We start from the raw sequence: 55,755 nt of genomic DNA, 5'->3' as shown, positions 1-55,755 counted from the left end.
GGGTCGACAGCCGTGCGGCCTGCCCGCGTACGAGGGCGGCGTCAAGCCCGACCATGGGGGCGACCTTCTCGGTCATCCGCGCCACCGCGCCGGCATCGGCCGGCCCCTTGAGCAGGTCGGCGAGATAAGGGCCGGACGCGTAGGCTTCCGACTCCCCGAGCAGGGCCGGCGTCGGCACGGTGCCGCTCCGCTCCAGGGCGCCGGCGGCGAGGGAGGGCAGCTTGAGCACGTAGCCCCAGGGATTGGCCCGCGGCACCTCGAGCCACCCGAAATCGAGAACCGGCGACAGCAGCACCATCCCGGACAGGCCGACGCCGATCTCCTCCTGCAGCTTCTCGGCGATCAGCGGCCCGCGGAAACCGCCGTAGCTCTCGCCCACGTAGAATTTCGGGCCGGCCATCTGGTCATTGACCCGAAGGTACCGGGCGATCACCGCCGCCAGGGTCGCGGCATCGGAATCCACGGACCAGTAGGCCTTACCATTGCCGTCCGCCGCGCGGCTGTAGCCGGTGCCGACCGGGTCGATGAAGACGAGATCGGTGAAATCGAGCCACGTGCCGTCGTTCGACGCCAGCGTCACCGGCTGCGACGGGCTGATGCTGGCGCCCCCCGTTGGCAGCCGCCAGGGGCCGATTGCGCCGATGTTGAGATAGGCCGACGACGCCCCCGGGCCGCCATTCACCGCGAAGGTCACGGGGCGCATCCGCCCGGCTTCGGGTGCCACCGTATAGGCGACGTAGGCGATCTCGGCCTGGAGCTTGCCGGCCTCGTCGACGAGGGGCAGGCTGCCCGCGGTGGCGGTGAAGTCCAGGGTCCGGCCGTCCGGGAGTGTGATGCTCTGCTTCGTCGTCGAATCCGGCGGCAGGCGGCGTCCCTCGGGGCCGTGGGGGGCCGCCCTGGCCTCCGCGGGGGGATGGCCGTGCGGCGCATCCTCGGCCCGGAGCGGTGGGGATCCGGCGAACGCCAGGGCGAGGCCGAGGGCGGCGCGGGCGAGGGGGCGGCTGAGGATCACGGTCAGGCCTTCTTGTTCCAGCGGCCCGAATCGTCCTGCTGCCAATAGGCCACCGCGTGGCCGGCCTCCTTGGCCTGCCGCCACTGCTCGCGGGCGCGCAACAGGGCGTCCTGATCGGTGCCGTCGAACAGGATGCAGATCCGCGCATAGGCATCGGCATCCGGCGGAAGGTCGGCGCCCTCCACGAGGAATCGGATCGAAGCGGTGTTGGGATTGACGTCGCGCAGGGTCAGCACGACCAGCTGGCTACCCGAATCGGGCTCGCGGTCCGTGCCATGTGGCAGGAAGCTCTCGTCGGAATAGGTCCAGAGGTGGTCGTCAAGAGCTTGGAGCCGCTCTTCCGTGGCCGCCTGGATCGCGGCCTGCCAGCCGCGCTCGAGGGATCGCTCGACGAGGTTGGGCAGGACCCGCTCGAGCGGCTGCCGCTGCATGTGGTAGAAGAGGATCTCGGTCACGTTCGGTGGCATATAGGGCTACGGGCCGCGACGCGAGCAGCGGCGCGCCGCCGCGGCTCACACCAGGCGGCTCTGCTCGATCGCCGCGCCGACGAAGCCCTTGAACAGCGGATGCGGCTCGAAGGGGCGTGACTTCAGCTCCGGGTGGAACTGGACACCGATGAACCACGGGTGCCCGACATGCTCCACCGTCTCGGGCAGGAGCCCGTCCGGGGAGACGCCCGAGAACCGCAGGCCCTTGGCCTCCAGCCGCGCCCGATAGGCCATGTTGACCTCGTAGCGGTGGCGGTGGCGCTCGGAGATGTGCTCGGACCCGTAGATGCCGGCGATCTTCGAATCCGGGTCGAGCTTCGCCTCGTAGGCGCCGAGCCGCATGGTGCCGCCGAGGTCCCCGACCGCGGCGCGGCGCTCCAGCTCGTTGCCGCGCAGCCACTCGGTCAGCAGGCCGACCACCGGCTCGGCCGTGTCGCCGAACTCGGTCGAGTTGGCCTCCGGGAGCCCGGCAAGCGACCGGGCCGCCTCGATCACCGCCATCTGCATGCCGAAGCAGATCCCGAGATAGGGGACGCGCTTCTCGCGGGCGTAGCGGGCCGCGCGGATCTTGCCCTCGGCCCCGCGCTGGCCGAACCCGCCCGGGACCAGGATGCCGTTCAACCCCTCCAGGAACGGCGCGGGGTCCTCGCGCTCGAACACCTCGGCCTCGATCCATTCGAGGTTGACCTTCACCCGGTGGCTGATGCCGCCATGGATCAGCGCCTCGGTCAGCGACTTGTAGGCGTCCTTCAGGCCCGTGTACTTGCCCACGATCGCGATGGAGACCTCGCCCTCGGGGTTGCGGACCCGCTCGGCGATGGTCCGCCAGCGGCCGAGATCCGGCTCCTCGCCGTGGTCCAGGCCGAAATGGCCGAGCACCTCCCGGTCGAGGCCGGCGGTCCGGTAGGAGAGCGGCACCTCGTAGATCGACGCCACGTCGAGGGCCTCGATCACCGCACTCTCGCGGACGTTGCAGAACAGGGCGAGCTTGCGCCGCTCCTCGACGGGGATCGGCCTGTCGCAGCGGCAGAGCAGGATGTCCGGCTGTATGCCGATAGAGCGCAGTTCCTTCACGGAATGCTGCGTCGGCTTGGTCTTCAGCTCGCCCGCGGACGGGATGAACGGCAGGAGCGTCAGATGGACGTAGGCGCAGGTGCCCCGCGGCAGCTCCTGGCCGAGCTGGCGGATCGCCTCGAAGAACGGCAGCCCCTCGATATCGCCCACCGTGCCGCCGATCTCGACGAGCACGAAGTCGAAGGCGTCGTTGCCCTCCAGAACGAAGTCCTTGATCGCGTTGGTGACGTGCGGGATCACCTGGATGGTGGCGCCCAGATAGTCGCCCCGCCGCTCCTTGGCGATGATGTCCTGATAGATCCGGCCCGTGGTGATGTTGTCGGCCCGGCTCGCCGGCACGCCGGTGAAGCGCTCATAGTGGCCGAGGTCGAGGTCGGTCTCGGCGCCGTCGTCGGTGACGAAGACCTCGCCGTGCTGGGTCGGGCTCATCGTGCCCGGATCGACATTGAGGTAGGGGTCGAGCTTGCGCATCCGAACCCGGTAGCCGCGGGCCTGGAGCACCGCTGCCAGGGCCGCCGAGGCGAGTCCCTTGCCGAGGGAGGAGACCACGCCGCCGGTGATGAAAACGTACCGCGTCATGGGCCTCGGTCCATAAAGAAGCTGTCGGCGTTTGCCAAACGGCGAATGCCCCGGCCCGTGTATGGACTGGGGATCACGCAGCGCATGGGCCGGACCGGCGTCGCACCGATCAAGCGTGGGAGGGGTGAGTCGCGTCGCCTCGCGCGGTCAGCGCGATTGCGGCGCGTCCGGAACCGCCGGCTGGGCCGGTGCGGTGTTCGGGACCCGGTCCTGCTGCTGGCGAAGGGAGTCGAGGAGGTTGTCGGCGCCGGTCGGCTGCTTGGCGGGCTGGCCCGAACTCTGCGGCGCGCCGGTGTCGAGGATCGACTTCGGCGCCCGCGACCGGTGCGACAGGACCGCGAGGAGCAGGCTGGTGGCGAAGAATAGTGCTGCCAGGATCGCGGTGGCCCGCGTCAGGGCGTTGGCCTGGCCGCGGCCGGTCATGAAACCCGCGACGCCACCGCCGCCACCGCCGCCGAGACCGAGGCCGCCCTCGGAGCGCTGCAGCAGCACCACGCCGATCAGCGCGAGGACGATGATGAGGTGGACGACGATCAGGACGGTCTGCATCGGTATTCCGAAAACGTCTTCAGGTTCGCGCTTGGGGCCCGGGGGACGGGCGCTGGCGCGGGGCGGCCGGTGCATCCGGCAACGGCCGCAAATCTGCGCCGGCCATACACCACTCGTGGTCCCGCGCCAACTTTATGATCCGGCCAGGCCTGTTTCCCGCAGCCCTCGCGCCGACGGCCCGGCTGTGGTCTGTCTCAGAGCGAAGGACGGCCCGATCCAAGCCGCTGTCCCGCCCGGGAAGGACGCCATGCCGATCTCACGCCGCTTTGCGCTGACCGCTGCCCTCGCCACACCCATCCTGGTGCGGGCGCGTCCGGGGACGGCCGCGAGCCCGGACGGCTCCGCCGTGGAGGAGGCGGTCGATGCCCTCACCAAAGCCCTGCTGTCCGGGGACGGCACCGCCCTCGATGCGCTCACCCTCGACGGGCTGAGCTACGGCCATTCCAGCGGCCTCGTGCAGGACAAGGCCGCCTTCATCGCGCCGCTCGCCAGCAAGCGCGCGACCTTCCCGAGCATCACCCTGTCGGACCGGTCGGTCTCGGTGGTGGGCGACGACGCCATCGCCCGGCACGTGTTCAGCGGCGAGGCTGTCACCGACGGCAAGAGCGCCCCGGTCCATATCGGCGTGTTGCAGGTCTGGCACCGCGACGCCGGCCGCTGGCGCCTCCTGGCGCGCCAGGCCTACAAGATCTGACCGACCGCTCCCGCCCCGGATTTTTTCCAGGCCGGGCAGCCGCTCAGTACCGGGACGGGACGTGCATCTCCGCCGCGATCGGCGCCCGGATGTAATCCGCGTTGCGGACCCGCGCCGGCAGTTCGACCGGCGGATGCTCGACCGTGCCATAGGGTATCTGATCGAGCAGATGGCTGATGCAGTTCAGCCGCGCCCGCTTCTTGTCCACCGCCTCGACCACCCACCAGGGCGCCTCGGGGATGTGCGTGCGCGCCAGCATGTCCTCCTTGGCGCGGGTGTAATCCTCCCAGCGCCGCCGGGATTCCACGTCCATCGGCGAGAGCTTCCACTGCTTGAGCGGGTCTGCGATGCGCATGTGGAAGCGCAGGGCCTGCTCCTCGTCGGTGATCGAGAACCAGTATTTCAGCAGCACGATGCCCGAGCGCACGAGCATCCGTTCGAATTCCGGCACAGAGCGAAAGAATTCCTCCACATCCGCCTCGGTGCAGAAGCCCATGACGCGCTCGACGCCGGCACGGTTGTACCAGGACCGGTCGAACAGCACGATCTCGCCGCCGGCGGGCAGATGGGCGATGTAGCGCTGGAAATACCACTGCGTGCGCTCGCGCTCGTTCGGCGCGGGCAGCGCCGCCACCCGGCAGACCCGGGGGTTCAGGCGCTGGGTGATCCGCTTGATCACACCACCCTTGCCGGCCGAATCGCGCCCCTCGAACAGGACGACCACGCGCAGCTTGTTGTGCTGCACCCAGTCCTGGAGCCGGACCAGTTCGTGCTGGAGGCGCAGCAGCTCACGAAAGTAGAACCGGCGGTCGAGGCCGCCTTCGGTCCCGCCTTCGAGACTGTCCAGACGATCCTCTTCAAATCCAAGTTCGATTTCCTCGTCGTAGCTGTCGAGGATCTCGCGACGGATCGTATCCATCAGCGTGGCATCGGTCAGGTTTTGATCGTCCGGCATGATTCGAATCGCGGTGGTTGAACACCGCGATTCTTAAGCAGGATCGTGTGACAGCTCCGAGAAGCTTGGCCTGCAATGTCCGCAGGCTCAGGCGTAGGCGGCGCAGATCCCGAGGAAGTCCTCGGCCACGAGGCTGGCCCCGCCGACCAGGGCTCCGTCGACATTCTCCACGGACAGGAGTTCGCGGGCATTGCCCGGCTTCACGGACCCGCCGTAGAGGATGCGGATCTTCTGCGCCTCGTCGCCCACGAGCTTGTCGAGCATCTCCCGGAGGGACGCGTGGACCTCGGCGATGTCGCGCGGGGTCGGGGTCCGGCCCGAGCCGATCGCCCAGACCGGCTCGTAGGCGATCACCGTGTCGGCCGCCCGGGCGCCCTTGGGCAGGCCGATGGCGAGCTGGGCGCGGACGATGTCGAGGGCCCGGCCCTGCTCGCGCTCCTCGATGGTCTCGCCCACGCAGATGATCCCGCACAGGCCGGCGCGCCGGGCGCCGAGCGCCTTGGCGTGGACCCCGTCGTCGGTCTCATGGTGATAGGCCCGCCGCTCGGAATGGCCCACGATCACGTAGCGGGCGCCGAGATCGGCCAGCATCTCGGCCGAGATCGATCCGGTGAAGGCCCCGCTCGGCCGGGCGTGGAGATTCTGGCCTCCGATGGCGATGGGCGAGCCGGCGGCCTCGGCGACGCAGGCACTGATCAGGGTCGCGGGCGGGCAGATCAGCACGTCGATGCGGGCGGCCAGCTCCGGCGAGAGCCCGTCGCGGATCGCCTGGACGACCTTGAGCGAGTCCCGCGTGCCGTTCATCTTCCAATTGCCGGCGACCAGCGGCCTGCGCCCCGACTGCGTCATCCCTGGCTCCGCTCCGCCCCACCTTCCGCAAGTTGCCGCGGCCTACCAGAGCGAGCTTGAGCGTGCAAACGCGGCCGCGCCGCCGAGCCTTTGCCTGTGGACGCGAATGGTCTATCGCGGTCGGCTCTCAGGGATGGTGCCGGCCCGGCGATGGGTCGGCCGCCGAAGGTATCCGATCACAGACCATGCTCCAGGGCATCCGCAACGCTAGCCAGCACTGGCTCGGCAAGATCGTCTTGACGATCATCTTCACGCTGCTCATCGCGGGCGTCGGGATCTTCGGTGTCGAGGAGTTCTTCCGGGGCGGCTCCAGCAACAACGTGGCCACGGTCGGCAGCACGCCGATCACCGCCGAGCAGGTGCGCCAGGCCTATCAGAACCAGATGCAGCGCTATCAGGTGCAGCTGAAGCGCGCGCTGACCCCCGATCAGGCACGGATGCTCGGCCTCGACCGGCAGGTGATGTCACAGCTGATCACCGAAGCCGCCCTCGACCAGAAGACGCACGATCTCGGCCTCGCGGTGCCGGACGCCTCGGTGATCCGGGCGATCCACGACGAGAAGAGCTTCCAGAACCAGCAGGGCCAGTTCGAGCCGCAGCTCTTCTATCAGACGTTGCAGCGGGCGGGCCTGAACGAGGGGATGTTCGTGCACGAGCAGCGCGCGGTGATCGCGCGGCTGCAACTGGCGGAGGCGGTCTCGTCCGACCTGCACGTGCCGGCGGCCATGCGCGAGGCCGTCCACCGCTACACCACCGAGCGCCGGTCCGCCGCCTACCTGATGCTGACCCCCTCCACAGCCGGCCAGATCCCCGACCCGACCGAGGACGAGCTGAAGGGCTGGTACGAGGCCAACAAATCCGGCTTCCGCGCGCCGGAATTCCGGACGGCGAACCTGCTCGTAGTCGATCCGGACACGATGGCCAAACCCGACGCGATCAGCGACGCGGACGCGCGCGCCGCCTACGCGCTGAACAAGGACCGTTACGGCGCCCCCGAGAAGCGCACGATCCAGCAGATCGTCTTCCCGGACAACGCCGCCGCGGAAAGCGCGCGCAAGGCGATCGAAGACGGCTCCAAGACCTTCGAAGCGGTAGCGGCCGAGCGCGGCACCGATGACAAGGACCTGACGCTCGGCACGCTCACCAAGGCCGAGCTGTTCGACAAGTCCGTGGGGGACGCGGCCTTCGCGTTGCCCGAAGGCGGCGTGAGCCAGCCGGTCCAGGGCCGGTTCGGGACCGTGCTGCTGCGCGTGACCAAGATCGAGCCCGGCACGGTGAAGCCCTTCGAGGCGGTCGAGGGCGAGATCCGGAGGGGATTGGCCCTGGCCCGCGCCCGCGACGCGATCGAGACCACCCGCGACGCCATCGAGGACCAGCGCGCCGCCGCCAAGCCGCTGACCGACATCGCCGCCGAGCGCGGCCTGAAGATCGTGCCGGTCAAGGCCGTGGATACCAACGCCAAGGATCCGGAGGGCCGGAAGGTCGGCGACATCCCCGATCCGGACACGACCCTGCCCGCCCTGTTCCGCGCCGAGATCGGCGGCGACAACGAGCCCCTGCGCACCAAGGCCGGCGGCTACGTCTGGTACGACGTCACCGGCATCGATCCCGCGCACGACAAGCCGCTGGATCAGGTCAAGGACGGCGTGACCGCGGGCTGGAAGGCCGCCGAGACCGCCAAGCGCCTCCAGGCCAAGGGACGCGAACTGGTCGAGAAGCTGAACACGGGTGCGACCCTCGAGGCGGTCGCCCAGGAGGCCGGCGTCAATCCGCAGGAGGCGCAGGATCTCGCGCGCAACCAGGCCAAGGACATGCTGACCGCCGACGACGTCAACCTGATCTTCGCGACGGCGGTGGGCAAGGCGGGCACCGCGGCGGCCGCCGATTCCCGCGCCGTGTTCAAGGTCACGGCGGCGACCATGCCGGCCTTCGTGGCCGACAGCCCGAGCGACCGGACCATCACCCAGAACTTCCGGGCGGCCCTCGCCGACGACGTGCTGTCGCAGTACATCGCCGAGGTCCAGAAGAACGCCGGCGTCAAGATCGATGCGGTCGCCCTGCGCCGCGCGCTGGGCGGCGAGTACTGACATATGGCCGAGGCGCCTGACGACGCGGCCTTCGCGGAGCGCTACGCGGCCGGGCAGCCGAGCCTCGTCGCGCTGACCCTGGTGGCGGATCTCGAGACGCCGGTGGCGGCGTTCCTGAAGCTGCGCGCCCGCCATGCGGGCCCGGCCTTCCTGCTCGAATCGGTCGAGGGCGGCGCCGTGCGCGGCCGCTACTCAATGATCGGGCTCGATCCGGACCTGATCTGGCGCTGCCGCGACGGCGTGCCGGCGATCGCGCGCGGCCCCGATCTCGACGCCTTCGCGCCGGACGACCGGGCGCCGCTGGCCAGCCTGCGCGCCCTGATCGCCGAGAGCGCCATCGGCGACGTGGATGGCCAGGACCTGCCGCCGATGGCCGCCGGCCTGTTCGGCTATCTCGGCTACGACATGGTCCGCGCCATGGAGCGGCTGCCGGAGCCCAACCCCGATCCCCTCGGCGTTCCGGACGCGATCCTGGTCCGCCCGCGGGTGATGGTGGTGTTCGACGCGGTGCGCGACCTGCTGACCGTGGTGTCCCCGGTGCGGCCGGCGGCGGGCATCCCGGCCCGGGCGGCCTACGAGGCCGCGCTCCAGCGCCTCGACCGGGTGGCGGAGGCCCTGGAGGGACCGCTGCCGATCGAGGCCCGGGTCGACCTCGCGGCGGTCGCCCATCCGGAGCCGGTCTCGAACACGGCGCCGGAGGCCTTCGCCGCCATGGTGGCACGGGCTAAGGACTACATCGTCGCCGGCGACGTGTTCCAGGTGGTGCTGTCGCAGCGCTTCTCGGCGCCGTTCACCCTGCCGGCCTTCAGCTTGTACCGGTCGCTCCGGCGCACGAACCCGGCCCCGTTCCTCTGCTATCTCGACTTCGAATCCTTCCAGATCGTCTGCTCCTCGCCGGAGATCCTGGTGCGCGTCCGCGACGGCACCGTCACGGTGCGGCCCATCGCCGGCACCCGCCGCCGGGGCGTGACCCCGGCCGAGGACGCGGCGCTCGCCGAGGAACTGCTGGCCGATCCGAAGGAGCGTGCCGAGCACCTGATGCTGCTCGATCTCGGCCGCAACGATGCCGGCCGGGTCTCACGGATCGGCAGCGTGCGGGTGACGGACTCGTTCTTCATCGAGCGCTACAGCCACGTGATGCACATCGTGTCGAACGTCGAGGGCGACCTCGATCCGCGGCACGATCCCCTCGACGCCCTGGCGGCGGGCTTCCCGGCCGGCACGGTCTCCGGGGCGCCCAAGGTGCGGGCCATGGAGATCATCGACGAATTGGAGCACGACAAGCGCGGTCCCTATGCCGGCTGCGTCGGCTATTTCGGCGCGCGCGGCGAGATGGACACCTGCATCGTGCTGCGCACGGCCGTGGTGAAGGACGGGCGGATGCACGTCCAGGCCGGCGCGGGGATCGTGTACGATTCCGATCCGGCGTCCGAGCAGCAGGAATGCGTCAACAAGGCCAAGGCGCTGTTCCGGGCCGCCGAGGAGGCGGTGCGGTTCGCGGCTCAGGCCAAGCGGGGGCAGTGAGCCGATCCCGCCGCCTGCGCGCGCCGCGCTGCCTACGCGGTTGACCGCTCCGCCCCGAGCGGTCACATCGCCTGCATGCCCGAGCGTGCCGCCGCGATGCCCAACGTCCTCGTCATCGACAATTACGATTCCTTCACGTGGAATCTCGTCCACCTGATCGGTCCGCTCTGCGGTACGATCGACGTCGCCCGCAACGACGCGACCAGCATCGCGGACATCCGCAGCCGGGCCCCCGACGCGATCGTGCTCTCGCCGGGACCCTGCACGCCGAACGAGGCCGGCATCTGCCTCGACGTGGTGCGCGAGCTGTCGGACGAAATCCCGATCTTCGGCGTCTGCCTCGGCCTCCAGGCCATCGGCCAAGCCTTCGGGGGCGATGTGGTGCGTGCGCCGCTGCCGCTGCACGGCAAGGTCTCGACCATCCGGCACGGGGCCAGCGGCCTGTTCCGCGGCCTGAACGACAGCTTCGAGGCGACGCGCTACCACTCCCTGGTGGTTGACCGCGCCAGTTGCCCGGAATCGCTGCGGGTCACCGCCGAGGCGGACGGGCTGATCATGGGGCTCGAGCACGCCGAGCGCCCGCTCCACGGCGTCCAGTTCCACCCGGAGAGCATCCGGTCGCAGCACGGCACGGAGATCGTGAAGAACTTCCTCGATCTCGCCGCCGCCTGGAACGCGGCGCGTGACAGGACCCGCGCCGGCGTGCATTGACGGCCGGCGGCCGGGGCGGCCCTCCGACAGAATCCATGGACAGTTTCAGACCCCATCTCGCCAAGGTCGCCGGGGGCCACGCCCTCGACCGGGCCGAGGCGCGCGCGGCCTTCGACGACCTGCTGTCGGGCGCGGTGACCCCGGTCCAGGCCGGTGCCTTCCTGACCGCCCTCAAGGTGCGCGGCGAGACCGTCGAGGAGATCGTCGGCGCCGCCGAGGCCATGCGCGCGCGCATGACCCGGGTGGCGGCTCCGGAGGGCGCCGTCGACGTGGTCGGCACCGGCGGCGATCAGTCCGGCAGCGTCAATGTCTCCACGCTCGCCGCCATCCTGGTGGCCGCCTGCGGCGTGCCGGTGGCCAAGCACGGCAACCGCGCCGCCACCTCCCGCTCCGGCGCCGCCGACGTCCTGGCTGCCCTCGGCGTGCGGCTCGGCCTCGACGCGGCGGGGCAGGCGCGCTGTCTGGCCGAGGCCAACCTGTGCTTCCTGTTCGCGCAGGCCCATCACCCGGCGATGCGCCACGTGGCGGCGATCCGCTCGGAACTGCCGGTGCGGACGATCTTTAACCTGCTGGGCCCGCTGTGCAATCCGGCGGGCGTGGCCTGCCAGCTGTTCGGCGTCGCCCAGGAGGCGCTCGCCGAGCCGCTGACCCGGGTGCTCGCGGAACTCGGCAGCCGCAGGGTCTGGACCGTCCACGGCTCCGACGGGCTCGACGAGATCACCGTCACCGGCCCGACCCGGGTCGTCGCCCTCGATGACGGCCGGATCTCCCGCTTCACCATCGACCCGCGCGACCTCGGCCTGGCGTTGCGGGCGGCGGAAGAACTGCGCGGGGGCGATCCCGCCGACAATGCCCGGGCGCTGGAGGCGGTGCTGGCGGGCGCGCGCAACGCCTACCGGGACATCGCGGTTCTCAACGCCGGGGCGGCACTCGTCGTCGCGGGGGCCGCCCCGACCCTGGCGGACGGGCTCGCGCGGGCGCACCATGCGGTCGATTCCGGGGCGGCCCGGGCGACCCTCGCCCGCCTCGTCCAGGCCTCGAACGACCACGCCACCGGGCAGGAGGGCCAATGAGCTCGCTGACGCAAGAGGCGAATCGCGATACGGTCGCCGAGACGCCCCCCGAGCGGCCCAACGTGCTCGCCCGAATCGAGGCCTACAAGCGCCGGGAGATCGCCGAGGCGAAGCTGCGCGTGCCGCTCGCCAAGCTCGAGCGCAAGGTCGCGCAGGCCGATCCGGTGCGCGGCTTCGCGGCGGCGATCCGCGCCCATCTCGCCGAGGGGCGCCCGGCGCTCATCGCAGAGGTGAAGAAGGCCTCGCCCTCGAAGGGCCTGATCCGGGCCGATTTCGACCCCAAGACCCTCGCCGCCGCCTACGAGGACGGCGGCGCCACCTGCCTGTCGGTCCTCACCGACGAACCCTCGTTCCAGGGGCGGCCGGACTATCTGACCGCGGCGCGCAAGGCCTGCCGGCTGCCGGTGTTGCGCAAGGACTTCCTGTTCGAGCCCTACCAGGTCTACGAGGCCCGGGCCTGGGGCGCCGACTGCATCCTGGCGATCATGGCCTGCCTCGACGACGACGAGGCCGTCGCCCTGGTCGAGACGGCGCACCTTCTCGGGATGGACGTCCTGGTCGAGGTCCACGACGAGGCCGAGCTCGCCCGGGCGATTCCCCTGGGCACGGCGCTGATCGGCATCAACAACCGCAATCTCAAGACCTTCGAGGTCTCCTTCGAGACCGCGATCCACCTCAAGCCCGGTATCCCCGAAGATCGAATCGCGGTCGCCGAGAGCGGCATCGGCGACCACGCCGACGTGATGCGTCTCCGGGAGAACGGCCTCGGCGTGGTCCTGGTCGGCGAGAGCCTGATGCGTCAGGCGGATGTGACCGCGGCGACCCGCGCGTTGCTCTTTGGCAACGGTGAGGCCCCCAAGGCCCGGATCAAGGGCTGAGCGATGGAGCCCGGCACGACGCTCACCCATCTCGACACCAGCGGCGCGGCCAACATGGTCGACGTCACCGACAAGCCCGCCACCGACCGGACCGCCCGGGCGGAGGGCTGCATCGTGATGCGGCCCGAGACCCTGGTGCTGATCCGCGAGGGCGACGCCAAGAAAGGCGACGTGATCGGAACCGCGCGGCTGGCCGGCATCATGGCGGCCAAGCGCACCCACGAGCTGATCCCGCTCTGCCACCCGCTGCTCCTGTCCAAGATCCGGGTCATATGTGAGCCCGACGACGCGCTGCCCGGCCTGCGGATCGCCGCCGAGGTGCGGGTCCAGGGCCCGACCGGGGTCGAGATGGAGGCGCTGACCGCCGTCTCGGTGGCCTGTCTGACGGTCTACGACATGGTGAAGGCGGTGGATCGCGGCATGCGGATCGAGGGTATCCGGCTCGTTGCCAAGGATGGCGGCCGCTCCGGCGCCTACCGGGCCCCTCTGGCATGAGCGGCCTGATCCCGGTCGCCGAGGCGCTGGCGCGGGTCCTGGCGAGCGTTCCCGGCCACGTCGAGGCCGAAACCGTGCCCCTGGCCCATGCCTCCGGGCGGACGCTGGCCGCCGACATCGTCGCCACCCGGACGCAGCCGCCCTTCCCGGCCTCCGCCATGGACGGCTACGCGGTGCGCGGCGCCGACGCTGCATCGCCGGGGGCAACCCTGCGGCTGATCGGCACCAGCGCGGCCGGCCACGGTTTCTCGGGACGCATCGGCCCCGGCGAGGCGGTGCGGATCTTCACCGGGGCGCCGGTGCCCGATGGCGCGGACGCGATTCTGATCCAGGAGGACGCACAGGCCGAGGGCGAGACCGTGCGCGTGGTCGAACCGGTCGAGCCGAACCGGTTCATCCGCCGCGCCGGGCTCGATTTCACGGCCGGGGAGACGCTGCTCACCCAAGGCTTGACCCTCGACGCGCGGCGCCTCGCCCTGGCGGCGGCGGCCGGCCACCCGCGCCTGCCGGTCCGGCGCAGGCCCCGGGTTGCGATCCTGGCCACCGGGGACGAGCTGGTGGCCCCGGGGGAGAATCCCGCCTGGGATCAGATCGTCGCCTCGAACAGCCTCGCCGTCGGCGCGCTCGCCACCGAGGCGGGGGCGGAGATCATCGATCTCGGCATCGCGGCGGACGACCATGCCGCCCTGGCGTACGCCTTCCGCCGCGCCCGCGAGGCCCGGGCCGACCTGCTGGTGACCCTCGGGGGCGCGTCGGTCGGCGATCACGACCTCGTCCAGGCTGCGCTGGCCCGGGAGGGGTTGGAACTTGGCTTCTGGCGGGTGGCGCTCCGGCCCGGCAAGCCGCTGATGCACGGCCGCCTCGGCGACATGCTGGTGATCGGGCTGCCGGGAAATCCGGTCTCGTCGATCGTCTGCGGGCTGCTGTTCGTGGTGCCGGCGATCCGTGCGTTGCAGGGCGATCCCCGGGCCGGCGAAGACCGCAGCGAGCCGGCGACGCTCGGCCGCGACCTCCCGGCCAACGATGGACGGGCCGACTACATGCGCGCGCGCCTCGCCGTCACGCCGGGCCAGCTTCCGGTGGCGACTCCGGAGCAGCGCCAGGATTCCTCGATGCTGGCGGTGCTGGGCCACGCCGAGGCGCTGCTGATCCGCGCGCCGCACGAGCCCGCCGCCCGGGCCGGCGATCCGTGCCGGATCATCCGGCTCGACCGGCGCCTGCTCTGAGCGGCTCCGGCTTCACCCGCCAGACCTTGAGCGGACCGGGCAGGTCGAGAAGCTCCAGCCGATCGTATCGCGCAGCGCCGTCGACGAGCCGCGTGGCGAAGGCGGGCTCCGCCTGGAGGTTCTCGGCCGGGCGGGCCGGGCAGGCAACCACGTAGCGGATCGCGAACGTCGTCAGCACGCGCTCCAGATCCGCCTGCGTGCCGCCCAGGCCCCCGATCGCCGCAATCAGCCCCGGGATCGCCCGATGATACGGCGCGGCCACGATCCGGTGCGGCGTGTGCAGCAGGATTGCCGGTCCCATGACGATCGGCGCCAGGACGGTGCCGGGCGGCAGGGCGCCAAGGGGCGCCAGGGCGGCCTCGCTCCGGCAGGCGACCGCGCCGGCGGGGTCGGGGGCCGTCCGCGCGGCCGGGGCCAGCGCCTCAGCCAGGAGCGCGGGCGCCATCCAGAGCGAGCTGACGAGGCAGCCGCCGAGGAGCGCGAGACCCCAGCGGGGTAGACCGGCCCGAGCTCCAGCCTCCTGCGCGAGCGCGCGGTCGAGGACGGCCCCCGCGACCAGCGGCACGAAGCCGGACGCGATGTAGAGCCCCCGGAACTCGAACAGGCCGAGGATCAGGCCCGGCCAGAGGAACAAAGCCGCCACCGACCAGGCACGCCGCTGCGGCCCGCGCCACGCCATCCAGGTCGCCGCGAACGCCGCGAGCAGCACCACCGGATAGAAGACCAGGGCCTCCCACTGACCCCGGGCGATGAACTTCGGGAGCGAGGCCATCTCGTTCACCGTCAGCAGCCAGCGGGTCCGGACGAGGGGCGGCATGTCCGGGAAGGGCCCGCCCAGGCAGGTCGGGAAGGCGAGGGCGAAGCCCACGAGCAGGATCGCGCCGCAGGCCGCCGCCAGCGCGGCGCGCGCCCGCATCGACCCGAGACGGTCGCCAGCTGCGGCCGCGGAGACGGCGAAGAGCAGGCCGCCGAGGGCGATCCACAGCCAGGGTAGCGAGAGCGCATCGCAGCGCGGGGCCCCCCAGAGCCCGGGATCCGTCTGCACGGCGAACAGGATCGGCGCGGCGATCCCGAGCCCGAGGCCGAAGCCGGCCAGGACCGGCAGCGCCGGACGGCCGCGCAGGCACCAATCCCCCACGAGGAACAGGGCCGCCGGGGCGATGGACGGCAGACCTTCCAGCCCCACCGCCAGCGACAGGGCCGCAAGACCGCCGCCGACGAGACCGCTCCGGAATCCGCCGTGGATCATGCAGAAGGAGAGTCCGAGGATCGCGATGATCTGGACGTTGTGGTGGTCGACCCGCCCGGCGGCGAATTGGATGCCGACCCCGAGAGTCTGGGTCGCCGCGATGACGGCCAGCACTGCAGCGCGGCTGCCGAAACGCGCCCGGGTGCCGCGATGGAGCACGCCGCAATAGAGCGCGAACAGCAGCGCCGGCCACAATGCGGCGGCCAAGCCCTCCGCCAGGGTCCGGCCGGCGAGGGGCGTCAGGGCCAGGATCAGCCCGGCGATCGGGGCATCCACCAGGCGCGACCAGTGGCTCGGTACGCCTCCGGGTGGGAGGAAGCGGTACTGGACGTTGTCGTACCAGCCCTGGCCCGCGAGCAGATCGCGCACCGCGACGAGCCGCATGGCGTCGTCGGTATCGGGCACGCGCAGGTGCCGGATCGTGTCCCAGATGTCCTGCGGCGCGTTCATGGTCGCAAGCGACAGGGCGACGAGCAGCCACAGGAGCGGGCGCGGATCGAGCCGTGCGGCGCGGGCGGGGATCGGATCCGCCGAAGCGGGCATGGCGGGCACCCAGACGAGCGGCGGGCCCCTCTGCCCGGATCGGGGCGAGGTCACGCCTGACGCCCGGTCGAGGCGCCGGGCATGTTCGTCGTACTTCTGTTGCGCGGCGGTTAACCGATCGTCAGCGCTGCACACTTAGGTTCGGATCGTGCCGTTCGAGTTCGCCGCGCCGCATACGGAACTGGGACCCTCCGGGCATGCCGAAACAGACTCTGGGTCGCAGGCAGATCCCGATCATCGCGACGGGTTTCGTGATCGCGCTCGGGACGTGGCTCTCGTTGAGGCCGTGGGATTTGCACGCCTGGATGATCGGCGCGCCGCTCGGACACGACTACGTCAATTTCTGGCTCGCGTCCCGGCTGGTCATGGCGGGGCAGGCCGGCACGCTGATCGATCTCCCGGCCTACGGTGACGCGGTCAAGGCGGCCTTCGGCCTGAGCTACGATCCGCATCTTCTGTTCGTCTATCCGCCGCACGTGCTGCTGTTTCTGGTGCCGCTCGTCGGCCTGCCGTTCCTGCCGGCCGTCTTCGTCTGGACCGCGGTGAACGTCGCTGCCCTGGCCTGGGCGACGCGCCGATCAGCCGAGGCCGTCGACGGCACCCTTGTCCTGGTCGCCTGCCTGTCGCCGCCCGCGATCACGATGATGCTCTACGGCCATTTCGGCGGCCTGCTCGCCCTCGGGGCGACCGTCGTGCTGCAGGAGAGCGGTCGTCGCCCGTGGCTCGCCGGCCTGTGTTTCGCCTGCCTCACCGTGAAGCCGCAATTCGCGGCGGCGCTCGGGCTGATCCTGCTGTGTGGCGGTTTCTGGCGCTGTCTGGTCGCGGCCGGGATCGCCACGGCCGCGCTTGTGGGCGTCTCGGTCGCCGTGTTCGGCGTCGCGGTCTGGGAACGGTTCGTCACCGTGACGATGCCGCTGCAGAGCTCCTTCATCATCGCGTTCAACGCACCGATGATCGAGACCTCGGCCACACCCTATTTCGTCGCCCGATTCTGGGGACTGCCCGCGGGCATCGCCTGGACGATCCAGGGATGCATCAGCGTCCTGGCGCTCGCCGCCGCCATACGGGCCCTGCGCGGCGATATGCGCAGTCCGGCCCGGCTCCTTGTGGTTCTGCTGGCCGTTCTGGTGATGCAACCCTACGCCTCGCATTACGACCTGGCTGTCGTGGCGCCGGCCCTGACCCTGGTCGTGCTCGCGGGCGACCCAAGGCCATCGCGCCTGGCGGTGGCGGTCTGGTTGCTGGTCCCGCTGGCGCGCATCTTCTTCATCTTCGAGATACCGCTCCTCTGCCTGATCGTGCCCGGCGCGCTGTTCACCCAGGCCGCGCGTCTTTCGAGACCCGGCCGGGAGACGGTCCCCGCCGCCGCCCTCGCTCGGCTCGAGCCGGCCGTCTGACCTCCGATCGCACCCCGGACTGACCCATGGCCCGCGTCCTGTGCGTCTGGGGTCATGGCTTCGACCGGCCGGTGCGGGAGGACGATCCCCCGGCGCCGTGCGAGCCCTGCGGCACCAGCAAATGGGAGGGCGAGAAGATCCGCGTGGCTCATGCCGCCGACTTCGCCGCCACGATCATCCGGTCACCGACCATCATGGGGGCCGGGCGGCTCGGCTTGCTGGCGATCCTGTTCGCGTTCATCGCGGAAGGCCGAAGGGTCTGGCTGGTCGGCGAGGGCCGCAACCGCTACCAATTCGCGTCCGTGGACGACCTGATCGAGGCCATGGTGCTGGCCTGGCGACGCCGAGCCTCCGGCACCTTCGGGATCGGGTCCGGCGACGTCGGCCCGACGCGCGACACGTTCGAGCCTGTGATCGCGCAGGCCGGCACCTGCGCCCGCACGGCCCGATTGCCGAAGGCGCCGCTGCTCCTCGCGATGCGAGCGGCACACCCCCTGCGGATCTCACCGCTCGGACCGTATCATTACCGGATGATCGCCGAGGATTTCATCTTCGACACCAGCCGGATCAAGGGCGCCCTGGGTTGGGCACCGACTCTCACCAACCGTGAGATGCTGCTCGCGACCTATCGGTATTATGCCGCGAACCGGTCGGAGATCGCCACGCGCCGCGCCGTATCCGCCCATCGGCACGCCGCCAATATGGGGGTGATCTCCCTGCTGAAATGGGTTTCGTAAAATCACGCCCGCTGGAAAGGCCAGCGATTCCTTAACCACGAGGATTCATGCTGCCGGCAATCAGGCGCTGCCTGTGCGACGCCAAACACGAATCGCCGGAGCAGGGGATGAGCCACCACACCGAGACCCTGGTGATCGGCGCGGGGCCCGCGGGTCTCACCGCCGCCTACCTGCTGTCGAAGCAGGGCCGGTCCGTCACCGTCCTGGAGCGGGATCCGGCGCAGGTCGGCGGCATCTCGCGCACGGTCTCGCATAACGGCTACCTGTTCGACATCGGCGGCCACCGGTTCTTCTCGAAATCCAAGGCGGTGGTCGATCTCTGGGACGAGATCCTGCCCAACGACTTCATCGAGCGCCCGCGCCTGTCGCGGATCTACTATCGCGGCCGGTACTACGCCTATCCGCTCAAGGCCTTCGAGGCGCTGCGCAATCTCGGCGTGTTCACCAGCGCGGCCTGCGTCGCCTCCTACCTCTATGCCCGCATGAAGCCGGTGCGCGACCCGAAGAACTTCCACGCCTGGGTGCGCAACCAGTTCGGCGAGCGCCTGTTCTCGATCTTCTTCAAGACCTACACCGAGAAGGTCTGGGGCATGTCGTGCGACGCGATCTCGGCCGATTGGGCTGCGCAGCGCATCAAGGGCCTCGACCTCGGCGCGGCGATCCGCGACGGGATCAAGCGTTCGCTCGGCCTGCGCAAGGCGCCGAAAGCCGGCGGCCCGGTGATCAAGACGCTGATCGAATCGTTCCGCTATCCCCGCCGCGGTCCCGGCATGATGTGGGAGGCCGCCGCCGCCAAGGTCCAGGCCCAGGGCGGCCGGGTCCACCTCAACCGCGGCGTCGATTCCCTCAGCTACGATGCCGGCACCGGCATCTGGACGGTGGCGGCCCGCAGCGCCGACGGCAGCCGCGAGACCTACACGGCCCGCCATCTGATCTCGTCCGCCCCGGTGCGCGAGCTGGTCGACTCGATCCGGCCGCGGCCGCTCAGCACCTTCAACGCGCGGGCGCTGAAATACCGCGACTTCCTGACCGTGGCGCTCATCGCCAAGTCCCAAAAGAATTTCCCGGATAATTGGATCTACATCCACGATCCGTCGGTGCAGGTCGGGCGGGTGCAGAACTTCCGCTCCTGGTCCCCCGAGATGGTGCCGGACGAGGATCATACCTGCCTCGGCCTCGAATACTTCTGCTTCGAGGGCGACGGGCTCTGGACGTCCTCGGACGAGGACCTCGTGGCGCTGGCCAAGCGGGAGATCGGCCAGATCGGCCTGATCGACCCGGCCGACGTGGTCGATGCCTGCGTGGTCCGGCAGCCCAAGGCCTATCCGGTCTATGACGAGGATTATGCCGGCCACGTCGCCACCGTGCGGCGGGAGCTGGAGCGGGATTTTCCGACCCTCCACCTCGTCGGCCGCAACGGCATGCACAAGTACAACAATCAGGACCACGCGATGATGACCGCGATGCTGACCGTGGAGAACATCCTCCAGGGCCAGCGCCGGCACGATGTCTGGCGGGTCAACGAGGATGCCGAATACACGGAGGCCGGCGTGTCGGGCGCCCGGGCCGCCCTCGGCAGCGAGCGCCTCGTGCCGCGCAAGGTCGCCTGAGCGGCGACAGGCCGGCGGCCGCGTCATCGGCACGGCTTGCCGGTCCGGGCGACGGCTCTATCGTTCACCCCCGGGAACGCCGAGGTCCAGCGGCGGCCGGGAGGATTTCGAACGATGCGTTCATTGATCATCGCCGCGCTCTTGGCGGGCGTCGCCGTGCCCGCCTGGGCGCAGGGCGCCGCCCCCGCCGAGACCAAGGCCAAGACCGACGATCTCGAGAAGCTCGAAGGCTTCCACAGCACCAACACCCAGGCCGCGGCGGAAATCCCGCAGACCGGCCGGCGCGCCGACGCGATCCGCAAGACGCTGGCCAAGATCAAGCTGCCCGAGGGCTTCAAGATCGACCTCTATGCGGTGGTGCCCGATGCCCGCGCCATCGCGGTCGGTCCCAATGCCGGGGTGCTGTTCGTCGGCACGCGCAAGAACAAGGTCTACACGGTCACCGACCGCGACAAGGACCGGGTCGCCGACGAGGTGCGCCCCTTCGCGCCCGGCATCGCGTTCAAGATCCCCAACGGCGTCTGCTTCTCGAAGGACGGCGTGCTCACCGTGGTCGAGCAGAATCGGGTCCTGGCCTTCCCGGCCGCCGAATTTTTCTATGAGAACCCGGATGTGGCAGCCGGCATCCTCGTGAAGGAAGGCGCCTTGATCCCGGCCGCGGAGGAGAGCTTCAACCACACCGCCCGGGTCTGCCGGGTCGGGCCGGACGGCAAGACCTACATCGCGCTGGGGCAGCCCTACAACGTGCCCCCGGCCGAGAAGCTCGACCTGTACAAGACGATGGGCATCGGCGGCATCATCCGGATCGACGCCGACGGCAAGAACCGCGAAGTTTTTGCGACGGGCATCCGGAATTCGGTCGGGCTGGACTTCGCCGCCGACAAGTCGCTCTGGTTCACCGATAATCAGGTCGACGGCATGGGCGACGACAAGCCGCCGGGCGAATTGAACCATGCCACCAAGGCGGGCGAGACTTTCGGCTTCCCGTGGTTCGGCGGCGGCGCCGTGCGCACGGTGGAGTACAAGGACCAGACCCCGCCGGCCGACGCGGTCGCCCCGGTGGCCGAATTGCCGCCGCACGCGGCCGATCTCGGCATGACCTTCTACAACGGCAAGCAGTTCCCGGCCTCGTACAAGGGCGGGATCTTCATCGCCGAGCACGGCTCCTGGAACCGCACCGAGCCGGTCGGTGCCCGGGTGATGTTCGCCCCCATGGGAGCGGACGGGAAGCTCGGTGCGGTCAAGCCGTTCGCGGAAGGCTGGCTCACGGGCGACGGCGAGTATCTCGGCCGCCCGGTGGACGTGGCGGTGATGCTCGACGGCTCCCTGCTGGTCTCGGACGATTCCGCCGGGGCGATCTACAGGATCTCCTACGAGAAGTAGTTTTTTGCGAGTGGGCGCTTCTCCGCCAGAGAGGCGCCCCCTTCGCGGACGTGCGCGACGCGCTCCCTCTCCCGCACGGGAGAGGGGACCCGCGCCACCGCCGTCGCCCGTTCGTGCAAGCGTCACCCAGCCCCCTCCCGAGCCCCGCTGATGATCCGTCCGCTTCTCCTTCTCGCCGCGACCCTCGTCCCGCTCCCGGCCCAGGCCGGCGACGCGGCCCTCGGGCGCAAGAAGGCCAGCGCTTGCCAGACCTGCCACGGGATGGACGGGCTCTCGAAGCTGCCCGAGGCGCCGAACTTGGCCGGTCAGGTCGAGCCCTATCTGGTGAAGCAACTTACCGAGTACCGCGACGGCAAGCGGCAGAACGAGATCATGAACGTGGTCGCGAAAGAACTGTCGGACGCCGATATCGCGAATCTGGCAGCGTATTACTCAAGCATCCAAGTCGACGTGCTGCCGCCGGGATGACCAGCGCGTCTCCCTCCCCCCTCTGCGGGCTACGGGCGACACAAGTTTGAGGTCTCAGCGAGTTCGCCGGCCAGATCGGCGGGGCTCGGGTCCCCTCTCCCGTACGGAAGAGCGGGCCTGTCGCGCTACGTCTTGAGCCGCGTGCCTTGAACCCGCGTCGCCCGTAACTCTGCGGGGGAAGGAAAAAGGGGGATGGTTCAATCGTCCATCTTCAGCGCGGCGATGAACGCCTCCTGCGGGATCTCCACGCGCCCGAACTGGCGCATCTTCTTCTTGCCTTCCTTCTGCTTGTCCAGCAGCTTGCGCTTGCGCGAGATGTCGCCGCCGTAGCACTTGGCGGTGACGTCCTTGGACAGGGCCTTGATCGTCTCGCGGGCGATGATCTTGCCGCCGATCGCCGCCTGGACCGGGATCTGGAACAGGTGGCGGGGGATCAGGTCCTTCAGCTTCTCGCACATGGCCCGGCCGCGCGATTCGGCGCGGGTGCGGTGGACCAGCATCGAGAGCGCGTCCACCGGCTCGGCGTTCACCAGCAGCGACATCTTCACGAGGTCGCCCTCGCGGTAGTCGGAGACGTGGTAGTCGAACGAGGCGTAGCCCTTCGAGATCGATTTCAGCCGGTCGTAGAAATCGAAGACGACCTCGTTCAGCGGCAGGTCGTAGACCACCATGGCGCGCTTACCGACGTAGTTGAGGTCGATCTGGACGCCGCGGCGGTCCTGGCAGAGCTTCAAGACGCCGCCGAGATACTCGTCCGGGGTCAGGATCGTGGCGCGGATCCAGGGCTCCTCGATCAGCTCGATCTTCATCACATCCGGCATGTCGGCCGGGTTGTGCAGCTCCTTGACGGTGCCGTCGCGCATCTTCAGGCGATAGACCACCGAGGGCGCGGTCGAGATCAGGTCGAGGTTGAACTCGCGCTCCAGCCGTTCCTGGATGATCTCCAGGTGGAGGAGCCCCAGGAAGCCGCAGCGGAAGCCGAAGCCGAGCGCGGCCGAACTCTCCATCTCGTAGGAGAACGAGGCGTCGTTCAGCCGGAGCCGGCCCATGGCCGAACGCAGATTCTCGAACTCGGCCGCGTCCACCGGGAAAAGGCCGCAGAACACAACAGCCTGGACCTCCTTGAAGCCCGGCAGCATCGCGGTGGTCTGGCGCTTGTCCTCGGTGATCGTGTCGCCGACGCGGGTGTCAGCCACCTCCTTGATCGACCCGGTGAAGAAGCCGACCTCGCCGGGGCCGAGCGCGTCGATCTCGGCCATCTTCGGGCGGAACACGCCGATCCGGTCGACGCCGTGGACCGCGTCGGCGCCCATCATGCGGATGGTCATGCCCTTCTTGAGCACGCCGTCGACGATCCGCACCAGCACGACGACGCCGAGATAGGCGTCGTACCAGCTGTCCACGAGAAGCGCCTTGAGCGGCGCGTCGCGCTCGCCCTTGGGGGCCGGCAGGCGGGTCACGATCGCCTCCAGCACCGCCTCGATGTTGAGCCCGGTCTTGGCCGAGATCGCCACGGCCTCGGAGGCGTCGAGGCCGATCACCTCCTCGATCTGCTCCTTCACCCGCTCGGGCTCGGCGGCCGGCAGGTCGACCTTGTTGAGGACGGGCACGATCTCGTGGTTGGCGTCGAGGGCCTGGTAGACGTTGGCCAGCGTCTGCGCCTCCACGCCCTGCGAGGCGTCGACCACCAGCAGGGAGCCCTCGCAGGCGGCGAGCGACCGGGAGACCTCGTAGGCGAAGTCCACGTGGCCGGGGGTGTCCATCAGGTTCAGGACGTAGTCCTGGCCGTCCTGCGCCTTGTATTCCAGGCGCACGGTCTGCGCCTTGATGGTGATGCCACGCTCCTTCTCGATATCCATCGAGTCGAGCATCTGCTCGCTCATGTCGCGCAGCGCCACGGTGCCGGTGGCCTGGATCAGCCGGTCCGCGAGCGTCGATTTGCCGTGGTCGATATGCGCGACGATCGAGAAGTTGCGGATGAATTCGATCGGGGCTGTCATCGGCATTCCGTTCGGGCGCGCGACGGCGCGCACCGTCTGACGTCGGGGCGTGTTCGGATGGATCGGTTCACGCGCGAGATAGCAGCGCGGCGGGGACGCGCCAAGCGCAGGGACGTCCCGCGGGTCATCCCGTCACCGGTCATCGGACCGGCGCACGAACGGCGGGGGCCGGAATGATCCGGCCCCCGCCGCAGGACAAGTCCGTCGCCGAGATCCGGGCCGGCGGCTCAGCGGCCGCGGTCGCGGATCAGGCGCTCGATCTCGGCCTCGCCGTGGGAGCGCGCCTTGGCCTCGGTCGGATGCTTCCGGTCCGAGCGCTGGTGCAGCTTGCCGTGCTTGCGGATGCTCCACTGGTACAGGGAGCCGCTGTCGCCGACGGGCTCCACGTCGAGGCTGAAGGGGTAGGTGTCTGTCTGGGTGTCGCTCATGGGGCCGATATGGGGCATCCAGCGACTTTTCGCCATGCCCCATCGTGAAGTCCTTGCACACTCACGTGTCCGCGCCGGTCGCGCGCGCCCGCGCGGCCATGGCGACGAGGCTCTTGCGCAACGTCCCGATGTCGGTGACGCGCTCGGGATAGGTGACCCGGGCGGTGCGGTCGCCGGCCATCAGGTCCATCCCCTCGGGATCGAGACCGGTGAGTCGCCAGGGCACCCCTGCCTCGCCCCCGGTACCCGCGGCATAGAGCGCCAAAGCGTCCGCGTGGTCGGTGTTCATGTGCTCCACGGCCCCGCGCTCCCCCGCCACGATCGCCTCGGCGCCGGCGAGGTCGAGGAGCAATTGCGCGCGCGTCAGCGTCGCGGCCTTGGCGAAGCCGCCGTTGAGATGGCCGGCCTCTGCATCGAGGGCGAAGAAGCCGAAATCCGGGAAGTCGGCATAGAGCTTGGCCTTGGGATGCCGGGCGAGGAACCGCTCCCGGGCCCGGGCGTCCGGGGTCTGCACGGCGTGGCCGACCACGGTGAGCCGGGGATGGGCCAGGGGATCGCCCTTGCCCCCCTGCGAAAACAGCAGCGAGCAGCGCGGCCGGGCCAGCAGGTTGCGGGTATGGGCCGAGAGCCGCGACAGCAGCATCAGCGGCGTCCCGTCCACGTCGGTGGCGATCGTGACGAGCGAAGCGAAGGGGGTGCCGTCCGGGTCGAGGGTCGCGAGCGCGCCGGAGCGGATGCCGCGCAGCAGGGTCCGCGCCAGGCCGATCGCGTCGAACGGCGCCTGATCCGCCGGCAGGGGCCGGGCCGGTCCCCGCGGCCCCGGCGCGGTCTCGGTCGTCTCGCCCATAAGCCCATCCTCCCCCTGTCGAATGGCCGCCATATTCCTGCGCCACGTTAGCCCCGCGACGGTCGGCGCGCGAGGCGCCCGGCCCGCGTCAGATCGGCCGTTACGGCCAAGCTATGACCGCCGCTCGCTTTTTCCGATCGGCCGTACTAAAGCACCTGTCCCTTTGCGCGCGCCGGGCTGCGCCGAAACCGCCCGGTTCGTGCACTCGTCTGCCCCACGGGGGCCGGGCGCGGCGCGGCCTGTGCGTAAGCCGGGACCGCGCCCGAACCCGTTCAGTCAGGGACCGCGCATGCCGACCATCGCCCTCGTCGACGACGACCGGAACATTCTCACCTCCGTGTCGATCGCTCTTGAGACCGAAGGCTACCGCATCCAGACCTACACGGACGGCGCCTCCGCCCTCGACGGCCTGCGCCACTCCCCGCCGGATCTGGCGATCTTCGATATCAAGATGCCGCGCATGGACGGCATGGAGCTGCTCCGGCGCCTGCGGCAGAAATCCGACCTGCCCGTGATCTTCCTGACCTCGAAGGACGAGGAGATCGACGAACTGTTCGGCCTCAAGATGGGCGCGGACGACTTCATCCATAAGCCGTTCTCGCAGCGCCTCCTGGTGGAGCGCGTGAAGGCGGTGCTCCGCCGCTTCGCCAAGGAGGCGCCCGGCTCGCCCCCCCGCAGCGAGGCCGAGGTGGCGGCCCGCTCCCTCGAGCGCGGCGCGCTGATGATGGATCCGGAGCGCCACACCTGCACGTGGAAGGGCGAGGCGGTGACCCTGACGGTCACCGAGTTCCTGATCCTCCAGGCGCTCGCCCAGCGCCCGGGCGTGGTCAAGAGCCGCAACGCCCTCATGGACGCGGCCTACGACGATCAGGTCTATGTCGACGATCGCACCATCGACAGCCACATCAAGCGCCTGCGCAAGAAGTTCAAGGTGACCGATCAGAGCTTCGACATGATCGAGACGCTCTACGGCGTCGGCTACCGGTTCAAGGAGGCGTGATCCCCAAGATCCGCCGCATGTCCACGCGCACACCAGCCCAGACCGAGGATGCCGAGCCGCGCACCTCCCTGGCCCAGGCCCTGTCCCGCCCGCTCGCCTGGCCCCGCGCCCTCTGGGACGCGATCGGCCAGCGCGCCTCGTCGAGCCTGACGCGCCGCATCGTCGTCCTCAACCTCGTCGGGCTGATCGCCCTGCTCGTCGGGTTCCTGTACCTCAACCAGTTCCGCCAGGGCCTGATCCAGGCGCGGATCCAGAGCCTCGCCATCCAGGGCGAGATCATCGCGGGCGCGATCGCGGCCTCCGCGTCGGTGGACACGGACACGATCCGCATCGATCCCGACCGGCTGCTCCAGCAGCAGGCCGGGGAGTCCGCGGAGGAGGAATCGCAGCCGCTCGCCTTCTCGCTCAATCCCGAGAAGGTGGCACCTTTGCTCTCGCGCCTGGTGACGCCCACGGGCAACCGGGCCCGGGTCTACGATCAGGAGGGCGGCCTCCTGTTCGACACCCGGACGCTGTTCAAGCGCGGCGACGCCGGCCGCCAGGATCCGCTGCAACCCCGGCCGCACAAGCCCGGGATGCTCGAATCGGCCTTCCAGACAGTTCAGACGAAGCTGAGCGGCCTGTTCGGCAGCCGGGCCGAGCCGGCGGAGGAGACGGGGCCGGTCAACGGCCACTCGCTCCGGGAAGTGCAGGCGGCGCTCGGCGGCAACCGCGGCAGCCTCGTGCGCCGCAACCAGATCGGCGAGACCACCGTGTCGGTGGCGGTGCCGATCCACCGGGCCGGGTCGGTCCGCGGCGCCCTCCTGATCTCGACCCAGGGTGACGCCATCGACCGGGTGATCGCCTCGGAGCGGTTCGGGCTGCTGCAGGTGTTCCTCGTGGCCTCGGCCGTGATGGTGGTGCTGTCGTTCCTGCTCGCCGGCGCCATCGCGGGGCCGGTGCGCCGCCTTGCGGAGGCCGCCGAGAAGGTCCGGATGGGCATCAAGACCCGCGAGGAGATCCCCGATTTCACCGAGCGCACCGACGAGATCGGCCACCTGTCGGGGGCGCTGCGCGACATGACCCAGGCGCTCTACCGGCGCATCGACGCCATCGAAAGCTTCGCCGCCGATGTCAGCCACGAGTTGAAGAACCCGCTGACCTCCCTGCGCAGCGCCGTCGAGACGCTGCCGCTCGCCCGGAACGACGATTCGCGCGGCCGGCTGATGGCGATCATCCAGCACGACGTGAAGCGCCTGGACCGGCTGATCAGCGACATCGCCGATGCCTCGCGCCTCGATGCTGAACTCGCCCGGGCGGAGGCCCGGCGGGTCGATCTCCGGCGGCTGCTGACCACCGTGGTGTCTGTGGCCAACGAGCGGCGCCGCCCCAAGGACTGCCTGATCCAGCTCGATGTCGAGGCCAATGCGTCGGACCACGATGCGCCGTTCACGATCGTCGGCCACGACAGCCGGCTCGGTCAGGTGGTGAACAATCTCCTCGACAACGCCCGCTCGTTCTCGCCCACCGACGCGAAGGTCCGCGTCGTGCTGCGCCGGGTCCGGAGCGAGGTCGAGCTGATCTGCGAGGACGAGGGGCCGGGCATTCCCGAGCATGCCCTGGAGCGCATCTTCGAGCGCTTCTACACCGACCGCCCGGAGCAGGGCTTCGGCCAGAATTCCGGGCTCGGCCTGTCGATCTCGCGCCAGATCGTGCAGGCCCACCGCGGCACGATCCGGGCCGAGAACCGGCCCGGCGCCCCCGACGAGGATGGCGAGCCGACCGTTCGCGGCGCGCGCTTCATCGTCCGTCTGCCGGCCGCACCGCGCCAGCTCCACGCGTGACGACCACGCTCCACGGCGCCTGCTGCGCCCTCGGGGGCGGCGGCATCCTCATCCGCGGCGAGGCCGGCTCCGGGAAATCGAGTCTCGCCCTTCTCCTGGCTGCCGGGGCGGACGGCGCCTTCGTGGCCGACGATCGGGTCATCTGCGTGGTCCGGGACGGGCGCCTCGTCGCTCGCCCCCATAGCGAACTCGCCGGCCGGGTCGAGGTCCGGGGGCAGGGGATCCTGCCGGTCTCCGATCTCGGCCTGGCGATCAGGACAGAGACGGAGCTTCACCTCGTGGTTGACCTCGTCGCCTCGTCGCCGCGCCTCCCGGAGCCGCCCGAGCCCGCCGACCTCCTCGGCGTCGTGCTCCCGCGCCTCGTCCTCGATGCGCAGGTCCGCGCCGCCGGTCTGGCGGCGCTCCTCGTCCGTGCGGCGCTGCGAAAGCATCGGCCGTGACTTCGCAGCCGCACAGCCGGCCCGAGTCGCGCAGCGGTGGTGTTGCCCCATGGCGTGTCAGAGGCGGCCGTGGCATGATCCGGTTGATGTCCAGGCAAAAAAGTCGCGTTTGCCTTGTGGGGGTCTGTGCGATGCACAACATGGCGGCACACACAGGACGTTGGAACACGTGTCGATGATTGGCATGGTGCTCGTCACCCACGGGCTGCTGGCGACCGAGTTCAAGGCCGCCCTGGAGCACGTGGTCGGCCCGCAGGATCAGATCGAGACGATCACGATCGGGCCGGAGGACGATATGGAGCTGCGACGACGGGACATCATGTCCGCGGTCTGTCGCGTGAATAGCGGCGAGGGCGTAGTGGTGCTCACCGACATGTTCGGGGGCACGCCCTCCAATCTTGCCCTGTCCTGTATGAACGGCGGCTCGGTGGAAGTGGTGGCGGGCATCAATCTGCCGATGCTGATCAAGCTAGCCAGTGTCCGCGACGAGGAGAACCTCGGCGACGCGGTGCTGCACGCCCAGGAGGCCGGGCGCAAATATATCAACGTCGCCTCGCGGGTTCTCGCGGGGAAGTAGACGGCCCCTCCGGTCCCAGGATCGTCGCTGCGGGCGCCGGCTATCGGGAGCGCGCGGTGATCCCGACCGATGCCGCGATCACCAAGCCGATCGCGATCCCCTGCACAGCGCTGATTCGCTCGCCAAGCAGCGCCAGCCCCGCGCAGGTCGCGACCGCGGGCTCCAGACTCATCAGCACGCCGAAACTCTTCCGGTCGAGGCGCCGGAGCGCGACCATCTCGAGGGAATAGGGCAGGGCGCTCGTCATCAGCGCCACAGCGAGACCGGCCGTCAGGATGCCGGGGGCGAGCAGCCCGGCACCGGCCTCGGCCACGCCGAACGGCGCGACCACGAGGGCGGCGGTCAGCATCCCCAGCGACACCGCCTGACCGCCATCGGCCCGCCCGGCGCGCTGGCCGAACAGGATATAGAGCGCCCAGGCCAGGGCCGCGCCGAGATCCAGGGCGATGCCCAGGGGATCGAGCCCGTCCCCCGTGCCGATCGGCAAGAGCAGCGTCAGGCCCAGGACGGCGACACCGATCCACAGGAAATCGGAGCGGCGGCGCGAGGCGACGAGTGCGACGGCGAGCGGTCCGGCGAATTCGATCGCCACCGCCGGCCCCAGGGGCAGGCGCGCCAGGGCGAGGTAGAAGAGCAGGTTCATCAGCCCCAGCGCGGTGCCGTACAGGGCGATCCAACCCGCCTCCCGTAACGGCAGGCTCCGACGCCACGGCCGCCAGAGCGCAATGAGGATCAGCGCCGAGAAGCCGACCCGCAGGGATGCGGTCCCGGCCGCACCCACGGCCGGGAACAGGCTCTTGGCGAAGGTCGCGCCGCATTGCAGGGAGACCATGCCGGCGACGAGGGCCGCGACCGAGAGGGCCGGATCGCCGACGCCGAAGCTGTTGCGGGACACGCGGGCTAGCCCTTCACGATTGCGGTTCGACCAGGATGTAGCGGGTGCTACGTCCGCCGGCCGGACCGCGAACCAGCAGTCCCCGGACGAGGAGATCGTCGATATCGCGGAGCGCCGTGTCGTGCGAGCATTTCGCGATCTGCGCCCATTTGGACGAGGTCAGGTTTCCTTCGAAACCGTCGAGGAGACGCGTGAGCATCGCCCTCTGACGCGGATTCACCGGCTTGGCATCCAGGGCCCGCCAGAAACGCTCCTTGCGCAGCACCGCATCGAGCATGGTCTCCGCATCGGCGATCGCCGAATCAAGCACGCCGAGGAACCAGGCGAGCCGCGCCGTGATCTCGAGATCGCCCTTCTGGGTCGCCTCAAGCGTCTCGTAATAGGCGTTCCGCTCGGTGCGCAGACGCGCCGACATGCTGTAGAATCGGCGTCCCGTCCCCTCGGCCCGGGCGAGGGCCATGTCGGCGATGGCTCTGGCGATGCGGCCGTTGCCGTCATCGAACGGATGGATCGTGACGAACCAGATGTGCGCGATGGCCGCCCTGAGAACGGCGTCGGTCGTATCGTCGGCGTCCTCGAACCAGTTCAGGAAGCGTTCCATCTCCGCGGCCACCTGGGCGGCGGGAGGGGCCTCAAAGTGCACCCGCTCGCGTCGCCATGAGCCCGACACGACGCGCATCGGTCCCAGTGCATCGGTTCGCCAAGCACCCACAGTGATCGGCTGTCGCCCGACGTCACGATCCGGAAACAGGGCCGAATGCCACGTGAACAGGCGCGCGGACGTCAGAGGCTCCGCGAACCGCTGCGTCGCGTCGAGGACCACGGTGGCGATCCCCTCGACCTGCCGTCCCGCCGGTACGAGCCCAGCGGTTTCGATCCCGAGCTGTCGCGCCAGGGACGATCGAACCTGGTCGCGAGCCAAGCTCTCGCCTTCGATCTGGCTCGTCTCGACGGCGTCCCGGGTGAGCGTCTCCAGGACGGCTTCCTCGCGGACGTTGAAGCCGAGTCCCTCCATACGGCCGAGCAGGCGCCCCTGCCTGTAGCGAACAGCCCCCAGTGGAGCGAGCAGCGCCGCGTCGTCCCAGCGGAAATGTGGCCACTCCGGCCGGTTGTAGATGTACATCAATCGACGCATAACATGCGTCGATTGCGCACTTCAATCGACGCATCGCTAGAGGCGGAGAAGTTGCAGGTAGGAAGCCCTCACAGGATGAACCGGCTCAGATCCGCGTTGGCCGCCAGGTCGGCGACCCGGTCGCGCACATAGGCGGCATCGATCGGCACCGTCTCACCCGACCGGTCGGTGGCGGTGAACGAGATCTCGTCGATCACCCGTTCCAGCACCGTCTGGAGCCGGCGGGCGCCGATATTCTCCACCGACGCATTCACCTCGACGGCGACCCGCGCGAGCGCATCGACGGCATCCTCGGTGAAGGTGAGGGTCACGCCCTCAGTCTCCATCAGGGCGACGGTCTGCTTGAGCAGGCTCGCCTCCGTGCTGGTCAGGATCTGGCGGAAATCGTCCACCGTCAGGGGCTGCAATTCGACCCGGATCGGCAGCCGGCCCTGCAACTCCGGCAGGAGATCCGCCGGCTTCGAGACATGGAAGGCGCCCGACGCGATGAACAGGATGTGGTCGGTCTTCACCGGACCGTGTTTGGTGGCGACCGTCGTGCCCTCGATCAGGGGCAGCAGATCGCGCTGGACGCCCTCCCGGGAGACGTCGCCGGAGGAGCGGCCCTCGCGGGCGCAGATCTTGTCGATCTCGTCGAGGAACACGATGCCGTTGTTCTCGACCTCGCGAATCGATTCGCGCACGAGCGCTTCGTCGTCGACGAGCTTGTCCGATTCCTCGGCGATCAGCGGCGCGTAGGCGTCCCGCACGAGGATCCGCCGCGGCTTGCCGCGCTGGCCGCCCAGCGCCTTGCCGAGCATGTCGCCGATGTTGATCGCCCCCATGGACGCCCCCGGCATTCCGGGGATGTCGAACATCGGCAGGCCCGCGGGGGCGCCGGATGTCAGTTCCAGCTCCACTTCCTTGTCATCGAGTTCGCTGTTGCGGAGCCTGCGCCGGAAGCTGTCGCGCGTGGCCTGGCTGGCCGTGGCACCGACCAGGGCGTCGAGGATCCGGTTCTCCGCGGCCGCCTCGGCCTTGGCCTTCACGCCCTCGCGCTTGGTCTGGCGGGTCAGGCCGATCGCCACCTCCACGAGGTCACGCACGATCTGCTCGACGTCGCGGCCGACATAGCCGACCTCGGTGAACTTCGTGGCCTCGATCTTGAGGAACGGCGCGTTGGCAAGCCGCGCGAGGCGCCGGGCGATCTCGGTCTTGCCGCAGCCCGTCGGCCCGATCATCAGGATGTTCTTCGGCGCCACCTCCTCGCGGAGCGGTCCGGTGAGTTGCTGGCGGCGCCAGCGGTTGCGCAGCGCAATCGCGACGGCGCGCTTGGCGTCGTGTTGCCCGACGATGAAGCGATCGAGTTCGGACACGATCTCGCGCGGAGAGAACGTCGTCACCGCTGGTCCATCCCTGTTCCCGGCCGGATCGCCCGAACCCTGCGCCGGGAATGGGGTCCCGCGCGCCCCCGCGCAAGGGGCCGCGCGGGGGCGTAAGATCGCCTCAGTGCCCTGCGGGTGCGGTGTTGGGGTCGGCCTTGTCGTGCGTCCCGAACCGTTCGACCAGGGTCGCGCTCGCCGCGTTGAGCCCCACGACCTCGACGGTGCGCCCCCGCGCCCGGGCCTTGAGGACGACGCGGTCCAGGGCGGCGACCGCCGAGATGTCCCAGAAATGCGCGGCCGTCACGTCGATGATCAAGCGCTCGACGGGTTCGAGCACGTCGATCGCCTCCGAGAACGTCCCGGCGGAGGCAAAGAAGACCTGCCCGGTGACCCGGTAGGTCCGGGTCCGCCTGTCGCCTGAGCGTTCGGAGGTGACCCGGCTGAGCCGCGAGACCTTCCCGGCGAAGAACACGCCCGACAGGAGCACGCCGGCGAGGACACCGAGGGCGAGGTCCTTGGTGGCCACCACCACCACGACCGTCGCCAGCATCACCGCCGAGGATGGCAGCGGGTTCGTGCGCAGTTGCAGGAGGGAGCGCCAGGAGAACGTGTTGAGCGAGACCATGATCATCACGGCCGTCAGCGCCGCCACCGGCACGACGGCGAGCAGGTCCTGGAGCGCCACGAGGAGCAGGAGCAGGAAGGCCCCCGCCACCAGAGTGGAGAGCCGGCCCCGCGCGCCCGAGGAGACGTTGATCACCGACTGGCCGATCATCGCGCAGCCGCCCATGCCGCCGAACACGGCGGAGGCCATGTTGGCGACGCCCTGGCCCATGCACTCGCGGTTCTTGTCGCTGGCGGTGTCGGTCATGTCGTCGACGATCTGCGCGGTCAGCAGGCTCTCCAGCAGGCCGACGGCGGCGAGCGTCGCCGCGTAGGGCAGGATGATGCGCAGGGTCTCCAGGGTCGGGGGCACGTCCGGCAGGGCGAAGCGCGGCAGCGACGACGGAAGGGCACCCAGATGCGAGACCGTGCGCACGTCGAGGTGGAAGAGCGCCGTGACCGCGGTGAGCACGGCGATCGCCACAAGGGGCGAGGGGACGACCCGGGTGACGTGCGGAAACCCGTAGATGATCGCCAGCCCGAGGGCGATCAGCCCGTAGGTCGCGGGCGTCACGCCGGTGAGTTCGGGGAGCTGCGCCAGGAAGATCAGGATCGCCAGCGCGTTGACGAAGCCGGTCATCACCGAGCGCGAGACGAACCGCATCAACCGGCCGAGCCTGAGCAGCCCGGCCAGGATCTGCAGGACACCCATCAGGATGGTCGCTGCGAAGAGGTACTGCACGCCGTGCTCGCGCACGAGGTCGATCATCACCACCGCCGTGGCGGCCGTGGCGGCGGAGATCATCGCGGGCCGCCCGCCCGCGAAGGCGATCGTGCAGGCGATGACCACCGAGGCGTAGAGGCCGACCTTCGGGTCGACCCCGGCGATCACCGAGAATCCGATCGCTTCCGGGATCAGGGCGAGGGCGACGACGATGCCGGAGAGGGTGTCGCCGCGGATCGTGCCGAGCCACGGGCCGGGGAGGCCGCGGGTCGCGGAGGTACTGGGCTGCATGTGATGAATATTCCGCACGAGACGCGCGTCCGCGCGCTCGGCGGATGGGAGGGCATCTCGGATGCGTGGTCCGGCGGATCGGCGGCCGGAAGAGCCACCCGGGCTTTCACCGGGTCCTTGCGAATGCACCGGTCCTACGGCGCTCCGCGCCGCAACGCAACGGCGCCCGGGCGTCGGGGCGGCCTCAGGCCGCCCGCACCTGGGCCACGAAGCCGGAAACCTCGCCGCCCAGCCCGTTCGAGCGCCGGGCGATGTCGGCGGCCGCCTCTAGGACCTGCGCGGCACTGACGCCGGTCTCGTGCGCCGCGTTGAGGACCAGGGCCATCGTCTTGGTGACCGAGCGGGTCCCGCTCGCCGCCTCGGAGATGCTGCGGGCGATCTCCTGCGTCGCCAGTTGCTGCTCCTCCACCGCGGCGGCCACGCCGATGGCGATGCCGTGCACCTGCTCGATCGTGCCGCCGATCTCCTCGATCGCGGAGACCGCCTCGTGCGTCGCGGCCCGCATGGCGGCGATCTGGGCGGCGATCTCCTCGGTGGCCTTGGCGGTCTGCGTCGCCAGCTCCTTCACTTCGGTCGCCACCACGGCGAAGCCACGGCCGGCCTCGCCGGCGCGGGCGGCCTCGATCGTGGCGTTCAGGGCCAGCAGATTGGTCTGCCCGGCGATGGTCGAGATGAGGGACACGACCTGCCCGATCCCGTCGGCGCTTCGGGCCAGGGCCTGGACGCTGGTGCGTGTCCGCCGGGTCGCCTCGACCGCGCTCTCGGCTGCGTTCGAAGTCTGGGACACCTGAACGCCGATCTCGCTCGCGGTCGCGGCGAGTTCCTCGGTCGCGGCCGCCACCGCCTCGACATTGTGCGCGGTGGTCTCGGCGGCGCGCGTGACCGCCTGGGACTGGACACCGGCATGCTCGGCGTTGCCCGCCATCGCGGCCGCCGCCCGCTCCATGCCCGACGCCGCGCCGGCGAGGTGCGAGACGAGGCTGCCGATGCTGCCCTGGAACTGATCGGCGAGACCGGCCATCTCGACCTGCTTGCGCGTGGCCGCATCGATATCCTGCCGCTGATGCTCCTGGCGGAGGGATTCGGCTTCGAGCAGGGTCTCGTTGAGGATCTTGGTGCTGGTCCAGATCGCGCCGATCTCGTCCCGGCGCGGCGTCACCGCCGGAAGCGCGTGATCGCCCCGCGCGAGGCGCTCGATCGCCTCCGCGACCGCCCGCAGCGGCCGGGCGATCTGGCGCTGTCCCACCAGGAGGCCGAGGGCGCAGCAGATCAGCGTGCCGGCGAGCGCGAGGCCGAGGAGGAGGAGCGTCCGCCCCTGGAACAACGCCTGGGTATCGCCCTTGACCGCCGCCATCTCGGTGCGGCCCTGGCTGACCAGGGCGTTGATGCTGGTCTGGAACGCCTTGCGGTTGGCCTGATTGGCATCGTTGAAGCCGAGATCCGCGGCGGCGCGCGGGCTCACGGTCTCGCCGGCTTCGGCGAGGGCCATCCGCAGGGTCCGGAAGGAATCGGCATTGCGCGCCATCACATCGAAGAGCGGGCGCTCGGACGGCGCGACTTTCGGCGCCCATTCGGCGCGCAGGGCGTCCATCTCGGCCAAACCCTGCCGGAGACGGGCCGCGTATTTCGCGGCCTCGGTGCGGTCGGCGGAGGCGTAGATGCCGCGGGAATCCATCGTGACCTCGGCGGCCAGGCGGTTGAAGTTCGCCGCGTCGAGCGCCCGGATGGAGGCACCCTCGACGCTGATGAGCGCCTGTTCGAAGCTGTTCAGCGTCGCCACGCTGACGCCGGCGACGATCAGCGTCGTCAGGCTGCAGGCGCCGACGAAGCCAAGGAGTTTCCCGCCGATATGCATGCTCTTCCAACCCTGCAGGTTTGATTGGATGCAAAATATCGTCAATTGTTCAAAAGGCGGTTAACTGAGCAAAGGCGCTCGCTATTGGTATCCGCGGTTTATTGTCGGCTCATTCGCCGGAGGTCACGGAGAGCTCGGGCGTCTAGGCGGCATCCAGCGCCTCGATGACCAGATTACCGTTCGTATAAACACAGATCTCGGCGGCGATGGCCATGGCCCGGCGCACGATCGCCTCGGCGTCGAGATCGCCGTCCTCCAGGGCCCTGGCCGCCGCCAGCGCGTAGTTGCCGCCCGAGCCGATCGCCATGACGCCGCCTTCGGGCTCCAGCACGTCGCCGGACCCCGACAGGAGCAGGCTCACGTCGCGGTCGGCGACCAGCATCATCGCCTCCAGGCGGCGCAGGTACCGGTCGGTACGCCAGTCCTTCGTGAGTTCGACGCAGGCCCGGGTCAGTTGCCCGGGATATTGCTCCAGCTTGGCTTCGAGCCGCTCGAACAGGGTGAAGGCGTCGGCCGTGGCGCCGGCGAAGCCGCCGATGACCGCCCCCTTGGCCAGCCGCCGGAGCTTGCGGGCGTTGCCCTTCACGATGGTCTGGCCGAGGCTGACCTGCCCGTCGCCGCCGAGGACGACGCGACCACCCTTGCGGACCATCAGAATCGTGGTCGCATGCATCTGAGGCACGGCGCCCCGGTCGTCTTGCCTGTAGGCGTCCTGGCTCAAGGTTCGGCTCCGATCTCGACCGCGTCGAGATGGGGAGTCTTGAGGGCGCCGTCCAGCCGTTGGTTCGGGATCGGCCGGCGACGCTGCGCGGTCCGACGGATCCTATTCGGCGACCGCCTCGGGGGTCTGCACCGATCCGGCATCCGCGAGGATCGAGCGGGCCGCGGCCTCAGCCAGAAGGGCATAGCCGCGATCCGCCATGTGCAGGCCGTCGGAGGCGAAGAGCTGCTTGGTCGTGAGTTTCCCCTCGCGCACCCAGCCGTGCATCAGGTCGGCGCGCCGGATCACCGGCACATCGAGTTCGTCGCCGATGCTGCGCACCGCTTCGAGGAACCGCGATGCGCCCGGGGTCGCCTCGAGCTTCGGACACCATTGCGGCTCCATCAGCACGACATCGATGCCGGCATCGCGGATCCGGCGGATCGCCGCCACCGTGGCCTCGCGGAAATGCGCGATCGAGACCCCGCGCAGCGGGTCGTTGCTGCCGGTCTGCCAGATGACGAGCTGGGGTTCGGCCGCGATGACGTCGCGGTCCAGGCGCGCCAGCATGTCGTCGACGTGCTCACCGCCGATGCCGCGATTGACCACCGACACGTTGATCCCGCGCAGCGTCTTGCGCAAGTCGATCTGGAGGCGGGCGGGATACGCGTTGGCCGGGCTCGACGCGCCGATGCCCTCGGTGGACGACGAGCCGAAGGCCACGATCTTCAACGGCGCGCCGATGGCAATCTGGCGGGCGACGTGCGGCAGGTCCGGGCTTTCCTGAAGATCGATGCCGAAGAGATCCAGGGATTCGGGCAGGAGATCCGCATAGGCGAGGACCGCCGTGGGCAGAACGAGGAGACCGCAGAGCACGCCGAGGCGGCGCAGCATTCGGCGGACCGGCCGCGCAGGCGTCAGGGCGGTGGTGAATTTTGACACGGGATCGACGGCTCCAGCGCTCCTGAATGACGGATACAATCTGTCACATGGGTTCGGAAAGTGCCGTTTTTCGGACCGCTTGAAAGTCAGATGAATTCGTAACACAAAATTAAGTGCCCAAGGCTGGCCGGCGCGGATTCAGACTTCGTCAACGGGTCTGCCCGCCTGCGGCACCGCTCAGGGCAACACGGCACGGACGATGCGTCCAGGCTCGTGCGGATCTCCGGGAGGGCGGCGGAGACCGTGGTTCGTCGCATCGGGCGCCACGTCCGGACGGGCCGCGAGCCGCGTCGCGCCGTCCCTGGGTCGACCGCTTGCGCATCGCGATCCTCACCTCCTCCACCGAGCCCAGCGGCACCGGGGTCCATGCCCTGGCGCTCGGCGAAGCCCTGTGCGGGCTCGGTCACGAGGCCGTCGTCCACGCCCCGGATCCGACCGGGCGCGGCTTCTTCCGCGACGCGCGCTGCCCGGTGATCTCCGTGGCGGCCAAGCCGACCCACGGATCCGCCGCGGCGGTGGTCGGGGCGCGGATCGCGGATTACCTCGCCCATTTCTCGATGCCGGCCGCCTGCGATTTCGACGTGTTCCACGCCCAATGCAGCATCGGCGGCAATGCCCTGGCGACACTCACGCGGCGGCGACTTGTCTCCGGGTTCGCGCGCACGGTCCACCGCATCGACGCCTTCGCGGACTCGCAGCTGGCCCGATGGCAGGATCGGGCGATCGTCGATGCCGGCCGCCTGCTCTGCGTCAGCCGAACCTGGGCGGCGACGCTCGCGGCCGAGTACGGCGCACAGGCCGAGGTCGTGGGCAGCGGCGTCGACCCGGCGTTCTACGGGCCCGAACCGGAGCCCGGCGACGAGGCCCTGCGTCGGCGACTTGGGCTCGGTGCCGGCCCGATCTTCCTGAGCGTCGGCGGATTCGCGGCGCGCAAGAACACCCGCGCGGTCATCGCGGCCTTCGCGGCGCTCCACCGACGCAGTCCGACGGCGCAGCTCGTGGTGGCGGGACAGGCGTCGGTCCTCGAACCGCCCGGATACGAGGCCCTGTGCCATGCCGCGCTGGAGGATGCGGGTCTGCCGGTCGGTCCGGGCTGCCCGGTCGTTCAGACCGGACCGATCGCCCAGGCCGACATGCCGGCCCTCTATCGGCTGTGTTCGACGCTGGTCTCCCCGTCCCTGACGGAGGGCTACGGCCTGTGCGTGCTGGAGGCCATGGCCTGCGGCACCCCGGTGATCGTCTCCGCGCGCCCACCCTTCACCGAATACCTCGCCCCCGGCGAAGCCCTGTCGGTGAATCCGGAGGATATCGAAGCCCTGGCGGCGGCGATGCGGGCGAGCCTGGAGCCCGAGCGGCGGGCGCGGTTGCGCGCGGCCGGTGGCGATGTCGCCCGGGCCCATGCCTGGGCGGCCTGCGCGGCGCGGCACCTGCCGACCTACGCGGCGCTCCTTCCAGGTGCCGGGCCGGCGGCGCCGGCCGCCACCGGCTCGGCGGCCTGGAACACGACGCGGATGCCCACCGATGCCTGAGATGCGCTTCCACATCCGCTGGCCGGACGGATCCCGTGAGGCCTGCTATTCCCCCTCCCTGGTCATCAAGGATCATCTCGCGGTCGGTCAGGACTATCCCGTCGACGAGTTCGTCAGCCTGAGCCGGCTGGCCCTCGGGATCGCCAGCGAGCGGGTCCGCATCCGCTACGGCTTCCCCTGCGGGCGGGCTCAGGCGCAGCTGGCCCGGATCGAGGCGGCCGCTTGCCGCCAGGGGGCTGGGACCGTCCACGTGGAATCCTTCGAGGAATGACGGCCTGCGCCGGGACGATTCGCCCCGGGACGGAAACGGGCGCGCCCCGGGTTATCGCCATGTCCGGGTGGGGAAGCTGATGAACGCGTTTGTGATCCGGATTGCGACGGTCCTCGTCCTCGCCGCCATGCCGGCGGTCGCGCAGACGCGGCCGTCGAGCACCGCGATGACCTGCCAGCAGGCCGTGCGGCTGATCCAGGCGCGGGGTGCCCTGGTCCTGGGCACCGGCGGCATGACCTATGACCGATTCGTGCGCGACCGCTCCTTCTGCGAGGTGACCGAGATCGCCAAGCGCGCCTTCCGCCCGACCCGGGACAACCCGAACTGCCTGATCGGCTACACCTGCTACGAGCCCGGGGCCGGGGACTGGCCGGGCGAGGATTTCTGAGCCGCTTTCTTCAGGTTGGGCCGCGATTTCGCGTCCGGACGCTGTGCGGGCTCATGGCCCCGACCAAGCCGCGGCAGTCTCAGAAACGGGTCCGGGAGGGACCTCGGCAGACCCTCGCGCCGCCCGGGCGGTCGACGCCCTACACCGCCGGACCGCCGGGGGCCGGTTCGAGGGCGACGATCACCCGCCGATCCCCCGCCCGGCGGGTGAATCCCGTCGCATCGAGGTGCTCCAGGAGCGGGATCGAGAATTTGCGGGAGATTCCCAGCGCCGCGCCGGCCTCCCGGGCCAGGAAGCCGGTCTCCGGCGTCGCCGCCTGCGGGAAGGCGTCGACGAGGCGCGTGCGGGCACTCGCCACCGCCTCCCGGTGGAACAGGACCGCGCGGCGCTGGACCCGGTCGACGGCCCGGATCACCGTCCCGGCCCCGACCAGATAGGTCAGCGCCTCGCGCCGGCGCACGTCGCGACCCACGGCCTCGGTCTCGTCGGGCGGGTTGAGGCCGGCGCGCCGGAAGATCTGCTCCAGCTTCCGGGCTGCTTCGCTCTCGTTGCGGGCAGGGTCGAAATCGGCGCGCCGCCACAGGGTACCGGCCTGGACCACCGTACCCGCCGCCGCGAGGGTACGCAGGGCCGTGCCGGTGAGCGCGTCCGGGAGTGCCAGGGATCGGGACAGGCGTTCGAGCGCGATCCCGTGCTCCATCGGATTGTCCCGGTGATGCTGCGCGAGCGTCGCCAGGATCCCGGTGCGCAGCGCCTCGAAGGCCCCGGCACCGACGAACCGGTCACCGATCTCCAGGGCCCCCGCCTCGCTCAGCATCGCGCGGACCCTGGCCGGGGCCGCCCCGGCGAGCCGGGCGAGGTCCACCAGCGGGGCACCGGCCGCGCCGGCCTGTCCGAGGCGCACCGCGATCGCCTTCGCGGGCTGCCCGGCGGCCAGAGCGGCGAGGTCGGCCAGGACGCGCGGGTCGTGGCGGCGGCGGCGGCGGCTCCCCGGATCGAGGACGCGCCCGCCGGCGACCGTCGCGGCCGGCGAATCGAGCCGGAGCACGAACGGCTCCCGCGCCGGCACAGCGACCGACTCGGCCAGGTGCAGCTGCGCCTGCGCGCTCGCCCCCGGCTCCAGGGCGTCCCGATCGAGCAGGCGCAGCCGGGCCTCGACCTCGGTCGTCCCGAACAGGAGCCGGCAGGCGGTGCCGCTGCCGAGGGCGTCGGTGGCGCTGGCGGCGGCCGTGATCGCGACATCGAGCCACGCGCTCGGGGCGAGCAGGCCCGGCAGCGCCAGGGCCTGTCCCCGGGCGATCTCGTCGAGGCCGACACCGCGCAGGGCGACGGCGGTGCGCCGCCCGGGCTCGGCCCGGTCCACCGGGCGTCCGTGGATCTGGAGACCGCGCACCACCGCGCTTCGACCGCCGGGCACGATCTCGACCGTGTCGCCGACCGCCAGCGCCCCGCGCCGGAGGGTACCGGTCACCACGGTGCCGAAGCCCGCCCGGGAGAAGACCCGGTCCACCGGCAGGTAGGGGAAGCCGTCGTCGCTCCCGGGTTCCGCCTCCGCCAGCAGCGCGGCGAGGGACGCCGTGAGGTCGGCGATCCCGGCGCCCGTGACCGTCGATGTCGGGATGACCGGGCCCGCCTCGAGCCCGGCGCGGGCCGCCGCGGCGGCGATCTCGGCTGTCCGCGCCGCGAGGGTCTCGGGCGTGGCGAGATCGGATTTGGTCAGGGCAAGGACGCCGCGGCGTACGCCGATCAGCCGGGCGATCTCCAGGTGCTCGACGGTCTGCGGCTTGATGCCTTCTTGGGCATCCACCGCAAGCAGAACGGCGCGCATGCCGGTCGCTCCCGAGACCATGGCGCGCACGAATCGCTCGTGGCCCGGCAGGTCGACGAGGTCGATCTCCCCCCGCGCCGAGGGCAGCAGGGCGAAGCCCGGGACGATGGAGACGCCGCGGGCCCGCTCCTCCTTCAGCCTGTCCGTCTCGATCCCGGTAAGAGCGCGCACCAGCGCGGTCTTGCCGTGATCCACATGGCCAACCACGCCTACGAGAAGTGTCTTCAACGCAGTCACCGACCCGACCATCGCTACGGCGCCGCCGTCCACGCGGAGCGCACACATCTCGTCGTAGGGAATCCCGCCGCGCCGGCTCTTCGTCGAGCCATGGGCCGCCGGACGGTCGGGGCCGGGGCATGCGCGGCAGATGGATTGTGGACAATTTTTCTTGCCACGCGTTTACGAATTGTGAAAGGGCGATTTTAACGCAGTGCAGCATCTCGAGCCGCAACGATCCCTGATGCATCGCCGTTGCGCCCGCGCGCGGCGTCGGTTTTTGCTAGACTGGCGGTGGTTGATGGTGCGCGGGGCCGCGACCGGATCGACAGTTCGGTGCAACCTCATGGGCGTACACCCGCTCGGGTTGGCTGGGTCACGAAGAGGAGAGCATGAGCGAGAGCGAAAGCGGCAGCGCGGCGGAGCCGCGCGAGATCGAGCTGAAGCTCGACTGTGCCGGACCCGACCTGACGGCACTCGCCGCCCATCCGCGGCTCCAGGGCGCCGCAGCCGTCGAGCCCGAACATCTGGTCACCGCTTACTTCGATACGGCGAAGCGCGATCTCCGGGCGGCCGGCCTGACCCTGCGTGTCCGCGCGAAGGGCGGCCGCCACATCCAGACCGTGAAGGCCGGATCCGGCGCTGTCGGATTGTTCGACCGGGCCGAGTGGGAGACCGAGATCGCCGGTGAGGCCCCCGATCCGGCTGCCTGGGCCGGCACAGCGGCCGAACCGGTCCTGCGCGTGGCCGAAGCGCCGCTGGAGCGGCTGTTCTCGACCGTCGTCATGCGCCGGGAAATCCCGGTGACACAGAACGGCTCGCGGATCCTGGTCACCCTCGACGAGGGCCGGGTCGAGAGCCCGGTCGGCGACGTACCGCTGTGCGAGCTCGAATTGGAGTTGCAGGATGGCGACCCGGCCGACCTGTTCCAGCTCGCGCAGGCCCTGGCCGAAACGGTACCACTGCGCCTGGGCGTCTACGCCAAGAGCGCCGTGGGCTTCGCGTTGATCGATGGGACCGGCCGCGGCGTGGTCAAGGCCGGGCCGACCGAGCTGCCGAAGGGTGCGACCGCCGGCGCGGTGTTCCGCCGGGTGGCGCGCGCCTGCCTCCGCCACATGCGCCTCAACGAGGACGCGTTCCTCGAAGCCGGACGGCCGCCCGAGGCCCTGCACCAGATGCGCGTGTCCCTGCGCCGTCTCCGCTCGGCGCTGTCGCTGTTCGCCCCGATGCTGGAGGGCGACCCCCGGGCAGGCGGCTTCAACGACGAGATCAAGCGTGTCACCGAGCCCTTCGGCCACGCCCGGAACCTCGACGTGTTCCTGGGTCACACCCTGCCGGAGCTGGCCAACGCACGCCCGGACGAGACCGGGCTCGACGATCTCCGCGCCCGGGCCGAGGCGGAGCGGGAGCGCGCCTACGACGTGGTTCTGGCGACCCTGCAGAGCCCGCAATGGCGCGGCCTGATCATCGATCTCGCCGGATGGATCGAGGCGGGTGCCTGGGCCGCGCAGCCGTCCGCCGCCGAGGACGGGCGCGATTTCGCCGCCCGGGTGCTCGACAGCGCGCGTCTCAGGCTCAAGAAGCGCGGCCGCGGCCTCAAGCGTCTCGACCCGCATACGCGGCACCGTGCGCGGATCGCCGCCAAGAAGCTCCGCTACGGGGCGGAGTTCTTCGCGGGTCTCTATCAGCGGGAAAAGGATCTGCGGCGACAGGCGAAGTTCGGCGACGCGCTGTCGGATCTCCAGGATCATCTCGGCGCGCTCAACGACCTGGAGACGGCGCGGACGATGACCGAAAGCCTGTCGGGGCCGGCGATGCCCGGTTCCGACGATCCGGGGACGCGGGACCTGCTCAAGGCCGCCGCCGAGGCGCGGGCCGATCTCCTCGACGTGAAGCCGTTCTGGCGGTGAACCTCGGCCGCCCCGTATTCCGGCGGCCGGTGGAACGCGCGGATCGGACACCCGGCGGCGGGAGGGGCCGCCGCCGGCACGAAGGTCGGGCCTGGGGGGCACCCGAACATCGTCCCGGCGGCGTCGCGACGGAGGCGGATTGCGCTGGGGGGACTTGGTCCGCCTTCCGTCGACCGCGCATCAGCGCAGCTGCCACGAGACTTCGCATGGCGATGTTGCCCAAGCGTGTCTGGTCGCCAGTAAATCCGCAGAAGTTGTAACATCCCCGTGAACGGGCGGCGTGGCCGGCCCGTCACCCGCGTCGCGTTGACCGGCCGGGCCATGCCGGCTTCCTTCCGCGCCGTCCTCTGCTATCCCTGCCGCGTCTCCGCCCCCGACCGGCCCCCGGCAAAGTCTTCATGAACGTCCTGCGCGATCTGCTCGGCCAAGTGAGCCGCACCGTCACGGCCTATGTCGGCGACAAGGCGCTGATGCTCGCCGCGGTCTCGGCCGCGGCCAACGTCATCGTGGCCGACGGGGAGGTGGCCGGCCAGGAGTTCGACGCCGCCCTGCACGGGCTGAGCGCCGATCCCGTCCTGATGAAGGGCTACGACGCGCTGATGCTCGAGACCGAACTCTACGAGGGGATCGCCCGGGCGCGGACCCGCCTCGGGCGGACGGAGAATCTGCGCCACGTGACGGCGGTCGCGGAGCGGCCCGCGAGCCAGCGCGAGAACGTCTTCCTGATCGCCGCCGATGTCGCCGATCAGGACGGGATCAGCAACATCGAGGCAAGCGCCCTCGGCGCGATCGCCGCCGCCCTGCAGGTCGACGGGGTCGAGCTCCTCCGGGCCAATCCGGTGCGGCGGCGCCCGGCCTGACGGCGCCGGTTGGCACCGGCGTTGCTCCGGCGGCGCGCGCTGCCCGATGAGGGACGTGTGGCACGGCGCTCCGCCGTCAGAGGAACCGGCATGGCCGAGACGAACCCGAGCAAGACCCACAATCTGCGCGCGAACAGCGCGCGCCTTTGGGCGACGATCCTGGAGACCGCCGCGTTCGGCGGTACGCCCGCCGGGGGCATCAACCGCCTCACGCTCTCGGCCGAGGATGGACACGTCCGCGACTGGTTCCGGGACGCCTGCGCGGCGGCCGGGCTCGAAGTCTCCGTGGACGCGCTCGGGACGCAATACGCCCTCCGGCCGGGCCGCGACATGAGCCGGCCGCCGGTCGCCTTCGGCTCGCATCTCGATACCCAGCCCACCGGCGGCAAGTTCGACGGCGTGCTCGGCGTGCTGGCCGGTCTCGAGGTCATGCGCAGCCTCAACGATGCCGGCATCGAGACCGAGACGCCGCTGATGGTGGTCAACTGGACCAACGAGGAGGGCTCCCGCTTCGCCCCCGCCATGATGGCCTCGGCCGCCTATGCCGGCGACTTCACCGCGGACGAGATCCTGGCCAAGCGCGACGCCGCCGGGACCACGGTGGCGGAGGCGCTGGACGCCATCGGCTATCGTGGGGTCGAGGCAGTCGGCACGCGGGAGATCGGCGCCTTCGTGGAGCTGCACATCGAGCAGGGCCCGATCCTGGAAGCCGAGGGCAAGACCATCGGCGTGGTCGAGGGCGGCCAGGGCATCATGTGGTTCGACGGGGTGATCACCGGCTTCGAGAACCATGCCGGCACCACGCCGATGCCGCGCCGCCGGGACGCGCTGCTGGCGCTGTCGGAGTTCGCGCTGGCCGCCGAGCGGATCGCCCTGGCGCACGCCCCCTCGGCAGTGGCCACGATCGGCGAGGCCAAGATCCTGGCGCCCTCCCGCAACGTCGTGCCCGGGCGGGTCGCCTTCACGGTGGACGTGCGCGACCCGCGCTCGGAGGCCCTCGACGCCATGGAGGCCGCCCTGGGCGAAGCCGCCGAGGCCATCGCCGGCCGCCGGCACCTCGAGATCGCCCTGACACGGATCTGGCGCAAGGAACCGGTCCCGTTCGACCCCGCCATCGTGGCGGCGATCGACGCGGCCGCCGAGAGCCTCGGCCACGCCCGCCGCCGGATCATCTCGGGGGCCGGCCACGATGCCTGCAACCTCGCCGCCAGGGTGCCGGCCGCGATGATCTTCGTGCCGTGCAAGGACGGGATCAGCCACAACGAATCGGAATCCGCCACCCAGGCCGACTGCGCGGCCGGCGCCGATGTCCTGCTCCAGACCGTGCTGCGTCTGGCCAACGCACCCTGCCCGGATGGACGCAGCCCCTCCGCCGCCGAATGACGGCGGCTCGGCCTGCCAACGGGAACCAGGAGCCGTCGCGCCCCGACGCGGGATCGCGGCGGCGGTTCGGAAGGCGCGGTGGTGTACCGGCGCGGAAAATCCCGTAAGGACCGCACCATGAGCGCGCGATCCCACCGCGACGCCCGGGGCCGGCCCCTCGTCGCGGTCACCGGCATCGGCGTCGTTTCCTCCCTCGGCCAGGGTCAGGCCGAGACCTGGGCCGCCATGGTGGCGGGCCGGTCCGGCATCCACGCCATCGCGCGGTTCCCAACCAACGGCCTGCGCACGTGCATCGCCGGCACCGTGGATTTCCTCGATACGGAGCCGCTGGTGGCGCCCCTCCTGTCCGAGCGCTTCGCCGCGGCGGCCGCCGAGGAGGCGGTGGCGCAGGCCGGGATCGGCAAACCCGGCGACTTCCCCGGGGCGCTGTTCATCGCAGTGCCGCCGGTTGAGATGGAATGGCCGCAGCGGCAGGCCCTGGCGGAGGCCGTCGGCGGCGACGGTCCGGTCGATTATGCCGGCCTTCTCCGGGCCGCAGCGACTCGCCGGTTCGATGCCTGGCACGACCTGTTCATCTTCGGCACCGTCGCCGACCGGATCGCCGACCGCTTCGGCACCAAGGGCTCGCCGATTTCGCTCTCCACCGCCTGCTCGTCCGGCGCCACCGCGATCCAGCTCGGCGTCGAGGCGATCCGGCGCGGGGAGACCGCGGCGGCGCTCTGCATCGGCACCGACGGCTCGGTGAACCCGGAATCGCTGATCCGGTTCTCGCTGCTCTCGGCGCTCTCCACCCGCAACGACGATCCGGAGGCGGCCTCGAAACCGTTTTCCAAGGACCGGGACGGCTTCGTCATGGGGGAGGGCGCCGCAGCCCTGGTCCTGGAGGACGCCGACGCTGCGAGAGCCCGGGGCGCCACGATCCTCGGTTACGTCCTCGGCTGCGGCGAGAAGGGCGACGGCTTCCATCGCACCCGCTCCAGCCCGGACGGGGCACCGGTCATCGCGGCGATCCGGGCGAGCCTGGAGGATGCCGGGCTCGAACCCGACGGGATCGACACGGTCAACGCCCATGGAACCTCGACGCCGGAGAACGACAAGATGGAGGCGTTCGGGCTCGCGGCCGTCTTCGGGGCCCGGGCGTCCGCCCTACCGGTGACCTCCAACAAATCGATGATCGGCCACACGCTCACGGCCGCCGGCGCCATCGAGGCGGCGGTGTCGCTGCTGACCATCCGCCACGGCCGCATCCCGCCGACCATCAACCATCGCGTCCCCGATCCGACCATCGCCCTCGACATCGTCGAGACGGCCCGCGATCTGCCGGTGCGAACGGTGCTGTCGAACGCCTTCGGATTTGGCGGCCAGAACACCTGTCTGGTCCTCGGCGCGGAGCCGGCGTGAGCGGCACGGATCACCACCGACGCGTCCTCGTCACCGGCGGCGCGTCTGGGATCGGTGCGGCGACCGTCCGAGCCCTGGCCGGCGCAGGCTTCGCGGTCGATTTCACCTACCGGTCCTCGGCAGACGCGGCCCAGGCGCTGCTCGCCGCGTTGCACGTCGACCATCCGGACCGCGCCTTCGCGGCCCACCGCCTCGACCTCGCCGACCGGGCCGCCCTCGACGGGTTCTGCGCGGCCGCGGAGGAGACGGCCTATTACGGCCTCGTCCACAATGCCGGCCAATCCAGCGACGCGCTGGCCGCCATGCTCGATCAGGCGCAGGCCGAGGCGGCCATGCAGGTCAACTTCTTCTCGCTGACCCGCCTGTCCAAGGCGCTGGTGCGGGCGATGACCCGTGGCCGGGCCGGGCGCATCGTGGCGATCGGCTCCGTCGCCGCCCTGCGGGCGAATGCCGGCAATGCCGCCTACGCCGCCACCAAGGGCGCACTCATCGCCTATTGCCGCACCCTGGCGATCGAAACGGCCCGGCGCGGCGTCACCGTCAACGTCGTCGCGCCCGGCTTCGTCGACACCGCCATGCTGGCGCGCTACGCCGCCCACCGCGACGGCATAGAGCGGCAGATTCCCGCCGGACGGTTCGCCAAGCCCGAGGATGTCGCGGCGCTCGTGGCCTTCCTGATGGGCGAGGGGGCGTCCTACATCACCGGGGCGGTGCTGCCGGTGGATGGCGGCCTGACCGCGATGATGGGCATCCACCGGACGTGACCGGTGACCCACCGAACCGGACGATCCCACCGATGCGCGTCAGCCTCGCCCTCGCCGCCGCCCTGAGCCTCTCGGCGACGCTCGCTTCCGGTCCCGCGTGGGCCGAACCCGAGCCCTACCGCATCTCGGGCCTGCCGCCGGGCGAGGCCCTGAGCATCCGGGCGGAGCCTGATCCCGCCGCCGAGCAGGTCGGTGAGATCCGTGTCCGCGCCCTGGTCTTCGGCTGCACCAACGATACGCCGAGCCGGACCACATGGTGTCGGGTCAAGGCCGGCCGAACCCTGGGTTGGGCGCGGCGGCGCTACCTGGCGCCGGAATAGGCGCCCTCCCGAACACCGGCTCCAAGCTCCGGGGTAAGGTCGCGGAGTCCGTGTTGATCTGCGGCTGGGCGGCGCGTAGCTCTCGGCGGGAGGTGCTTCGATGGCGACGATGATCCTGCGCGACGTGGTGCTCCGGGCGCGGCACGTGGAGGGCGATCCGGATCTGGCGCTGACGATCCGCGCGCTACGGCCGGACCAGCGCCTTGTCCTGCGGATCGACGGCAGGCCCATGCGCTTCCGGAAGGTCCTCGACGGCGACACCGGCCACTTCACCGACGGCGTCGGGCCCGAGCCGGCCGATGCGGAGACCTGGCATGACTTGCAGTCCCGTCGCGGTTCGATGATCACGGTCGAGGCCGAGCGGCCGATGCCCGATCCCTATCTTCTGTCGCTCAGCGCGACGCTGACGGAGTGGAACAGTCCGGACGATGCCGCAGCCTATGACGGCCTATGAGCGCTTCGATGTCCTGACGGCTCTGTTTCCGTTCATCGACGTCCCGGTCCGCAAACCGCGACCGGTCATGGTCCTCTCGAACGGCGCCTTCAACGATACGAACGGACATGTCGTGACCGCGATGATCACAACGGGCGCCGGCAGCCACTGGCCGAGCGATCACGCGATCGTCGATCTCGCCGCGGCCGGCCTCCGGCACCCCTCGGTGGTCCGCTGTAAAGTGTTCACGCTGCCGAATGGTCAGATCGGTCGCCGGATCGGACATCTGGGCCTGGCGGATCGCACACGACTGGCGGCCCATTTCGCAGCGATCCTACACGCTTGATGCGGCACTGGGCCCTGACCGATGACGGTACGGCGCCGACTACAAAAAGACGATGATCATGCAAGCCCTCCAGCTCTTTGGCGACCGCGACCTGCGCCTGACCGAGATCGCGGCGCCGCCCGCCCCCGGTCCGGGCGAGGTGCGGATCCGCATCCGTGCCGTCGGGCTCAACTTCATCGATGTCTGGGGTTTTCGCGGGATGGCCTTCGCCAAGCGCAAGCTGCCCCTCGTCGTCGGCGCGGAAGCGTCGGGCGTCATCGAATCGGTGGGGGAGGGCGTCACAGGCCTCGCGGCCGGCGACCCGGTCGTGCCCTATGGGGCGATGACCTGCGGGCAGTGCCGGGCCTGCCGCGAGGGCCGGGACAACCTCTGCGAGGATGTCTCCGGCGTGATGGGGTTCCACCGCGACGGGTTCGCTCGGGAGTTGGTGACCCTGCCGGCGCGCCTCGTCGTGCGGGTGCCGGAGGGCGTCAGCGACACTGATGCCGCCTGCGCGGGTATCGCCTTCGGGACCGTCCAGCACATGCTGTTCGACAACGCCAGGCTGGAACCCGGCGAGAGCGTGCTGGTGCATGCCGGCGGCTCGGGGATCGGCACCGGGGCGATCCGCATGGCCAAGGCCATCGGCTGCACCGTCTACACGACGGTCGGCGATGACGAGAAGGGCCGCAAAGCCGCGGAGCTCGGCGCCGATCACGTCATCAACTACAGAACCGAGCGCTTCGAGGGCGAGGTCCGGCGTCTGACCAAGCGCAAGGGCGTCGACGTGGTGTTCGAGCATGTCGGCGCCGACACGTGGAACGGCTCGCTGCTGTGCCTCAAGCGCGGCGGGCGTCTGGTGACCTGCGGGTCGACCTCGGGCGTCTCGGCGACGATGAACCTGATGCAGCTCTTCCAGCAGCAATATCGGATCACCGGCTCGTTCGGTTGCGCGCTGGCGAATATCCGCCAGTCCCTCGATAAGATGGAAGCCGGCATCCGGCCGGTCGTGGACACCGTCTATCCCCTCGCGGATTTCGCGCAGGGTCTGGAGCGCCTCGAATCGCGCCGCGTCTTCGGCAAGATCCTCGTCAGCCTGTAGGGCGGCGCGCGCGGGCGCGGAGCCTGCGCGTCCGAGCGTGTTTCGCGCTGCGGCAAACCTGGCGTAAACGGTGCCGCACGGGTGTCTTGGGGGGCGGCCCGGATCGAGCCCGGGAAACGAAAGTGCTGCGTCTCGCTCTTCTGCTGAAACGGTCGTACCCGCGCCTCCTGGGCTACGCCACGATACCCCTGATCCGCGCCCTGGTCTGGCTCGCCCGCAGCCTCGGGCCGGCGCGCTCGACCGCGTCGGGCGCCGGGCTGCTGCGTCGGATCGGGCCCCTCCTGCCGGCCCACCAGACCGCCCTGCAGAACCTGCGGGCGGCCTTCCCCGAGATGCCGGAGGCTGAGCGGCGAACAATCGCCCTGGAGGCCTGGGACAATCTCGGGCGGACGGGCGCCGAATACGCCCATCTCGACAGTCTGTTCGATTACGATCCGGCGGCCACGGGCCCATCCCGGACCGAGGTCTCGGGCATCGAGCATTTCTTCGCCCTGCGCGACGACGGCGCGCCGGGCCTGATCTTCTCCGCTCACCTGGCCAACTGGGAATTGCCGGCGATTTGCGCCGCCCGGTTCGGCCTCGATGCAACCGCCGTATTCCGGCCGCCCAACAATCCGGCCGCCGCACGCCTCGTGCAGGAAGTCCGCCGCCGCTCCATGGGCGGCCTGGCCGCCTCGAAGCCGGGCGCCGTCTTCGCCATGCGCGATGTGGTGGAGAATGGCGGCCATCTCGGTCAGCTGATCGATCAGCACTTCACCCGCGGCGTCGTGGTGGAGTTCCTCGGCCGGCCCTGCCTCGCCAACCCGCTGCTCGCCAAGCTCGTCCGTCACTACGAGTGCCCCGTCCACGGCGTCCGGGTCGTGCGGCTGCCGGAGGGCCGCTTCCGCCTGGAACTGACGCCGCCGCTCATTCTGCCGCGGGCCGCTGACGGGACCATCGACGTGCCCGGCGCCATGCAGGCGATGACCGCCGTGGTCGAGGGCTGGGTGCGTGAGAATCCCGGTCAGTGGCTCTGGATGCACCGCCGGTGGCGACCCGACATGCTGCCCGAGCCGCGGATGGCATCGGCGGCGTCCCGCCCGCCGGTCGAGGCTTCTCAAGCCAACGTGATTTCCCAGAACGCGGACCAGACGCTCTGATGTCCCCATGAATCCCCGGCACCGCGCCCCGATCCGCGACCGTCGCGCGCTCCGCGCGGCCGTGCTGCTCGGCACCGCCGTGGCTGCCTCCGCGGCGCGGGCCGAGCCGGTTCGCGCGGTCGTGGAACTGTTCACCAGCCAGGGCTGCGGGGCCTGCCGCACGGCCGATCCGGTGCTGCGCGACCTCGCCCGCCAGCCCGGGGTGATCGCCCTGACCCTTCCGGTGACCTATTGGGATTACCTCGGCTGGAAGGACACCCTGGCCTCGCGGCCCCTCACCGAGCGTCAGCGGGCCTATGCGCGGACGCGCGGCGCCCGGCAGGTCTTCACCCCGCAGGCGGTGATCGATGGCAGCGGCGTGGTGGTGGGCTCCGACAGAGCCGGTCTCGACCGGTTGATGCGCGATGCGTCACAGCGCGGCGGCCTGCCGGTGCCGGTGCGCGGCGAGATCCGCGGCGACCGGATCCAGGTGGAGATCGGGGCGGCGCCGGACCTCGCGGCCGATCTGCGCGGCGAGGTCTGGCTGGTCCCCGTGCTGCGCAGCCGGGTGATCGCGATCCAGGCCGGCGAGAATGGCGGCCGGACCGCGACCTACGTCAACGTGGTGCGGGGGCTGCAGCATCTCGGCCACTGGACCGGCCAGGCGGTCAGCTTCGATGTGCCCGACACGCAGGCCGCGATCGCCGAAGCCGACAGCTGGGTCGTGCTGCTGCAGGGTGGTGCCGACAATCGGCCCGGCCGCATCTTCGGGGCCGCCAAGGGGCCGGGACTGTAGTGCGTCGTCCCGAAACGGAGGCCCCGGCCATCGACCTATTTCAGGCTGATCGGATCGATCAGTCGCCGGCCCTGCTGCCTGTGCCGTTCCTTGGATTGGCGGGCGAGTTCCCCGAGTCCGGCATCGAGGCGATCGGATTGGCGGCCGACGAAGCCGATCATGGCGTCGATCGTTCGGCTTAACAGGGCCACGGCCCCGATGAGGGCCGCCACGATCAGGCTCTCGAGACCGCGTCCGATCCGGTGGACGATGCGCATAGGATGTTTTCCGGTTTCTGCAGCGCACAACGCGCCTTCGCGACGCCCAGTTAGCGGCGTCGGGCAGGCACGGGATGGGGCCAAAAGCGGCACGGTGCCGAGGGCCCGGCGCGGAACCATTTCGAGACGGGCGGGCGACGGATCGAACTGGCGGGGCGGCAGGTCCGTTGCCTGGGATGCGGCCGTCCGCCCCCGCGCGCGGCGCCTCCCCTTGAGTGTCGGCCATGCGGCGACGCCAGCTCCTGTCCGGAATGCTCGCGACACTGTCCCTCCCCGGCGGCCGCGCCGCCGCGGCCGACCTGGACGTGGACGTGCTGCTGGCGCTCGCGGTGGACGTGTCCCTGAGCATCAGCGAGGCGCGCTTCGACCTGGAACGGCGCGGCTATGCCGAGGCCTTCGCCGATCCCCGGATCTTGCGGGCCATCGGCGACGGGCCGGCCGGGCGCATCGGCGTCGCCCTGTTCGACTGGGCCGGGCCCGGGGAGCAGCGCGTTGCGGTCGACTGGATGGTGATCGCCTCCGCGCAGGATGCGGGCCTCTTCGCGGCGCGGCTCGCCGAAGCGGAGCGCCCCTTCTACGGCCGGACCGCGATCGGATCGGCCATCGGTTTCGCCGCCGACCTGCTGGCGCGGGCACCGTTCCGGACCGACCGGAAGGTGATCGACGTCTCGGGTGACGGCACCGGCAATGCCGGCCGCTCGATCACGGAGGCCCGGGACGCCGCCGTAACGGCCGGGATCACGGTGAACGGCATCGTGATCCTCACCGATCCGGACGGAATGCCCGGTTTCCTGAGGGAGCACACCAACCCGGCCGGCGGCCTCGCGGCTTATTACCGGAACCTCGTGATCGGCGGCGAGGGGGCGTTCGTGATGACCGCCGAGGGCTTCGAGGCGTTCGGGCGCGCGATCATCGCCAAGCTGATCCGCGAGATCTCGTGACGGGCCCCGCGCCGACGATGTTTCGATCGGACGACAGGTCCGCTCGGACGTCACCGCCGGTGCTCGCGCGGCACGTCCTTGAGCGCTAGCTTCGTCCCGCACGCGCCCGGCGAGGCGCGGCCAGGGAGGTAACGGCATGCGGATCTCGGCCGATAGGCTGTCCGCCTATGTGCGGGACATCTTCTTCCGCGAGGGTTGCGCGGAGGCGGAGGCGGAGCGGATCGGCCGTTTCCTGGTCGCCGCCAACCTCACCGGCCACGACAGCCACGGCGTCGTCCGGGTCACCCGCTACGTGGAGTGGCTGCGCGCGGGCGAGGTCGAGGCGGGCCGGGTCCCTGAGATCGTCAGCGACGCCCCGTGCTTCGCCCTAATCGACGCGCATTACGGGTTCGGGCAGACCGCCGGGCCCTTCGCCACCGATCTCGGGATCGCCAAGGCGCAGGCGAACGGCGTGGCGATCGTCGCGCTCCGGCATGCCGGGCATCTCGGCCGGATCGGCGAATGGGCGGAGCGCGCCGCCGCGTCGGGGCTGGTCTCGGTCCATTTCGTCAACGTGTCGGGGAGCCTGCTGGTGGCGCCCTTCGGCTCCGTCGAGCGGCGGTTCTCCACGGCCCCCTTCGCGGCCGGCTTCCCGGTGCCGGATTCCGAGCCGGTCATCCTCGATTTCGCCACCTCGGCCGTAGCCGAGGGCAAGGTGCTGGTCGCGTCCCGGGGCGGCAAGCCGCTGCCGGCGGGCGCGCTGATCGAACCGGACGGTCGCCTCAGCGCCGATCCCGCGACGCTGTTCGGCCCCCTCGACGGGGACGCCCGCGACAACCAGCGCGGCACCGGTGCGATCCGCGCCTTCGGCGAGCACAAGGGCTCGGGCCTCGCCCTGATGTGCGAGCTGCTCGCCGGGGCGCTCACCGGTTCCGGCACGGCGGGTCCGGGCCGGCGGCGGATCTGCAACGGCATGCTGTCGATCTACGTGAGGCCCGAAGCCTTCGGGGCCGAGGACGCCCTCGCCACCGAGGCGCGGACCTATCTCGACTTCTTCAAGAGCGCCCGGCCGATGCCGGGCGCCGAGGTGCTGCTGCCCGGCGAGCCGGAGCGCCGCATGCGCGCCCAGCGCCTCGCCGAGGGGGTCCCGTTGCCGGAGCCGGTTTGGGAGACGCTCCTGGCCGCGGGCCGGCCGCACGGGCTCGACGGGGACGCCTACCGTGACTGAGCCGGGTCCGCGGAAGCGGATCTGATCGGACGAGACCGCGGCGACCCCCGGCCAAAACGGGGGCGCCGCTCCAGACGGGGACGCCATCCCCGCGTTTCGGGAGGAGCACGATGCCCCGCTTACGCTGGCTCATGATCGGCCTGTGCATGGCCGCCAACGCGATCAACTACATCGACCGCGCCAACCTCGCGGTCGCGGCCCCCTCCATGGCCAAGGAGCTCGGGCTGAACACCACTGACCTGGGCCTGATCCTGTCGGGCTTCTTCTGGACCTACGCGATCATGCAGCTGCCCTTCGGCTACGTCGCCGACCGGGTCGGGGCGCGGCTGTCGCTGGTGGCGGCGGTGGTCTGGTGGTCGGCCTGCACGGCGCTGACCGCCGCCGGCCGGGGCTTCCTGTCGCTGCTCGGCCTGCGCATGCTGCTCGGCGTCGGCGAGGCCGGGGCCTACCCGTCCTTCGCCAAGGTCGCGGCCTCGTGGTTCCCGCGGAGCGAGCGCAGCTTTGCCAGCAGCATCTTCGACAGCGGCTCGCGGGTCGGATCGGCGCTGGCGATCCCCCTGGTCTCCTGGGTGATCGCGACGCTGGGCTGGCGCGAATCGTTCATTGTCACCGGGCTGCTCGGCTTCGTCTGGGCCGTGTTCTGGATGTGGCTCTACCGCGAGCCCGAGAACCACCCCGCCGTCGCGCCGGAGGACCTCGCCCGGCTCCGCGCCGCGCAGGAGCGGCCGAAGGCCGTCGATGCCGCCGAGGCGCAGACTCAGGTGCCGTGGCTGTCCCTGTTCCGGTACCGCACCGTCTGGGGGATGATGGCCGGGTTCTTCTGCCTGAACTTCGTGATCTACTTCTTCATCACGTGGTTCCCGACCTACCTGATCAAGGCCCGGGGCTTCTCGCTGGCGGAACTCGGCACCCTGGGTACTCTGCCGGCCCTCGCCTCGATCCCCGCGGGCTGGCTCGGCGGCTTCGCTTCGGACGCTCTCTATCGCCGGGGCTGGAGCCTCACCGCCGCCCGCAAGACCTGCCTGGTCGGCGGCATGCTGATGTCCTCGGTGATCACGCTGTCGATCATCGCGCCCAACGTCTACGTCGCCCTGCTGTGCTTCGCCGTGGCCTATGGCAGCCTCGCCTTCACGGCCGCGTCGATCTGGGCGCTGCCCGGCGACGTGGCGCCGACGCCGGCCCACGTGGCCTCGATCGGCGGGATCCAGAACTTCGCCTCGAACGTCGCCGGCATCGTGACGACGACCTTCACCGGAATCATGCTCACCGTCACGCAGGGCTCGTTCGCCATCCCGCTGATGGTGGCCGGCGGCTTCTGCCTGCTCGGCGCCTTCATCTACCTGTTCGTGGTCGGCGAGATCGCGCCGCTGCCGGTCCGGGACGCCCGCGCCCCGGCGCTCCGCCCCGAGCCGGCCCGATGAGCGACGCGACCGTGACGCATCCCGAGGAGAGCCCCATGACCGCTTTTCCCGTCATCGCCCTGCGCCCCGACGACGGCGTC

The 55,755-nt window shown here is 70.5% G+C and carries 54 protein-coding genes and 1 other annotated feature (2 of these 55 only partly in view); of the genes, 35 read left to right on the top strand and 19 right to left on the bottom strand.

All coding sequences use genetic code 11. The annotated features are described in order from the left end of the window. From MKK69_RS30055 to secG, 4 genes are all read right to left on the bottom strand, one after another. On the bottom strand, positions 1-1,012 hold the 5' portion of the coding sequence (locus tag MKK69_RS30055) for a S10 family peptidase (RefSeq protein ID WP_243973818.1). The gene continues 572 nt to the left of window position 1, outside the view; the window shows 1,012 of its 1,584 coding nt (coding positions 1-1,012); it begins with the start codon at positions 1,010-1,012; the stop codon falls past the left edge of the window. 2 nt (positions 1,013-1,014) lie between these two features. Beyond that, positions 1,015-1,467, bottom strand: coding sequence for a DNA polymerase III subunit chi (locus MKK69_RS30050; RefSeq protein ID WP_243973817.1), 453 nt, complete (start codon positions 1,465-1,467; stop codon positions 1,015-1,017). 57 nt (positions 1,468-1,524) lie between these two features. Continuing rightward, complete coding sequence (locus MKK69_RS30045) at positions 1,525-3,153, bottom strand: CTP synthase (RefSeq protein ID WP_243973816.1); 1,629 nt, start codon at positions 3,151-3,153, stop codon at positions 1,525-1,527. A gap of 147 nt (positions 3,154-3,300) precedes the next feature. Further along, positions 3,301-3,702, bottom strand: coding sequence for a preprotein translocase subunit SecG (gene secG / locus MKK69_RS30040; RefSeq protein WP_243973815.1), 402 nt, complete (start codon positions 3,700-3,702; stop codon positions 3,301-3,303). 247 nt (positions 3,703-3,949) lie between these two features. Here secG and MKK69_RS30035 point away from each other — a divergent pair, with 247 nt between their 5' ends. Continuing rightward, positions 3,950-4,396, top strand: a complete 447-nt coding sequence (locus MKK69_RS30035) for a nuclear transport factor 2 family protein (protein WP_243973814.1) — start codon at positions 3,950-3,952, stop codon at positions 4,394-4,396. Between the two features lie 43 nt (positions 4,397-4,439). Here MKK69_RS30035 and ppk2 read toward each other — a convergent pair whose 3' ends face one another. Together ppk2 and tpiA are read right to left on the bottom strand one after the other, a co-directional pair. After that, positions 4,440-5,351: a polyphosphate kinase 2 gene (gene ppk2, locus MKK69_RS30030; RefSeq protein ID WP_243973813.1), complete on the bottom strand. Its 912-nt coding sequence runs from the start codon at positions 5,349-5,351 to the stop codon at positions 4,440-4,442. An 87-nt stretch (positions 5,352-5,438) separates the two neighbouring features. After that, positions 5,439-6,200, bottom strand: a complete 762-nt coding sequence (gene tpiA, locus MKK69_RS30025) for a triose-phosphate isomerase (protein WP_243973812.1) — start codon at positions 6,198-6,200, stop codon at positions 5,439-5,441. 185 nt (positions 6,201-6,385) lie between these two features. Between tpiA and MKK69_RS30020 the strand changes: the two genes are divergently transcribed. The 7 genes from MKK69_RS30020 (at position 6,386) to glp (ending at position 14,194) form a co-directional block, all read left to right on the top strand. Continuing rightward, on the top strand, positions 6,386-8,287 hold the full coding sequence (locus MKK69_RS30020; RefSeq protein WP_243973811.1) for a peptidyl-prolyl cis-trans isomerase: 1,902 nt from the start codon (positions 6,386-6,388) through the stop codon (positions 8,285-8,287). A gap of 3 nt (positions 8,288-8,290) precedes the next feature. After that, entirely contained in the window at positions 8,291-9,811 is a 1,521-nt protein-coding gene (gene trpE / locus MKK69_RS30015) for an anthranilate synthase component I (RefSeq protein WP_243973810.1), read from the top strand. Between the two features lie 96 nt (positions 9,812-9,907). Further along, a complete protein-coding gene (locus MKK69_RS30010; RefSeq protein WP_243973831.1) occupies positions 9,908-10,522 on the top strand; it encodes an anthranilate synthase component II in 615 nt (204 codons plus the stop codon). A gap of 35 nt (positions 10,523-10,557) precedes the next feature. Next, positions 10,558-11,595, top strand: a complete 1,038-nt coding sequence (gene trpD / locus MKK69_RS30005; protein WP_243973809.1) for an anthranilate phosphoribosyltransferase — start codon at positions 10,558-10,560, stop codon at positions 11,593-11,595. Beyond that, the gene (gene trpC / locus MKK69_RS30000; protein WP_243973808.1) at positions 11,592-12,473 is read left to right on the top strand and encodes an indole-3-glycerol phosphate synthase TrpC; all 882 of its coding nucleotides are present in this window, start codon (positions 11,592-11,594) and stop codon (positions 12,471-12,473) included. The genes trpD and trpC overlap by 4 nt, the downstream gene beginning before the upstream one ends. Before the next feature lie 3 nt (positions 12,474-12,476). Continuing rightward, a complete protein-coding gene (moaC, locus tag MKK69_RS29995) occupies positions 12,477-12,968 on the top strand; it encodes a cyclic pyranopterin monophosphate synthase MoaC (RefSeq protein WP_243973807.1) in 492 nt (163 codons plus the stop codon). After that, positions 12,965-14,194 carry a gephyrin-like molybdotransferase Glp gene (glp, locus tag MKK69_RS29990; protein ID WP_243973806.1) on the top strand — a complete coding sequence of 410 codons (1,230 nt, stop codon included), beginning with the start codon at positions 12,965-12,967 and terminating at the stop codon, positions 14,192-14,194. Before moaC ends, glp begins: the two co-directional genes overlap by 4 nt. On the opposite strand, the gene MKK69_RS29985 is transcribed toward glp, so the two are convergent. Then, positions 14,166-15,986, bottom strand: coding sequence for a hypothetical protein (locus tag MKK69_RS29985; protein WP_243973805.1), 1,821 nt, complete (start codon positions 15,984-15,986; stop codon positions 14,166-14,168). The genes glp and MKK69_RS29985 overlap by 29 nt on opposite strands. Before the next feature lie 197 nt (positions 15,987-16,183). On the opposite strand from MKK69_RS29985, the gene MKK69_RS29980 reads away from it, so the two are divergent. The 5 genes from MKK69_RS29980 (at position 16,184) to MKK69_RS29960 (ending at position 21,581) form a co-directional block, all read left to right on the top strand. Beyond that, positions 16,184-17,383: a glycosyltransferase family 87 protein gene (locus tag MKK69_RS29980; protein ID WP_243973804.1), complete on the top strand. Its 1,200-nt coding sequence runs from the start codon at positions 16,184-16,186 to the stop codon at positions 17,381-17,383. A gap of 26 nt (positions 17,384-17,409) precedes the next feature. After that, positions 17,410-18,120, top strand: coding sequence for an NAD-dependent epimerase/dehydratase family protein (locus MKK69_RS29975; protein ID WP_243973803.1), 711 nt, complete (start codon positions 17,410-17,412; stop codon positions 18,118-18,120). A gap of 107 nt (positions 18,121-18,227) precedes the next feature. Further along, complete coding sequence (locus MKK69_RS29970) at positions 18,228-19,730, top strand: NAD(P)/FAD-dependent oxidoreductase (RefSeq protein WP_243973802.1); 1,503 nt, start codon at positions 18,228-18,230, stop codon at positions 19,728-19,730. Between the two features lie 114 nt (positions 19,731-19,844). Then, positions 19,845-21,113 (top strand): PQQ-dependent sugar dehydrogenase, encoded by a 1,269-nt coding sequence (locus tag MKK69_RS29965; protein ID WP_243973801.1) that lies wholly within the window; start codon positions 19,845-19,847, stop codon positions 21,111-21,113. Between the two features lie 150 nt (positions 21,114-21,263). Next, on the top strand, positions 21,264-21,581 hold the full coding sequence (locus MKK69_RS29960; RefSeq protein WP_243973800.1) for a c-type cytochrome: 318 nt from the start codon (positions 21,264-21,266) through the stop codon (positions 21,579-21,581). A 197-nt stretch (positions 21,582-21,778) separates the two neighbouring features. Here MKK69_RS29960 and lepA read toward each other — a convergent pair whose 3' ends face one another. From lepA to MKK69_RS29945, 3 genes are all read right to left on the bottom strand, one after another. After that, the gene (gene lepA, locus MKK69_RS29955; RefSeq protein ID WP_243973799.1) at positions 21,779-23,581 is read right to left on the bottom strand and encodes a translation elongation factor 4; all 1,803 of its coding nucleotides are present in this window, start codon (positions 23,579-23,581) and stop codon (positions 21,779-21,781) included. 227 nt (positions 23,582-23,808) lie between these two features. Beyond that, positions 23,809-24,045, bottom strand: coding sequence for a hypothetical protein (locus MKK69_RS29950; RefSeq protein ID WP_409564917.1), 237 nt, complete (start codon positions 24,043-24,045; stop codon positions 23,809-23,811). Between the two features lie 25 nt (positions 24,046-24,070). Further along, positions 24,071-24,856 (bottom strand): HugZ family protein, encoded by a 786-nt coding sequence (locus tag MKK69_RS29945; RefSeq protein ID WP_243973798.1) that lies wholly within the window; start codon positions 24,854-24,856, stop codon positions 24,071-24,073. 289 nt (positions 24,857-25,145) lie between these two features. Between MKK69_RS29945 and MKK69_RS29940 the strand changes: the two genes are divergently transcribed. From MKK69_RS29940 to MKK69_RS29925, 4 genes are all read left to right on the top strand, one after another. After that, entirely contained in the window at positions 25,146-25,856 is a 711-nt protein-coding gene (locus MKK69_RS29940; RefSeq protein ID WP_243973797.1) for a response regulator transcription factor, read from the top strand. Positions 25,857-25,873: 17 nt separating this feature from the next. After that, positions 25,874-27,679, top strand: a complete 1,806-nt coding sequence (locus tag MKK69_RS29935; protein ID WP_243973796.1) for a sensor histidine kinase — start codon at positions 25,874-25,876, stop codon at positions 27,677-27,679. Next, positions 27,676-28,119 (top strand): HPr kinase/phosphorylase, encoded by a 444-nt coding sequence (locus MKK69_RS29930; RefSeq protein WP_243973795.1) that lies wholly within the window; start codon positions 27,676-27,678, stop codon positions 28,117-28,119. Before MKK69_RS29935 ends, MKK69_RS29930 begins: the two co-directional genes overlap by 4 nt. Positions 28,120-28,294: 175 nt before the next feature. Further along, complete coding sequence (locus MKK69_RS29925) at positions 28,295-28,696, top strand: PTS sugar transporter subunit IIA (protein WP_243973829.1); 402 nt, start codon at positions 28,295-28,297, stop codon at positions 28,694-28,696. Positions 28,697-28,736: 40 nt separating this feature from the next. On the opposite strand, the gene MKK69_RS29920 is transcribed toward MKK69_RS29925, so the two are convergent. From MKK69_RS29920 to MKK69_RS29890, 7 genes are all read right to left on the bottom strand, one after another. Beyond that, entirely contained in the window at positions 28,737-29,591 is an 855-nt protein-coding gene (locus tag MKK69_RS29920; protein ID WP_243973794.1) for an EamA family transporter, read from the bottom strand. Between the two features lie 13 nt (positions 29,592-29,604). After that, positions 29,605-30,726 carry a Fic family protein gene (locus tag MKK69_RS29915; RefSeq protein WP_313900895.1) on the bottom strand — a complete coding sequence of 374 codons (1,122 nt, stop codon included), beginning with the start codon at positions 30,724-30,726 and terminating at the stop codon, positions 29,605-29,607. Between the two features lie 68 nt (positions 30,727-30,794). Then, positions 30,795-32,108 (bottom strand): ATP-dependent protease ATPase subunit HslU, encoded by a 1,314-nt coding sequence (hslU, locus tag MKK69_RS29910; protein ID WP_243973793.1) that lies wholly within the window; start codon positions 32,106-32,108, stop codon positions 30,795-30,797. A 103-nt stretch (positions 32,109-32,211) separates the two neighbouring features. Then, a complete protein-coding gene (locus tag MKK69_RS29905) occupies positions 32,212-33,708 on the bottom strand; it encodes a SulP family inorganic anion transporter (RefSeq protein ID WP_243973792.1) in 1,497 nt (498 codons plus the stop codon). 64 nt (positions 33,709-33,772) lie between these two features. Then, positions 33,773-33,828 (bottom strand) — a sequence feature (sul1 is cis-regulatory element that is thought to sense ions involved in sulfur or methionine metabolism; They are found in Alphaproteobacteria). 64 nt (positions 33,829-33,892) lie between these two features. Further along, complete coding sequence (locus MKK69_RS29900; RefSeq protein WP_243973791.1) at positions 33,893-35,563, bottom strand: methyl-accepting chemotaxis protein; 1,671 nt, start codon at positions 35,561-35,563, stop codon at positions 33,893-33,895. A 142-nt stretch (positions 35,564-35,705) separates the two neighbouring features. Next, entirely contained in the window at positions 35,706-36,236 is a 531-nt protein-coding gene (hslV, locus tag MKK69_RS29895; RefSeq protein ID WP_243973827.1) for an ATP-dependent protease subunit HslV, read from the bottom strand. Between the two features lie 150 nt (positions 36,237-36,386). After that, a complete protein-coding gene (locus tag MKK69_RS29890; protein ID WP_243973826.1) occupies positions 36,387-37,157 on the bottom strand; it encodes an SGNH/GDSL hydrolase family protein in 771 nt (256 codons plus the stop codon). Positions 37,158-37,519: 362 nt separating this feature from the next. On the opposite strand from MKK69_RS29890, the gene MKK69_RS29885 reads away from it, so the two are divergent. The 3 genes from MKK69_RS29885 (at position 37,520) to MKK69_RS29875 (ending at position 39,393) form a co-directional block, all read left to right on the top strand. Continuing rightward, positions 37,520-38,734, top strand: a complete 1,215-nt coding sequence (locus MKK69_RS29885) for an MSMEG_0565 family glycosyltransferase (RefSeq protein ID WP_243973790.1) — start codon at positions 37,520-37,522, stop codon at positions 38,732-38,734. Next, positions 38,727-39,005 carry an MSMEG_0570 family nitrogen starvation response protein gene (locus MKK69_RS29880; protein WP_243973789.1) on the top strand — a complete coding sequence of 93 codons (279 nt, stop codon included), beginning with the start codon at positions 38,727-38,729 and terminating at the stop codon, positions 39,003-39,005. The genes MKK69_RS29885 and MKK69_RS29880 overlap by 8 nt, the downstream gene beginning before the upstream one ends. A 79-nt stretch (positions 39,006-39,084) precedes the next feature. After that, on the top strand, positions 39,085-39,393 hold the full coding sequence (locus MKK69_RS29875; protein ID WP_243973788.1) for a hypothetical protein: 309 nt from the start codon (positions 39,085-39,087) through the stop codon (positions 39,391-39,393). Between the two features lie 139 nt (positions 39,394-39,532). Here the strand turns inward: MKK69_RS29875 and selB are convergent, their stop codons facing one another. Beyond that, positions 39,533-41,470: a selenocysteine-specific translation elongation factor gene (selB, locus tag MKK69_RS29870; RefSeq protein WP_243973825.1), complete on the bottom strand. Its 1,938-nt coding sequence runs from the start codon at positions 41,468-41,470 to the stop codon at positions 39,533-39,535. A 359-nt stretch (positions 41,471-41,829) separates the two neighbouring features. Between selB and MKK69_RS29865 the strand changes: the two genes are divergently transcribed. The 11 genes from MKK69_RS29865 (at position 41,830) to MKK69_RS29815 (ending at position 51,849) form a co-directional block, all read left to right on the top strand. Beyond that, positions 41,830-43,347 carry a CYTH and CHAD domain-containing protein gene (locus tag MKK69_RS29865; RefSeq protein WP_243973787.1) on the top strand — a complete coding sequence of 506 codons (1,518 nt, stop codon included), beginning with the start codon at positions 41,830-41,832 and terminating at the stop codon, positions 43,345-43,347. 398 nt (positions 43,348-43,745) lie between these two features. Continuing rightward, positions 43,746-44,207 carry a tellurite resistance TerB family protein gene (locus tag MKK69_RS29860; RefSeq protein WP_243973786.1) on the top strand — a complete coding sequence of 154 codons (462 nt, stop codon included), beginning with the start codon at positions 43,746-43,748 and terminating at the stop codon, positions 44,205-44,207. A gap of 90 nt (positions 44,208-44,297) precedes the next feature. Further along, positions 44,298-45,590, top strand: a complete 1,293-nt coding sequence (locus tag MKK69_RS29855; RefSeq protein ID WP_243973785.1) for a Zn-dependent hydrolase — start codon at positions 44,298-44,300, stop codon at positions 45,588-45,590. A 117-nt stretch (positions 45,591-45,707) separates the two neighbouring features. Then, entirely contained in the window at positions 45,708-46,991 is a 1,284-nt protein-coding gene (locus tag MKK69_RS29850) for a beta-ketoacyl-ACP synthase (protein ID WP_243973784.1), read from the top strand. Then, a complete protein-coding gene (locus MKK69_RS29845; RefSeq protein ID WP_243973783.1) occupies positions 46,988-47,755 on the top strand; it encodes an SDR family NAD(P)-dependent oxidoreductase in 768 nt (255 codons plus the stop codon). The genes MKK69_RS29850 and MKK69_RS29845 overlap by 4 nt, the downstream gene beginning before the upstream one ends. Positions 47,756-47,787: 32 nt before the next feature. Then, the gene (locus tag MKK69_RS29840; protein WP_243973782.1) at positions 47,788-48,075 is read left to right on the top strand and encodes an SH3 domain-containing protein; all 288 of its coding nucleotides are present in this window, start codon (positions 47,788-47,790) and stop codon (positions 48,073-48,075) included. Positions 48,076-48,175: 100 nt separating this feature from the next. After that, positions 48,176-48,529 carry a hypothetical protein gene (locus tag MKK69_RS29835; protein ID WP_243973781.1) on the top strand — a complete coding sequence of 118 codons (354 nt, stop codon included), beginning with the start codon at positions 48,176-48,178 and terminating at the stop codon, positions 48,527-48,529. After that, positions 48,516-48,854 (top strand): type II toxin-antitoxin system PemK/MazF family toxin, encoded by a 339-nt coding sequence (locus MKK69_RS29830; RefSeq protein ID WP_243973780.1) that lies wholly within the window; start codon positions 48,516-48,518, stop codon positions 48,852-48,854. Before MKK69_RS29835 ends, MKK69_RS29830 begins: the two co-directional genes overlap by 14 nt. A gap of 58 nt (positions 48,855-48,912) precedes the next feature. Further along, positions 48,913-49,935, top strand: coding sequence for a zinc-binding dehydrogenase (locus tag MKK69_RS29825; RefSeq protein WP_243973824.1), 1,023 nt, complete (start codon positions 48,913-48,915; stop codon positions 49,933-49,935). Between the two features lie 122 nt (positions 49,936-50,057). Beyond that, positions 50,058-51,074, top strand: a complete 1,017-nt coding sequence (locus tag MKK69_RS29820; protein WP_243973779.1) for a lipid A biosynthesis lauroyl acyltransferase — start codon at positions 50,058-50,060, stop codon at positions 51,072-51,074. Positions 51,075-51,081: 7 nt separating this feature from the next. Next, the gene (locus MKK69_RS29815) at positions 51,082-51,849 is read left to right on the top strand and encodes a DUF1223 domain-containing protein (protein WP_243973778.1); all 768 of its coding nucleotides are present in this window, start codon (positions 51,082-51,084) and stop codon (positions 51,847-51,849) included. Between the two features lie 35 nt (positions 51,850-51,884). On the opposite strand, the gene MKK69_RS29810 is transcribed toward MKK69_RS29815, so the two are convergent. Continuing rightward, complete coding sequence (locus MKK69_RS29810; RefSeq protein ID WP_243973777.1) at positions 51,885-52,106, bottom strand: hypothetical protein; 222 nt, start codon at positions 52,104-52,106, stop codon at positions 51,885-51,887. 224 nt (positions 52,107-52,330) lie between these two features. Between MKK69_RS29810 and MKK69_RS29805 the strand changes: the two genes are divergently transcribed. From MKK69_RS29805 to MKK69_RS29790, 4 genes are all read left to right on the top strand, one after another. After that, on the top strand, positions 52,331-53,047 hold the full coding sequence (locus tag MKK69_RS29805) for a DUF1194 domain-containing protein (protein WP_243973776.1): 717 nt from the start codon (positions 52,331-52,333) through the stop codon (positions 53,045-53,047). Positions 53,048-53,183: 136 nt separating this feature from the next. Continuing rightward, a complete protein-coding gene (locus MKK69_RS29800) occupies positions 53,184-54,254 on the top strand; it encodes a malate/lactate/ureidoglycolate dehydrogenase (RefSeq protein ID WP_243973775.1) in 1,071 nt (356 codons plus the stop codon). 110 nt (positions 54,255-54,364) lie between these two features. After that, entirely contained in the window at positions 54,365-55,675 is a 1,311-nt protein-coding gene (locus MKK69_RS29795) for an MFS transporter (RefSeq protein ID WP_243973774.1), read from the top strand. A gap of 35 nt (positions 55,676-55,710) precedes the next feature. Further along, positions 55,711-55,755 carry the start of a UxaA family hydrolase gene (locus MKK69_RS29790; RefSeq protein WP_243973773.1) on the top strand. 1,479 nt of this gene lie beyond the right edge of the window, so 45 of the gene's 1,524 nt are visible here — the first part of the coding sequence; its start codon is at positions 55,711-55,713; its stop codon lies beyond the right edge, outside the window.

This window comes from Methylobacterium sp. J-026, assembly GCF_022829585.1.
Lineage (GTDB): Bacteria > Pseudomonadota > Alphaproteobacteria > Rhizobiales > Beijerinckiaceae > Methylobacterium.
This window is presented reverse-complemented; position numbering and strand designations above follow the sequence as displayed.

Excerpts from the sequence above, each read along its gene's own strand:
- MKK69_RS29940 (WP_243973797.1), top strand. The coding sequence starts at position 25,146 with ATGCCGACCATCGCCCTCGTCGACGACGACCGGAACATTCTCACCTCC.
- MKK69_RS29830 (WP_243973780.1), top strand. The coding sequence starts at position 48,516 with ATGACGGCCTATGAGCGCTTCGATGTCCTGACGGCTCTGTTTCCGTTC.
- MKK69_RS29935 (WP_243973796.1), top strand. The coding sequence starts at position 25,874 with ATGTCCACGCGCACACCAGCCCAGACCGAGGATGCCGAGCCGCGCACC.
- MKK69_RS29840 (WP_243973782.1), top strand. The coding sequence starts at position 47,788 with ATGCGCGTCAGCCTCGCCCTCGCCGCCGCCCTGAGCCTCTCGGCGACG.
- secG (WP_243973815.1), bottom strand. The coding sequence starts at position 3,702 with ATGCAGACCGTCCTGATCGTCGTCCACCTCATCATCGTCCTCGCGCTG.
- MKK69_RS29795 (WP_243973774.1), top strand. The coding sequence starts at position 54,365 with ATGCCCCGCTTACGCTGGCTCATGATCGGCCTGTGCATGGCCGCCAAC.
- MKK69_RS29875 (WP_243973788.1), top strand. The coding sequence starts at position 39,085 with ATGAACGCGTTTGTGATCCGGATTGCGACGGTCCTCGTCCTCGCCGCC.
- MKK69_RS30045 (WP_243973816.1), bottom strand. The coding sequence starts at position 3,153 with ATGACGCGGTACGTTTTCATCACCGGCGGCGTGGTCTCCTCCCTCGGC.
- moaC (WP_243973807.1), top strand. The coding sequence starts at position 12,477 with ATGGAGCCCGGCACGACGCTCACCCATCTCGACACCAGCGGCGCGGCC.
- MKK69_RS29800 (WP_243973775.1), top strand. The coding sequence starts at position 53,184 with ATGCGGATCTCGGCCGATAGGCTGTCCGCCTATGTGCGGGACATCTTC.
- tpiA (WP_243973812.1), bottom strand. The coding sequence starts at position 6,200 with ATGACGCAGTCGGGGCGCAGGCCGCTGGTCGCCGGCAATTGGAAGATG.
- MKK69_RS29860 (WP_243973786.1), top strand. The coding sequence starts at position 43,746 with ATGAACGTCCTGCGCGATCTGCTCGGCCAAGTGAGCCGCACCGTCACG.
- MKK69_RS29970 (WP_243973802.1), top strand. The coding sequence starts at position 18,228 with ATGAGCCACCACACCGAGACCCTGGTGATCGGCGCGGGGCCCGCGGGT.
- MKK69_RS29950 (WP_409564917.1), bottom strand. The coding sequence starts at position 24,045 with ATGGCGAAAAGTCGCTGGATGCCCCATATCGGCCCCATGAGCGACACC.
- MKK69_RS29890 (WP_243973826.1), bottom strand. The coding sequence starts at position 37,157 with ATGCTGCGCCGCCTCGGCGTGCTCTGCGGTCTCCTCGTTCTGCCCACG.
- MKK69_RS29835 (WP_243973781.1), top strand. The coding sequence starts at position 48,176 with ATGGCGACGATGATCCTGCGCGACGTGGTGCTCCGGGCGCGGCACGTG.
- hslV (WP_243973827.1), bottom strand. The coding sequence starts at position 36,236 with ATGCATGCGACCACGATTCTGATGGTCCGCAAGGGTGGTCGCGTCGTC.
- ppk2 (WP_243973813.1), bottom strand. The coding sequence starts at position 5,351 with ATGCCGGACGATCAAAACCTGACCGATGCCACGCTGATGGATACGATC.
- MKK69_RS29960 (WP_243973800.1), top strand. The coding sequence starts at position 21,264 with ATGATCCGTCCGCTTCTCCTTCTCGCCGCGACCCTCGTCCCGCTCCCG.
- MKK69_RS29900 (WP_243973791.1), bottom strand. The coding sequence starts at position 35,563 with ATGCATATCGGCGGGAAACTCCTTGGCTTCGTCGGCGCCTGCAGCCTG.
- trpE (WP_243973810.1), top strand. The coding sequence starts at position 8,291 with ATGGCCGAGGCGCCTGACGACGCGGCCTTCGCGGAGCGCTACGCGGCC.
- MKK69_RS29985 (WP_243973805.1), bottom strand. The coding sequence starts at position 15,986 with ATGCCCGCTTCGGCGGATCCGATCCCCGCCCGCGCCGCACGGCTCGAT.
- MKK69_RS30020 (WP_243973811.1), top strand. The coding sequence starts at position 6,386 with ATGCTCCAGGGCATCCGCAACGCTAGCCAGCACTGGCTCGGCAAGATC.
- MKK69_RS29925 (WP_243973829.1), top strand. The coding sequence starts at position 28,295 with ATGATTGGCATGGTGCTCGTCACCCACGGGCTGCTGGCGACCGAGTTC.
- MKK69_RS29850 (WP_243973784.1), top strand. The coding sequence starts at position 45,708 with ATGAGCGCGCGATCCCACCGCGACGCCCGGGGCCGGCCCCTCGTCGCG.
- trpD (WP_243973809.1), top strand. The coding sequence starts at position 10,558 with ATGGACAGTTTCAGACCCCATCTCGCCAAGGTCGCCGGGGGCCACGCC.
- MKK69_RS29965 (WP_243973801.1), top strand. The coding sequence starts at position 19,845 with ATGCGTTCATTGATCATCGCCGCGCTCTTGGCGGGCGTCGCCGTGCCC.
- MKK69_RS29865 (WP_243973787.1), top strand. The coding sequence starts at position 41,830 with ATGAGCGAGAGCGAAAGCGGCAGCGCGGCGGAGCCGCGCGAGATCGAG.
- MKK69_RS29905 (WP_243973792.1), bottom strand. The coding sequence starts at position 33,708 with ATGCAGCCCAGTACCTCCGCGACCCGCGGCCTCCCCGGCCCGTGGCTC.
- MKK69_RS29980 (WP_243973804.1), top strand. The coding sequence starts at position 16,184 with ATGCCGAAACAGACTCTGGGTCGCAGGCAGATCCCGATCATCGCGACG.
- glp (WP_243973806.1), top strand. The coding sequence starts at position 12,965 with ATGAGCGGCCTGATCCCGGTCGCCGAGGCGCTGGCGCGGGTCCTGGCG.
- MKK69_RS29975 (WP_243973803.1), top strand. The coding sequence starts at position 17,410 with ATGGCCCGCGTCCTGTGCGTCTGGGGTCATGGCTTCGACCGGCCGGTG.
- MKK69_RS29805 (WP_243973776.1), top strand. The coding sequence starts at position 52,331 with ATGCGGCGACGCCAGCTCCTGTCCGGAATGCTCGCGACACTGTCCCTC.
- MKK69_RS29880 (WP_243973789.1), top strand. The coding sequence starts at position 38,727 with ATGCCTGAGATGCGCTTCCACATCCGCTGGCCGGACGGATCCCGTGAG.
- MKK69_RS30035 (WP_243973814.1), top strand. The coding sequence starts at position 3,950 with ATGCCGATCTCACGCCGCTTTGCGCTGACCGCTGCCCTCGCCACACCC.
- MKK69_RS29855 (WP_243973785.1), top strand. The coding sequence starts at position 44,298 with ATGGCCGAGACGAACCCGAGCAAGACCCACAATCTGCGCGCGAACAGC.
- MKK69_RS29810 (WP_243973777.1), bottom strand. The coding sequence starts at position 52,106 with ATGCGCATCGTCCACCGGATCGGACGCGGTCTCGAGAGCCTGATCGTG.
- MKK69_RS29945 (WP_243973798.1), bottom strand. The coding sequence starts at position 24,856 with ATGGGCGAGACGACCGAGACCGCGCCGGGGCCGCGGGGACCGGCCCGG.
- trpC (WP_243973808.1), top strand. The coding sequence starts at position 11,592 with ATGAGCTCGCTGACGCAAGAGGCGAATCGCGATACGGTCGCCGAGACG.
- MKK69_RS30010 (WP_243973831.1), top strand. The coding sequence starts at position 9,908 with ATGCCCAACGTCCTCGTCATCGACAATTACGATTCCTTCACGTGGAAT.
- selB (WP_243973825.1), bottom strand. The coding sequence starts at position 41,470 with ATGGTCGGGTCGGTGACTGCGTTGAAGACACTTCTCGTAGGCGTGGTT.
- MKK69_RS29915 (WP_313900895.1), bottom strand. The coding sequence starts at position 30,726 with ATGCGTCGATTGATGTACATCTACAACCGGCCGGAGTGGCCACATTTC.
- MKK69_RS29825 (WP_243973824.1), top strand. The coding sequence starts at position 48,913 with ATGCAAGCCCTCCAGCTCTTTGGCGACCGCGACCTGCGCCTGACCGAG.
- lepA (WP_243973799.1), bottom strand. The coding sequence starts at position 23,581 with ATGACAGCCCCGATCGAATTCATCCGCAACTTCTCGATCGTCGCGCAT.
- MKK69_RS29815 (WP_243973778.1), top strand. The coding sequence starts at position 51,082 with ATGAATCCCCGGCACCGCGCCCCGATCCGCGACCGTCGCGCGCTCCGC.